Annotated in this window: 42 protein-coding genes (1 of these 42 only partly in view); 10 read left to right on the forward strand and 32 right to left on the reverse strand. The window is 67.9% G+C overall.

Going from position 1 to position 42,299, the window contains the following annotated elements:
* The 3 genes in view from miaA to A5645_RS16190 are tightly spaced (at most 26 nt apart) and all read right to left on the reverse strand, a layout consistent with a single transcriptional unit that may run on beyond the window.
* Positions 1 to 734: the 5' portion of a tRNA (adenosine(37)-N6)-dimethylallyltransferase MiaA gene (miaA, locus tag A5645_RS16180; protein WP_065130226.1), read on the reverse strand. It extends 193 nt beyond the left edge of the window; only the first 734 of its 927 coding nucleotides appear in the window; its start codon is at positions 732 to 734; the stop codon falls past the left edge of the window.
* Positions 731 to 1,414 carry a class III extradiol ring-cleavage dioxygenase family protein gene (locus A5645_RS16185; RefSeq protein ID WP_065130227.1) on the reverse strand — a complete coding sequence of 228 codons (684 nt, stop codon included), beginning with the start codon at positions 1,412 to 1,414 and terminating at the stop codon, positions 731 to 733. The genes miaA and A5645_RS16185 overlap by 4 nt, the downstream gene beginning before the upstream one ends.
* A 26-nt stretch (positions 1,415 to 1,440) precedes the next feature.
* Positions 1,441 to 2,406: a DMT family transporter gene (locus A5645_RS16190; RefSeq protein ID WP_172830546.1), complete on the reverse strand. Its 966-nt coding sequence runs from the start codon at positions 2,404 to 2,406 to the stop codon at positions 1,441 to 1,443.
* A gap of 474 nt (positions 2,407 to 2,880) precedes the next feature.
* Between A5645_RS16190 and A5645_RS16195 the strand changes: the two genes are divergently transcribed.
* Positions 2,881 to 4,236: a DUF349 domain-containing protein gene (locus tag A5645_RS16195; RefSeq protein WP_081288379.1), complete on the forward strand. Its 1,356-nt coding sequence runs from the start codon at positions 2,881 to 2,883 to the stop codon at positions 4,234 to 4,236.
* On the opposite strand, the gene A5645_RS16200 is transcribed toward A5645_RS16195, so the two are convergent.
* From A5645_RS16200 to recA, 5 genes are all read right to left on the reverse strand, one after another.
* Positions 4,233 to 4,853 (reverse strand): Rv2732c family membrane protein, encoded by a 621-nt coding sequence (locus A5645_RS16200; protein WP_065130229.1) that lies wholly within the window; start codon positions 4,851 to 4,853, stop codon positions 4,233 to 4,235. The genes A5645_RS16195 and A5645_RS16200 overlap by 4 nt on opposite strands.
* Positions 4,854 to 6,308 (reverse strand): tRNA (N6-isopentenyl adenosine(37)-C2)-methylthiotransferase MiaB, encoded by a 1,455-nt coding sequence (miaB, locus tag A5645_RS16205; RefSeq protein ID WP_253867020.1) that lies wholly within the window; start codon positions 6,306 to 6,308, stop codon positions 4,854 to 4,856.
* A 223-nt stretch (positions 6,309 to 6,531) separates the two neighbouring features.
* The gene (locus A5645_RS16210; RefSeq protein WP_065130274.1) at positions 6,532 to 7,488 is read right to left on the reverse strand and encodes a GGDEF domain-containing protein; all 957 of its coding nucleotides are present in this window, start codon (positions 7,486 to 7,488) and stop codon (positions 6,532 to 6,534) included.
* A gap of 15 nt (positions 7,489 to 7,503) precedes the next feature.
* Positions 7,504 to 8,028: a recombination regulator RecX gene (recX, locus tag A5645_RS16215; RefSeq protein WP_065130231.1), complete on the reverse strand. Its 525-nt coding sequence runs from the start codon at positions 8,026 to 8,028 to the stop codon at positions 7,504 to 7,506.
* The gene (gene recA / locus A5645_RS16220; RefSeq protein WP_065130232.1) at positions 7,994 to 10,126 is read right to left on the reverse strand and encodes an intein-containing recombinase RecA; all 2,133 of its coding nucleotides are present in this window, start codon (positions 10,124 to 10,126) and stop codon (positions 7,994 to 7,996) included. The genes recX and recA overlap by 35 nt, the downstream gene beginning before the upstream one ends.
* A gap of 143 nt (positions 10,127 to 10,269) precedes the next feature.
* Between recA and A5645_RS16225 the strand changes: the two genes are divergently transcribed.
* A complete protein-coding gene (locus tag A5645_RS16225) occupies positions 10,270 to 10,947 on the forward strand; it encodes a (2Fe-2S)-binding protein (protein ID WP_253867016.1) in 678 nt (225 codons plus the stop codon).
* A 79-nt stretch (positions 10,948 to 11,026) separates the two neighbouring features.
* On the opposite strand, the gene A5645_RS16230 is transcribed toward A5645_RS16225, so the two are convergent.
* Together A5645_RS16230 and A5645_RS16235 are read right to left on the reverse strand one after the other, a co-directional pair.
* A complete protein-coding gene (locus tag A5645_RS16230; RefSeq protein WP_414467440.1) occupies positions 11,027 to 11,221 on the reverse strand; it encodes a DUF3046 domain-containing protein in 195 nt (64 codons plus the stop codon).
* A gap of 31 nt (positions 11,222 to 11,252) precedes the next feature.
* Positions 11,253 to 12,410 carry a glycosyltransferase gene (locus A5645_RS16235; RefSeq protein ID WP_065130233.1) on the reverse strand — a complete coding sequence of 386 codons (1,158 nt, stop codon included), beginning with the start codon at positions 12,408 to 12,410 and terminating at the stop codon, positions 11,253 to 11,255.
* A gap of 43 nt (positions 12,411 to 12,453) precedes the next feature.
* Between A5645_RS16235 and A5645_RS16240 the strand changes: the two genes are divergently transcribed.
* Positions 12,454 to 12,888, forward strand: coding sequence for a limonene-1,2-epoxide hydrolase family protein (locus A5645_RS16240; RefSeq protein ID WP_065037559.1), 435 nt, complete (start codon positions 12,454 to 12,456; stop codon positions 12,886 to 12,888).
* Positions 12,889 to 12,890: 2 nt separating this feature from the next.
* On the opposite strand, the gene pspM is transcribed toward A5645_RS16240, so the two are convergent.
* From pspM to pgsA, 4 genes are all read right to left on the reverse strand, one after another.
* On the reverse strand, positions 12,891 to 13,715 hold the full coding sequence (gene pspM / locus A5645_RS16245; RefSeq protein ID WP_065130234.1) for a phage shock envelope stress response protein PspM: 825 nt from the start codon (positions 13,713 to 13,715) through the stop codon (positions 12,891 to 12,893).
* 12 nt (positions 13,716 to 13,727) lie between these two features.
* Entirely contained in the window at positions 13,728 to 14,549 is an 822-nt protein-coding gene (gene pspA / locus A5645_RS16250) for a phage shock protein PspA (protein ID WP_065037561.1), read from the reverse strand.
* Positions 14,550 to 14,669: 120 nt separating this feature from the next.
* The gene (gene clgR, locus A5645_RS16255) at positions 14,670 to 14,990 is read right to left on the reverse strand and encodes a transcriptional regulator ClgR (RefSeq protein ID WP_065037562.1); all 321 of its coding nucleotides are present in this window, start codon (positions 14,988 to 14,990) and stop codon (positions 14,670 to 14,672) included.
* Between the two features lie 86 nt (positions 14,991 to 15,076).
* Entirely contained in the window at positions 15,077 to 15,646 is a 570-nt protein-coding gene (pgsA, locus tag A5645_RS16260) for a CDP-diacylglycerol--glycerol-3-phosphate 3-phosphatidyltransferase (RefSeq protein WP_065037587.1), read from the reverse strand.
* Between the two features lie 85 nt (positions 15,647 to 15,731).
* Between pgsA and A5645_RS16265 the strand changes: the two genes are divergently transcribed.
* The gene (locus tag A5645_RS16265; RefSeq protein ID WP_036354904.1) at positions 15,732 to 16,256 is read left to right on the forward strand and encodes an amino-acid N-acetyltransferase; all 525 of its coding nucleotides are present in this window, start codon (positions 15,732 to 15,734) and stop codon (positions 16,254 to 16,256) included.
* A gap of 78 nt (positions 16,257 to 16,334) precedes the next feature.
* Here the strand turns inward: A5645_RS16265 and A5645_RS16270 are convergent, their stop codons facing one another.
* A complete protein-coding gene (locus A5645_RS16270) occupies positions 16,335 to 19,025 on the reverse strand; it encodes an FtsK/SpoIIIE family DNA translocase (RefSeq protein WP_081288380.1) in 2,691 nt (896 codons plus the stop codon).
* Between A5645_RS16270 and A5645_RS16275 the strand changes: the two genes are divergently transcribed.
* The 3 genes from A5645_RS16275 to A5645_RS16285 are packed head-to-tail and all read left to right on the forward strand — an operon-like array spanning position 19,024 to position 21,031.
* A complete protein-coding gene (locus A5645_RS16275) occupies positions 19,024 to 19,338 on the forward strand; it encodes a putative quinol monooxygenase (protein WP_065130235.1) in 315 nt (104 codons plus the stop codon). The two genes, A5645_RS16270 and A5645_RS16275, sit on opposite strands and share 2 nt — an antisense overlap.
* Positions 19,338 to 20,156 (forward strand): mycofactocin-coupled SDR family oxidoreductase, encoded by an 819-nt coding sequence (locus A5645_RS16280; RefSeq protein WP_081288381.1) that lies wholly within the window; start codon positions 19,338 to 19,340, stop codon positions 20,154 to 20,156. The genes A5645_RS16275 and A5645_RS16280 overlap by 1 nt, the downstream gene beginning before the upstream one ends.
* A gap of 2 nt (positions 20,157 to 20,158) precedes the next feature.
* Complete coding sequence (locus tag A5645_RS16285; RefSeq protein WP_065130237.1) at positions 20,159 to 21,031, forward strand: SAM-dependent methyltransferase; 873 nt, start codon at positions 20,159 to 20,161, stop codon at positions 21,029 to 21,031.
* Between the two features lie 75 nt (positions 21,032 to 21,106).
* Here A5645_RS16285 and A5645_RS16290 read toward each other — a convergent pair whose 3' ends face one another.
* The 9 genes from A5645_RS16290 to A5645_RS16330 form a co-directional block, all read right to left on the reverse strand.
* A complete protein-coding gene (locus tag A5645_RS16290) occupies positions 21,107 to 22,783 on the reverse strand; it encodes a ribonuclease J (protein ID WP_065037567.1) in 1,677 nt (558 codons plus the stop codon).
* 7 nt (positions 22,784 to 22,790) lie between these two features.
* Positions 22,791 to 23,693, reverse strand: a complete 903-nt coding sequence (gene dapA, locus A5645_RS16295; protein ID WP_065037568.1) for a 4-hydroxy-tetrahydrodipicolinate synthase — start codon at positions 23,691 to 23,693, stop codon at positions 22,791 to 22,793.
* A 130-nt stretch (positions 23,694 to 23,823) separates the two neighbouring features.
* The gene (gene thyX, locus A5645_RS16300; RefSeq protein ID WP_065037589.1) at positions 23,824 to 24,576 is read right to left on the reverse strand and encodes an FAD-dependent thymidylate synthase; all 753 of its coding nucleotides are present in this window, start codon (positions 24,574 to 24,576) and stop codon (positions 23,824 to 23,826) included.
* Positions 24,577 to 24,586: 10 nt separating this feature from the next.
* Complete coding sequence (locus tag A5645_RS16305) at positions 24,587 to 25,648, reverse strand: restriction endonuclease subunit S (protein ID WP_065130238.1); 1,062 nt, start codon at positions 25,646 to 25,648, stop codon at positions 24,587 to 24,589.
* Entirely contained in the window at positions 25,639 to 27,015 is a 1,377-nt protein-coding gene (locus A5645_RS16310) for a type I restriction-modification system subunit M (protein ID WP_253867018.1), read from the reverse strand. Before A5645_RS16310 ends, A5645_RS16305 begins: the two co-directional genes overlap by 10 nt.
* Entirely contained in the window at positions 27,012 to 28,223 is a 1,212-nt protein-coding gene (locus tag A5645_RS16315) for a winged helix-turn-helix domain-containing protein (protein WP_065130280.1), read from the reverse strand. The genes A5645_RS16310 and A5645_RS16315 overlap by 4 nt, the downstream gene beginning before the upstream one ends.
* Positions 28,224 to 28,295: 72 nt before the next feature.
* Positions 28,296 to 29,015, reverse strand: coding sequence for a coiled-coil domain-containing protein (locus A5645_RS16320; RefSeq protein ID WP_065130240.1), 720 nt, complete (start codon positions 29,013 to 29,015; stop codon positions 28,296 to 28,298).
* A 25-nt stretch (positions 29,016 to 29,040) separates the two neighbouring features.
* Entirely contained in the window at positions 29,041 to 29,556 is a 516-nt protein-coding gene (locus tag A5645_RS16325; RefSeq protein ID WP_065037571.1) for a dihydrofolate reductase, read from the reverse strand.
* Positions 29,553 to 30,353 (reverse strand): thymidylate synthase, encoded by an 801-nt coding sequence (locus tag A5645_RS16330; protein ID WP_065130241.1) that lies wholly within the window; start codon positions 30,351 to 30,353, stop codon positions 29,553 to 29,555. The genes A5645_RS16325 and A5645_RS16330 overlap by 4 nt, the downstream gene beginning before the upstream one ends.
* 42 nt (positions 30,354 to 30,395) lie before the next feature.
* Between A5645_RS16330 and A5645_RS16335 the strand changes: the two genes are divergently transcribed.
* A complete protein-coding gene (locus A5645_RS16335; RefSeq protein ID WP_065037573.1) occupies positions 30,396 to 31,136 on the forward strand; it encodes an alpha/beta fold hydrolase in 741 nt (246 codons plus the stop codon).
* An 81-nt stretch (positions 31,137 to 31,217) separates the two neighbouring features.
* Here A5645_RS16335 and A5645_RS16340 read toward each other — a convergent pair whose 3' ends face one another.
* The 3 genes from A5645_RS16340 to A5645_RS16350 are packed head-to-tail and all read right to left on the reverse strand — an operon-like array spanning position 31,218 to position 34,275.
* On the reverse strand, positions 31,218 to 32,312 hold the full coding sequence (locus A5645_RS16340) for an acyl-CoA dehydrogenase family protein (protein ID WP_065130242.1): 1,095 nt from the start codon (positions 32,310 to 32,312) through the stop codon (positions 31,218 to 31,220).
* Positions 32,309 to 33,502, reverse strand: a complete 1,194-nt coding sequence (locus tag A5645_RS16345) for an acyl-CoA dehydrogenase family protein (RefSeq protein WP_065130243.1) — start codon at positions 33,500 to 33,502, stop codon at positions 32,309 to 32,311. Before A5645_RS16345 ends, A5645_RS16340 begins: the two co-directional genes overlap by 4 nt.
* On the reverse strand, positions 33,499 to 34,275 hold the full coding sequence (locus tag A5645_RS16350) for an SDR family oxidoreductase (protein ID WP_065130244.1): 777 nt from the start codon (positions 34,273 to 34,275) through the stop codon (positions 33,499 to 33,501). The genes A5645_RS16345 and A5645_RS16350 overlap by 4 nt, the downstream gene beginning before the upstream one ends.
* A gap of 82 nt (positions 34,276 to 34,357) precedes the next feature.
* Between A5645_RS16350 and A5645_RS16355 the strand changes: the two genes are divergently transcribed.
* On the forward strand, positions 34,358 to 34,684 hold the full coding sequence (locus tag A5645_RS16355; protein WP_065037577.1) for a PE-PGRS family protein: 327 nt from the start codon (positions 34,358 to 34,360) through the stop codon (positions 34,682 to 34,684).
* A 26-nt stretch (positions 34,685 to 34,710) separates the two neighbouring features.
* On the opposite strand, the gene A5645_RS16360 is transcribed toward A5645_RS16355, so the two are convergent.
* Both A5645_RS16360 and A5645_RS16365 read right to left on the reverse strand, forming a co-directional pair.
* Positions 34,711 to 37,944 (reverse strand): acetyl-CoA carboxylase family protein, encoded by a 3,234-nt coding sequence (locus A5645_RS16360; protein ID WP_065130245.1) that lies wholly within the window; start codon positions 37,942 to 37,944, stop codon positions 34,711 to 34,713.
* A 156-nt stretch (positions 37,945 to 38,100) separates the two neighbouring features.
* Entirely contained in the window at positions 38,101 to 39,642 is a 1,542-nt protein-coding gene (locus tag A5645_RS16365; protein ID WP_065130246.1) for a class I adenylate-forming enzyme family protein, read from the reverse strand.
* 38 nt (positions 39,643 to 39,680) lie between these two features.
* On the opposite strand from A5645_RS16365, the gene A5645_RS16370 reads away from it, so the two are divergent.
* Positions 39,681 to 40,514 (forward strand): acyl-CoA thioesterase domain-containing protein, encoded by an 834-nt coding sequence (locus tag A5645_RS16370; RefSeq protein ID WP_081288382.1) that lies wholly within the window; start codon positions 39,681 to 39,683, stop codon positions 40,512 to 40,514.
* On the opposite strand, the gene A5645_RS16375 is transcribed toward A5645_RS16370, so the two are convergent.
* From A5645_RS16375 to dapB, 3 genes are read right to left on the reverse strand one after another with little or no spacing between them, the layout of a single operon-like run.
* A complete protein-coding gene (locus A5645_RS16375; protein ID WP_172830547.1) occupies positions 40,511 to 40,912 on the reverse strand; it encodes a flavodoxin family protein in 402 nt (133 codons plus the stop codon). The two genes, A5645_RS16370 and A5645_RS16375, sit on opposite strands and share 4 nt — an antisense overlap.
* Before the next feature lie 50 nt (positions 40,913 to 40,962).
* On the reverse strand, positions 40,963 to 41,418 hold the full coding sequence (locus A5645_RS16380; RefSeq protein WP_065038193.1) for a tetratricopeptide repeat protein: 456 nt from the start codon (positions 41,416 to 41,418) through the stop codon (positions 40,963 to 40,965).
* Positions 41,415 to 42,152, reverse strand: coding sequence for a 4-hydroxy-tetrahydrodipicolinate reductase (gene dapB, locus A5645_RS16385; protein WP_065130249.1), 738 nt, complete (start codon positions 42,150 to 42,152; stop codon positions 41,415 to 41,417). Before dapB ends, A5645_RS16380 begins: the two co-directional genes overlap by 4 nt.
* Positions 42,153 to 42,299: the final 147 nt, after the last annotated feature.

The following is a 42,299-nucleotide window of genomic DNA, read 5'->3' on the forward strand; positions in this document are numbered from 1 at the left end:
ACCTGGGCATACCCGAGCGCCCGGGATGCGGTGACGCCGTCCCGCAGCCCCTGCTCGAGCAGCGCCCGAACCTCTCCGACCAGCCCGTCGGCGAACATCGTGTCGGTGCGCCGGGCCAATCGCTCGTCGAGACGCGTTGTCTCGCAATCCAATCCGACGATGACGGTGTCCCAGCGGGCGGTGCCGATGCGCGGCGCGGACGCGGCGAACGGCTGCCCGGTGAGCTCGATGACCTCCAGCGCCCGCACGGTGCGCCTGCCGTCAGTGGGCAGAATGGTGGCCGCTGCTGCCGGGTCCCGCAGCGCCAGCTCCGCATGCAACCTGCCCACCCCGACGTCGGCGAGGCGGCGCTCCCAGCGGGCCCGCACGGTCGGGTCGGTGGCCGGGAACGACCAGTTGTCGAGCAGCGACTGGATGTAGAGCATCGACCCGCCGACGATCACCGGCGCCGCTCCCCGGGCCATGATGGCTTCGATGTCGGCCGCGGCCGCCTGCTGGTAGTGGGCGACGGTCGCGGTCTGCGTGACGTCGAGGACGTCGAGCTGGTGATGGGGGATGCCGCGGCGCTGGTCGGCGGGCAGTTTGGCGGTGCCAATGTCCATCCCGCGGTAGAGCTGCATGGCGTCGGCGTTGACGATTTCGACCGCGACCTCGCGGCGCACCGCCTCGGCGACGTCGAGGGCCAGTTGGGACTTGCCGGTACCCGTCGGACCGATGATCGCGAGCGGTCTCACGGCTGCCAAACGCCGGTGAAGTAGCCCACGCCGTAGGGTGCGCCGCGGTAGAGCTCCTTGGCCGAGCGCGGGCCGGGTTCGCTCAGGCCGGCCAGCACCCCGAACGCCACCCGGCCCAGCACCCGCGGGGGCAACCGGACCAGTGTGTCGGTATCGCCGGTGGCCAGCGCGTCGTCGAGCAGCCGCTGGGCGTCGGCGCCGCTCGGGTCGTAGCCGCCGGGGGCCGCCGGTGTCAGCGTGTTGACGCCGTCGGCGACCACTAGGACGCCGATCGGTTCGGGCCGCTCGTCGATCTCGCCACGCAACCGACGGCCCCGGTCCCGCGCGTCGGTCGGTTCGATTTCATCGGCGTAGACCCGGACCTGCACGCTGGCGTCGGGCCGGACCTGCCCGCGCACCCAGGCGGCGATCAGCGCGCACAGCGGCATTTCGACCTCAGCGCGGGACTGAGGTGCGAGCCGCACTGGCACGTCGACGCCGAATCCGGCGAAGCTGCCGGCGCTATCCGGCTTCAGTACGTTGTCCGCGCGGCCGACGCCGATCGCGATCCAGCGGTCCGGCAACACGGCGGCCGCCGCGCCGACCGCCGCGGTCAGGTCGGACAGTTCACCGGCCGCGGCGCCGGATAGTTCGGGCACGAGCACCGGCGCGGAGGGAACGATGGCGATGGCGCTCAGCACGCCACCAAACTAACGCCGCGGCCGCGTCAGGCGGAGGTGGAGCCCCAGGCCGGGCCTTCGGCGGCGGATACCGGGGCGGCGTCGGCGTCCTCCTCGGCCAGCTGGTCCGGACGGTCGCCACCGGATTCGGCCACGATGGTGGCAGCCTCGCCGCGGGCCAGTCCGACGGTCGCGATGATCACCACGGCGACGGCGGCGATCAGCAGGATCCACTCGGGTCCGTCGCACACCAGCGTCTCGCCCAGCACCGTGATGCCCAGGATCGTGGCCACCGTCGGCTTGGCCACCGTCATGGTCGGCAGTGACGCCGTCAGTGCGCCCGCACGGAACGCCGACTGTTGGAAGATCATCCCGCACAGCATCATGATCAGCCAGGGAATGAACTCCGGCGCCGTCACGGCGGCGCCCAGGCCCTGCAGGTGCAGCACGTCGACGACGCCCTTGGTGAGCACCGCGAACAACGCCAGCGAGGAGCCTGCGGTCAGCGCGAGCAGGACGGCGGCCGCGGGGCGCCCGTGCAGCACCTTGGCCGCGATCACGCACGACACCAGCAGCGGGCCCATCACCGCGGCCACGATGATCCAGGTGCTTAGCGGCGCCCGGTCGTGACCGGCCGTCGGGTCACCGACGATGATGACCACGGCCAGGGAGGCCGCCAGCGTGAGGGCCCACAGCCACTCCGAGCGGGTGGTCTTGTGATGGGTCAGACGCGAATAGATGGGCAACGCGAACAACAACGCCGTCACTTGCAGCGCGGTCACCAACATGACGGACGCCCAGACCAGCGCCACCGCCTGCAGGCTGTAGTTGAGGATCGCGCACAGGCCGCCCAGCCACCACCGGGTGTCCCGCAGGGACATACCGAACAGCTTGAGGTGGCCGACATGCTGGTCGGTGATCTCGTGTGCCGAGCGCTGCCGGATCACATCGCCGGTCGCCGACGCGAGCGCCGCAAACAGCGCGATTATTCCGGCGATACCAACCATCGACATGGGCGACCCTCAATTCCCGACTTCGCTACCAGCATTCCCCCGGCCGTTCGCTGGTAGTTCAACGAATACTCTATGGCTCTATATAGGCTCTGGACAGTGATTTAGCCTCTCGTCGCATCCCTACACTCGCCCATCGACCTAAGCGGCGCCCAGAGCCAGCTATGTGGCACCTGTGAAATCCGGTTCGATGTGGCGGCCCAGGCCACCGACGTCCTTTGGTAACGGTACCCGCGCTCGCGGGGTCGCTATCGTGCGCAACCCAACGGGAATGGTTTCGTTACCGCGTTTCGAAGGCATCGGCGAAAGGTGGCAGCGGAGGACTGCACGAACTGCTTCAATATCTGTGGAACCGGTCGGGGACCTGACTACGGGCTCAGGCAACACCAGAATTACCGACCGGACAGGTGCCGCTTCGCGCGGCAGCTGCGCGGGAAGTGGACCGCGCGACCGGCTAAAGGGTAGGTGACGAGCACGATGACGGGTGGCGACGACTTCGCAGGTCCGACGGCTGAACCAGTGTCGAGACCGGTTCCCGGGCCGCGACCGGGACCACGACCCGGTCCCCGGCCGACGCCGCGGCCCGGCGCTTCGGTGACTCACCCAGTGCCCGGTCCCCCGCGCAACGATCCGCACCGCTTCGGCCGGGTCGACGACGACGGCACCGTGTGGCTGATCAGCTCGTCCGGCGAGCGCGTCATCGGGTCTTGGCAGGCCGGTGACCCCGAAGCCGCATTCGCGCACTTCGGCCGGCGCTTCGAGGACCTGAGCACCGAGGTCGCCCTGATGGAGGAGCGGCTGGTGTCGGGGACCGGGGATCCCCGCAAGATCCGGGCGAACGCCGCCGCGCTGGCCGAGACGCTGCCCACGGCGGCGGTGCTGGGCGATGTCGACGCGATCGGCAACCGGCTCGCCGACATCCAGGCGCGCATCGACGTCTACGTCGTCGCGAACCGCTCCCGCCGCGAAGAGCACCGGGCCGCGCAGACCGCCCGGAAGGAAGCGCTGGCCGTCGAGGCCGAGGACCTGGCCGCGAACTCGACGCAATGGAAGATCGCCGGCGACCGGCTGCGGGCGATCCTCGACGAGTGGAAGACGATCACCGGGCTGGACCGCAAGGTCGACGACGCGTTGTGGAAGCGCTATTCGGCGGCGCGGGAGACCTTCAACCGGCGCCGCGGGTCGCATTTCGCCGAATTGGACCGGGAGCGGTCGGGAGTTCGCCAGGCCAAGGAACGGCTGTGTGAGCGGGCCGAGGCGCTGTCCGACTCGACGGACTGGGCCGCCACCAGCGCGGAATTCCGCCGGCTGCTCACCGAATGGAAGGCGGCCGGACGCGCCAGCAAGGACGTCGACGACGCGTTGTGGCGCCGCTTCAAGGCCGCGCAGGACTTGTTCTTCACAGCCCGCAACGCCGCCACCGCGGAGATGGACGCCGAGCTGCGCGCCAACGCGGCGGCCAAGGAGGCGTTGCTGTCCGAGGCGGAGAAGCTGGACACCAGCAATCACGACGCCGCCCGGGCGGCGCTGCGTGCGATCGCCGACCGGTGGGATGCCATCGGCAAGGTGCCGCGGGAGCGGTCCGCCGACCTGGAGCGGCGACTGCGTGCGGTCGAGAAGAGGGTGCACGACGCCGGCGAGTCGGACTGGGCGGATCCGCAGGCGCAGGCCCGCGCCGAGCAGTTCCGCGCCCGCGCCGAGCAGTTCGAACAGCAGGCCGCGAAGGCCGCCGCGGCCGGCAAGACCAAGGAAGCCGACGAAGCCAGGGCCAACGCCGAGCAGTGGCGTCAGTGGGCCGACGCCGCCGCTCAGGCTTTGACCCGCCGCTCCTAGCGGACGGGTGGCGTTTCGCCGCCGCCCGGCTCGTCGGGTGTGTCGTCGGGCAGGTTGTCCAGCAGGGTCCTGGCCTGGTCCCGGGCGACGACGCGACGGCGCTCCTCCTCAGCGGCGAGCTGCACGATGGTGCGCTGCCACACCACCCGCGCCCAGTGGAACGTCAGCAGGATGACGGTGATCCAGGTGACGATCAGGCCGACACCCGGCCCGGGATGCCCCGCCGGCGCCGTCTGACGCGACCACACCGCCAGCATCCCGGTGCCGCTGGCCAACATGCAGCCGGCCAACGCCACCCAGGCCACCGCCCAGCGCCGGGTCAGTAGCGCCAGGATCGAGAAGCCGACGCCGAACACCAGCGTCAGCCAGGCGAAGACCCGCGACGGCAGCGCCACCCCGGCCGCGTCGGCGCCCTGGCCGGCGAACAGCACGTCCCACCCCCGCACGCTGCCGGTGTGCGGCAGGATGAACGCACCGAGCAGCACGAATACCAGCACCGCGACCACCAGTGCCCGGGCGCCGGGCTCGATCTCACGCGCGACGCGGCGTTCGGCCGCCTCGATCTCTGACCGGTAGGCGTCGAAATCCCCCACGTCTACTTCTCCAATCCCACCCATCTATTGCGCTGCTCCGGTCGATGCGCCGCATCCGGCCGGCTCGGCCGGTGCAGCGGGCCGCCCGACGCCCGGCATGCCGAGGCCGACACCGCTCAGGCGCCGGCCCGCCGCGTGGGCGTCCCCGGCGCGGGTGCGGCGATGGCCGATGATGCCCGCGTCGGCGATCAGGTGGTGCGGCGCGGCCTCGGTGATCTGGGCGGTGACGATGTCGCCGGGACGTATTTCCTGGTCACCGGCGGTGAAGTGGACCAACCGGCCGTCGCGGGCCCGCCCGGTCATCCGCGCGGTGCGGGTGTCCTTGCGGCCTTCCCCGCTGGCGACGAGCAGTTCGACGGTCTGACCGAGGAGCGCGCGGTTGTGCTCGAGCGAGATCCGCTCCTGCAGCTCGATCAGTCGCTCGTAGCGTTCCTGGACGACGGCCTTGGGCAGCTGGTCAGGGAGGTCGGCGGCGGGGGTGCCGGGACGCTGGGAGTACTGGAAGGTGAACGCGGCCGCAAAGCGTGCCTGCTCAACCACGTCGAGGGTGGCCGCGAAGTCCTCCTCGGTCTCGCCAGGGAAGCCCACGATCAGGTCGGTGGTGATCGCGGCGTGTGGCATGGCCGCCCGGACCCGTTCGATGATGCCCAGGTAGCGCTCGGCACGGTAGGAGCGGCGCATCGCCCGCAGAATCCGGTCGGACCCGGACTGCAGCGGCATGTGCAGTGCGGGGCAGACGTTGGGTGTCTCGGCCATCGCCTCGATGACGTCGTCGGTGAATTCGGCCGGGTGCGGCGAGGTGAAACGGACTCGCTCCAGCCCTTCGATGCCGCCGCAGGCGCGCAGCAACTCGGCGAAGGCGCCGCGGTGGCGCGGTATCGCCGGGTCCGCGAAGGAGACGCCGTAGGCGTTGACGTTCTGGCCCAGCAGGGTTATCTCCAGCACGCCGGATTCCACCAGCGACCGCACCTCGGCCAGCACGTCGTCCGGGCTGCGGTCCACTTCCTTGCCCCGCAGCGACGGGACGATGCAGAACGTGCAACTGTTGTTACAGCCCACGGAGATGGAAACCCAAGCCGCATAAGCGGATTCGCGTGCGCTGGGCAGCGACGAGGGGAACTCCTGCAGCGCCTCGGCGATCTCGACCTGTGCCTCGTTGTTGTGCCGGGCGCGTTCGAGCAACGTGGGCAGCGACCCGATGTTGTGGGTGCCGAACACCACGTCGACCCAAGGCGCCTTGCGCAGCACGGTGTCGCGGTCCTTCTGCGCCAGGCAGCCGCCGACCGCGATCTGCATGTCGGGATTGCTGCGTTTGCGCGGCGCCAGGTGGCTGAGGTTGCCGTACAGCTTGTTGTCGGCGTTCTCCCGCACGGCACAGGTGTTGAAGACGACGATGTCAGCGTCGGCTCCGTCGCTGGCGCGCTGGTAGCCAGCAGCTTCGAGCAGCCCGGCCAGCCGTTCTGAGTCGTGCACGTTCATCTGGCAGCCGTAGGTGCGGACTTGATAGGTACGCGCCGAGATCGCGGTCGGGGAATCCCCCGGTACGTCTCGTGCCACCGTCGAAGTCACCCGGACATGGTACGGCGAGCCGGGCCTGGCCGATGAACCCGCAGGCCCTGGGGGATCGCGAGCGCGGCGAAGCCGGGCGACGGACCGCCCTGTCAAGCCGCCCGGCGATCGGGAGCGCGGCGAAGCCGGCGGGTTAAGCGGCTCCAGTGGCGCGCTTGACGTCGTACATTTTCCTGTCGGCGGCCCGAAGCGGGTCGGGCTCCCCCGCGGCGATCCCAGCGCTGAAGCCGACCTGCCCGCCTACCTCGGTCCAGCGCTGACGCAACCGGGTCACGACCTGCTCCGCGGCGCTGTGATCGGCGCCGACCAGCATCAGCAGGAACTCGTCACCTCCGATCCTGAAGACGACGTCGTCCTGTCGCACCGACCAGCGCAGCGCGTCGGCGAAGGTGACGAGGAGTTCGTCACCGGCAGCGTGCCCGTGTGTGTCGTTGTAGTGCTTGAAGTTGTCGAGGTCGATCAGCACGATCGCCGCCTCGCCCGTGTGCAACGACAGCTGGTGGCCGAGCGTGCTGCGGTCGAGCAGCTGGGTGAGGGCATCGGTCTGTGCCATCTGATGCGCCAGCTCCGTCTGCCGCGCCAGCTGGGCGATCAGCCAGGCCGGGACCTCGGCCACGATCACCCACATGAGTGCGGCGGTCAACACGGTCGGCGGCACCCCGCCGGGATGGGGGCCGGCGCCCACGATGAACGCGACGACACCGAGCGGCGCGACGGCCAGCGAGCGCCAGCGCGGACACGTCAGCCCGATGTAGACGAACGTGATCGTGATCGTGCCCGGCAGTTGCCGAGTGGCGCCCGATTCGACGGACCCGACCAGGATCGTGAGGACGAGCGAGGCGATCGGCCAGCCCAAGAGCAGGACACGCTTGCTCTGCCAGCCGATCGTCCGGCCGACCACCGCGACAGCGCCGGCCAAAAGCGTTGCCCCGCCGAGAATCCAGTACAACCGGGGGTCGACGCCGCCGCCGGCGACGGATGCGGCGTGCGCGCCGGCGGTGCCGTAGAGCACGACCAGGATGAGCAACCCGATCAGTCCGATCGCATGCCAACGACCTGTCGACGGCTGAGGATCGATGGGCCGGGCCACGAGCACAGGATAAAACTAGACCCGCCTGCGCTCCCGCTCTGCGGCCAACTCGGCGAAGACCACCTCGCATGCCACGTTCTGGCTGTAGCCGCGGCGGGCCAGCATCCCGATCAACCGCCGACTCACCTTGGTGTCGTCGTCGCCCAGCACCTCCCGCCGCAACTTGGCCCGCACCAGCTGCTCGGCCCGCGCCCGCTCGGCGCCGCCGTCGATGTCGGCGAGCACCGCGGTGATCACCTCGTCGTCCACACCCTTGGTGTGCAACTCGGCGGCCAGTGCGCGCCTGCTCTTTCCGTTGTTCGCCCGCCGGGACTGCACCCACTGCTCGGCGAAGTCGGTGTCGTCGACCAGCCCCACGGCGGCCAGCCGGTCGAGCACCCGGTTGCTGACGTCGTCGGGGTAGCCCCGCTTGGCCAGCTGCCCGGCCAACTCGGCCCTGGTGCGCGCTCGCGCGGTGAGCAGGCGCAGGCATAGCGCCCGCGCCTGCTCGTCGCGACGCTTGGACTCAGAAGTCGACGGGGGCGGGCAGGACGCTGTCATCGGTCACCACTGCACCAATGCCGAGCTTCTCCTTGATCTTCTTCTCGATCTCGTTCGCGATGTCGGCGTTCTCCATCAAGAAGTTGCGGGCATTTTCCTTGCCCTGACCAAGCTGCTCACCTTCGTAGGTGAACCAGGAGCCGGACTTGCGGATGAAGCCCTGGTCGACTCCCATGTCGATCAGCGAGCCTTCCCGACTGATGCCCTTGCCGTAGAGGATGTCGAACTCGGCCTGCTTGAACGGCGGCGACACCTTGTTCTTCACGACCTTGACCCGGGTGCGGTTGCCGACCGCATTGGTGCCGTCCTTGAGGGTCTCGATCCGGCGCACGTCCATGCGCACCGATGCGTAGAACTTCAGAGCCTTTCCGCCCGTAGTTGTTTCGGGTGAGTTGTGCACCATCACACCGTCGACGAAGTAGTTGTGGTTGCCCTCGACCTCGATGTCGAAGCGATTCATTGAGCGGGTATACGGCTTGACGTGCACGTCGAGAATCCGGGCCGGGACCAGCGCTTGAGTCGGTTCAACGAACTCCGGCACCACTTTGCTTTGGCCTCGGAACCGGGGCAGCAATTTGTACTCCATGGATGGCGCCACGTACGGCGCCACCAAATCCTGGAACTTGGACGAGGACGCCGTTGAAAACATCAATACCGCCTTGCCGGCCGAACCTGCGGCATGCAGACGCACATCCATGCCGTATGTGTCGCGCAGGTAGTCACACAACCGCACCCGCGTGCCTTCGGTCATAGCCTCGACACAGATCTCAATGCGCCCGGTGCCGCCATCAGTGCGCTGCTGCAATCCCTTGGAGCGCAAGCTAAATGAACCGTCATCCATGTACCAAATGGCCAGAGCCAATGGGGTCAGCGCCTTGAGGTACTCCTCCGAGAAGAACTTCTTCCCGCCCCCCAGGTACACCGCCCGCTGCAATTCAGCGAGCTCTGGCAGCGGGGTGAAGTCGACGAAGCTCGCACCTTTGGCGTTCTCCCGCAGCGTGTGCTGGATATTGCCCATCAATGCGGTCTTCCAGCGCAGGTACTCCAACTGCTTAGAACCATGCCCCAGTCGGAACCGAACGCCGTTGCGACCCCGCACGTTGGGCGACAGGTTCCCGTCGCCCAATAGCGAACCCAGCACCACCTGCAACTGCTGGTCACTCAGCAGATGGGGTTCGGCGGCCAACACCCTGTCGCCGGTGTCGAGGTCTCCAGCTTCCGTCCAGCCTCCGGCTGTGCGGATGAGGTGATTAGGCGTGGCGGCAAACTGCGACTTGCCGTTGCCACCGGACTTCTCCACGGTGAACTGCAGAAACTGTTCGGCTGGCCCGTTGTTGAACCAATTGACCACCTTGCGCGGGACGATCTTGTCTGCCGCCGGGTCGTAGGACAGCACCTCGACGTCCATTTTGTTGTTGACGATCTTGCCGATCTTTTCGGTGGTGCCGTCTGCCAGGGTCACGCGGGTGGAGTAATTCATGCACCCGAACATCACCCCGATCTTCTCCCGCAGCTGGTTGATGAAGATCGCCGTCGTACCCGAATTGTTCAGCGCGCCAGTCATTTTCCGCAGCGCCTGGCTCATCAGGCGGGCCTGCAGACCGACGTGGCTGTCGCCCATCTCACCTTCGAGTTCCGCGCGCGGCACCAGGGCCGCCACCGAGTCGATGACCACGATATCCAGCGCGCCCGAGCGGATCAGCATGTCGGCGATCTCGAGCGCCTGTTCACCGGTGTCCGGCTGGCTGACCAGCAGCGAATCGGTGTCGACACCGAGTTTTTTGGCGTATTCCGGATCCAGCGCGTGCTCAGCGTCGATGAACGCCGCGACACCGCCGGCGGCCTGGGCGTTGGCCACCGCGTGCAGCGCCACGGTGGTCTTACCCGAGGACTCCGGACCGTAGATCTCGATGACCCGGCCACGCGGCAGGCCGCCGATACCCAGGGCGACATCCAACGCGATGGACCCGGTCGGGATGACTGAAATCGGCTGGCGTATCTCGTCCCCGAGGCGCATCACCGAGCCTTTGCCGTAACTCTTCTCGATCTGGGCCATCGCCAGTTCGAGAGCCTTCTCGCGGTCGGGGGCTTGAGCCATGATGCCTCTCCTGTAGTCGGTGTTCGGTGACCGGTGTTGGTCGGTTGGCCGTGACACTAGGCGCGGGGTCTGACAAGGCGAGGTCGCCGAATGATCACCACATTAGCCGAACACTTGTTCGACTCAAGTTCGACACGCCGCGTATGGCAACATGTCCGGGCAATATGTCCGGGATTGACATCTCCACCGAGCTCGCCGAAGTGGCCTCCTACGGCGGCTTTTTCGCGCTGACCGTGGGCGGCGACCCGACCGGATGGCATCCGGTCGCCGCGTTCTACGCCGACGGGTTCGCCGACCTCGTCGATGCGACCGTCGCCCGCTACCACAGCACCGAACTGCGGGTCGGCGCCTCGCTGGTCCACCTCGGCCACGCCGCCCGGCTGTGGTCGCCGGTGCTTGCCTGCGTGCTGGCTCACGGCGTGCTCCCGGACCTCACCGGGCTGCAACGCGCCGACAACGACGCCCGGCTGCGGCTGCCCGAGCCCACCGGCGAACGCGTCGCACCCTCCCCCGAGCTGCTATATCGGGTCGTCGTGCGCGAGCACATGGAGCGGTTGGCCGCCGGCCTGCGGGTCGGACTGGCGCCCGGGCTGCTTTACGGCAACATCGCCTCCGCATTGGTGGGCACGTCGCGGATGCTGCTGGCGGCGCGGCCGGACCTGCGCGAATTGATCACCCGGCTCACTCGTGCGTTGCTCGACACCGGGCGGCTCGCCGGCGCCGGCATTGTCACCAGTCCCGATCTCGGCTTCCGGCGCAACAGCTGCTGCCTCTTCTACCGCATTCCCGGCGGTGGAAAGTGCGGCGACTGCCCGCTCTAGCCCGTGCTGACTCTGCGCTGGCGGCTTCGTCTTCCCGCAAGACCACGCCCTCGGCGCAGAGCCAACGCCACCACGGCGGTCACCACTGCTCGCGCGGCACGTCGAAGTCGACGCACAGCGCCCGCCACACGTCGCGAGGCTCGACGCCGTCGTCGATCGCCTGGGCGGCGGTCCGGCCGTCGAAGCCCGTCAACACGTGATCGACCAGCACCGATGCGCCGTAGGCGGCGCCGAACCGCAACGTCACCCGCTCGTGGAACTCCGTCAGCCGCACGCACAGCAACATACCCAGCGCGCCGCCCCGCTCAATCAATCGCTTCGCGGCACACCCGCACCGGGTCGGCCACTCCGGCGATGCTGGCAGCGGCCCGCTGCGCGGCCGCCCGATAGCCCGGCGAGGCCAACACCACGCCCACCGCGGCCACCAGCGCGTCGGCGGTCAGCGGGCGGATCAGCTGCCCGCTGCCCTGCCGGACCACCCGATTCGCCATCTCCCACTGATCGCCGCCCCCGGGCACCACTACCATGGGTACGCCCGCCAGCAGCGTCTTGGCGACCATGCCGTGGCCGCCGCCCGCGATCACCAGATCGGCATGCCTTAACAGCTCGTCCTGACGGCCCAGACCCACCACCGCCCACGGCGGCACCGCCAAATCCTCACCGCCGAGCCAGGACACCACCAGCCGCGAACCGGCCGGCAGCGTCTCCCCTGGCCGCAGGCATTCCAGGGCAAGCTGCGCCAGCCCGGTGGTGCCGGTGTAGGCCGTCGAGGGCGCGATCACCACCACCGGTCCCGAGCCGGCCGGGATCGGCAGCACTCGTTCGGTCGGCTCGAAGTGCAGCGGGCCGACCACCACCGCCTCGGCCGGCCAGTCCGGGCGGGGCACCTCCAGGGCGGGCAGCGTGGCGATCAGCCGCCGCGCCGGCCCTGGATCCCGCGCCGGCAGGCCGATGTCGACCCGCACGGCTGCGCGCTGGCGCTGGCCCGCCCGCACCGAGCGCGCCGTCAGCGCCCGCATCACCGAGTCCCGCAGCCGTCCCCGCAACCCCGTCCCCGGCGCCAGACCGCTGCCGATCGGCGGCAGCCCCTTCGACGGCAGGTAAAGCGGGTGCGGGCAGAGCTCGACCCACGGGATCCCGAGCAGCTCGGCGGCCATGCCTCCGCCTGAGGTGATCACGTCGGACACCACCAGATCGGGCCCCAGATCGCGCAAGGTCGGCGCGATCAGCACCGCCATCCGCGCGGCTCGCCGGTGGATCCTGGCCCCGGCGTCGAGGTCCTCGTCGGTGGCCTTGAGCCCGTCGAGCTCCACGGCGTCGATCCCGACCGCGCGGGCGGCGTCCAGCCACTCCACGCCGGTGAACAGGGTGGGTTGGTCACCCGCGGCGAGAAAGCGTTGGCAAAGCGCGATCGCGGGAAACGAGTGCCCGGGGTCCGGCCCGGCAACCACGGCGACGCGCATCGGCCCTACCCTGCCACAGCGGCGCTCGCCTACGCTGGCAACCATGACTGAGCTGACTCAGACGACAACCAGTGACAACATCCGCACGGTCGAGGGCTTCCTGTATGCCCTGCAGGACCAGGATTTCGAGACCGCCGATGCCGCGTTGCACGACGACCTGGTCTACGAGAACTACGGATACTCGCGGATCCGCGGCGGACGCAAGGTGGCCAAGCTCTTTCGCAAGATGGAGGGGCGGATCGGCTTCGAGGTGAAGTTCCACCGGGTGGCCGCCGACGGCAGCGCGGTGCTCACCGAGCGCACCGACGCGCTGATCTTTGGCCCGCTGCGCCTGCAGTTCTGGGTGTGCGGGATCTTCGAGGTGCAGGACGGGCGAATCATCCTGTGGCGGGATTACTTCGACTCGTACGACTTCCTCAAGGCGACTGTGCGCGGGCTGGTCGGGGTGGTCATCCCGTCACTGCGCGCGACGCTCTAGGCCTATTGGGCGCGGCGCAGGCCGCCGAGTTCGTCGAACGCCTGCGCCCAGCCCAGCAGCCGATCCGTCGCGCCGGTGAGCTCGTCGCGGTAGCGCTGCTGGGCGAGCATGGTCACTCCGCCCGCGTTCTCGCCGTTGACCGACGAGACCAAATGTGCCGCGGCGGTGACCATCTCGTTGTACTGACGGACTCCGGCCCCCAGCTGCGCGGTGTACGCATTGATGGTCGGGACCAGGTATTCGCGTGACGACTCCGAGTTCTGCGCGGCCCGTTCCATCGACACCACCTCGGCCGCGGTAGCCGCCATCGCCGCCGAAGTCCGCTTGGCCGCTTCGGTCAGCTCGCTGATCTCGTCGGGCGGCAGGATTGCGCTGCGCTCGATCACACCCAGCAACGAAAAGAATCCGCGCTCGGAGGCACCCAGCGCGTACATCGCCGGCCGCGCGGCCGAACCGGGCGGTGGCAACCGCCGGCTAACCGCGGGCCGCTGCGAGGGCAGCGGTTCGGACTTGAGCCAGTAATACCGGAAGAACAGCAGCGTCGCCGGGATCACCATCACCACCGCCACGGCGCCGGTGATCTGCAGCAGCAGGGTGAACCAGCCCCAGGCCGCCAGGATCGCGGTCACCAGTGCCCAGAAGATCACCCCGGCGGTGAAGATCCAGGCCCAGCGCAGCGCGCGTCGGCGCCGTCGGAGTTGCCGGGCCCGCGGATCGGTGGCGGCAGTGATCTTGTCGACGACGAATCCGGACAGGTCGACGACGGTGGCGAAGCCGCGCTGCCACAGAGCCCGCAGGGGCCCGCGCCGGTTGGATCGCACCGCCATCGTGTTGCTCTGCTACTGACCGAACGGTTTCTCGGGTACCGCTCCGCCGGGTTCGGTGGCCGGGGTTGCCGGGGTCGCGCCGGGCGCAGCGGCACCGCCGGCGGGCAGGGCGTCGCCGCGCATAGAGGCGCGGATCTGCTCCAGCCGGGAGTGCCCGGCCATCTGGACGCCTGCCTGCTCGACCTCGAGCATGCGACCCTGCACCGAACTCTGGGCGAGCTCGGCGGAGCCGATCGCGTTGGCGTAGCGGCGTTCGATCTTGTCGCGTACCTCGTCGAGGCTGGGGGTGTTGCCCGGGGCGGCGAGCTCGCTCATCGACCGCAGCGACGCGCTGACCTGCTCCTGCATCTTGGCCTGCTCGAGCTGGCTGAGTAGCTTGGTGCGCTCGGCGATCTTTTGCTGCAGCACCATCGCATTGCGCTCGACGGCCTTCTTGGCCTGCGAGGCCGCCTGCAGGGCCTGGTCGTGCAGGCTTTTGAGGTCTTCGACGCTTTGCTCGGCGGTGACCAGCTGAGCCGCGAACGCTTCGGCGGCGTTGTTGTATTCGGTCGCCTTGGCGGCGTCACCGCTGGCGACGGCCTGGTCGGCCAGCGTAAGCGCCTGGCGCACGTTGACCTGCAGCTTCTCGATGTCGGCGAGTTGCCGGTTCAGGCGCATCTCCAGCTGACGCTGGTTGCCGATCACCTGCGCCGCCTGCTGGGTGAGCGCCTGGTGGGTGCGCTGCGCTTCCTCGATGGCCTGCTGAATCTGCACCTTCGGGTCGGCGTGTTCGTCGATTTTGGAGTTGAACAGCGCCATGAGGTACTTCCACGCTTTGACGAACGGATTGGCCATCAGTTAGCTCCGCCTTCGCTTCTTGGGTGCAGGATGGGCGCGAACACTACCCTGCAGCTCAATTTAGTGGGTCAGCCCCGATCGCCCCACCCATGGTGCATATCTAGTGAACGCCGAAGCTTACGCAACCGCCAGGGACGCTACGGGAGGAATGACGACCTTCGTGCTGGCGTCGATGGTGGCGCCCACGGTGTAGCCGGCACGCTCCTCGCGGGCCATCCGCTCACCGGCATCGATGAGCACCTGCGACAGCGGCACCTGCAGGGCGTCACAGATCGCGTTGAGCAACTCGCTCGAGGGTTCCTTGCGGCCGCGCTCGACCTCCGACAAATACCCGAGACTCACCCGCGCCGAATCGGACACCTCACGCAGTGTCCGGCCCTGCGATGTCCGGGTCCCCCGCAGCACGTCGCCAACGACCTCGCGCACTAATGACGCCATCGTGCTCTCCTCTTATCCGGTCATCATTGGTAAAGCATCAGACGTTAGGTCAACGCCATCAGTGGCCGCGATGGTTCCCCGTGCGCTCAGGCCGCGCGTCTGGCACGGCGAATCTCCCGGGCCGTTGAAGCTACATAGTCGATTCCGGTGATAACCGTGAGCACGATCGCCAGCACCATCACCACTTGAGCCGCGGTGTGCAGCAGGCCGGACAGCGGCAGCACGAACAACCCGATCGCCACCGCCTGGGTCAGGGTTTTGAGCTTGCCGCCCCAGCTGGCCGGGATGACGCCGCGCCGGATCACGGCCAGCCGCAACACGGTAATCGCCAGCTCACGGGTCATGATCAGCACGGTGACCCACCACGGCAGATCGCCGAGCATCGACAGTCCGATCAGCGCCGCGCCGATCAGCGTCTTATCCGCGATCGGGTCGATGAATGCGCCGAATTCGGTGGCCATGCCGTAATTGCGGGCCAATTGCCCGTCGAACCGGTCGGTGATGCACGCGACCGCAAATATCGCCCACGCCACGATGCGGGCGGTGGTGTGATGACCGTCGCCATAGAACAGGGCGAACAGAAAAATCGGGACCAGCAAAAGGCGTAAGAGGGTGAGAATGTTGGCCAGATTCGCGATACGGACAGCACCCGCCATCTCACCGGTTTCAGGCTGCCCCGACACGGCAACAGAATAGCTGTTGACCAGCTCAAGCGAACCTCGACGTCGATACTGTGGCGACGTGACCGAAAGTCCTGGGGATTACCGGCCGGTGGTTCGGCGAGCACGTACATCTGACGTTCCCGCGATCAAGCATCTCGTCGACACCTACGCCGGACGAATCCTGCTGGAGAAGAATCTGGTGACGCTCTATGAGGCGGTGCAGGAATTTTGGGTGGCCGAACTCCCGCAGGTACCAGGCCAGGTGGTGGGCTGCGGTGCGCTGCACGTGTTGTGGTCCGACCTTGGTGAAATACGCACGGTGGCGGTCGATCCCGCATTCACCGGCCACGGGATCGGCCACGCGATCGTGAACAAGCTGCTCGAGGTGGCTCGCGAATTGCAGCTCGAGCGGCTGTTCGTGCTGACGTTCGAGACGGAGTTCTTCGGCAGACACGGGTTCACCGAGATCGAGGGCACGCCGGTGACCGCCGAGGTGTACGAAGAGATGTGCCGCTCCTACGACATCGGTGTCGCGGAGTTCTTGGATCTGAGCTACGTCAAGCCGAACATCCTGGGCAACTCCCGGATGCTGTTGGTCCTTTAGCTTGTGCGAGCAGACGCAAAAGCCCCCGACACGCCGGCGCGAAAGGGGCTTTTGCGTCTGCTCGCGCTGGCTAGGCGACTATTCGTCCTCGGCGTCTCCGCCGTCGGCATTCGCGCCGCCGCGGATCAATGCCAGCGTTCCGGCCAGCTCGTCGGGCTTGATCAGCACCTCGCGGGCCTTTGACCCCTCGCTCGGGCCCACGATGCCGCGGGTTTCCATCAAGTCCATCAACCTGCCGGCCTTGGCGAAGCCCACCCGCAGCTTGCGCTGCAGCATCGAGGTCGAACCGAACTGGCTGGACACCACCAACTCGACCGCCTGTAGGAAGACGTCCATGTCGTCACCGATGTCGGGGTCGACGTCGGCGCGCTCACCGGTGGGCTTGGCGGTGGTGACGCCCTCGGTGTATTCGGGTTCGGCCTGGTCTTTGCAGGCAGCGACGACGGCCTGAATCTCCTCGTCGGTGATGTAGGCGCCCTGCAACCGGATCGGCTTGCTCGCGCCCATCGGCAGGAACAACCCGTCGCCCATGCCGATCAGCTTCTCCGCGCCCGCCTGGTCCAGGATTACCCGACTGTCCGTGAGCGACGACGTCGCGAACGCCAACCGGGACGGCACGTTCGTCTTGATCAGGCCGGTGACCACGTCGACCGACGGCCGTTGGGTGGCCAGCACCAGGTGGATGCCGGCTGCGCGGGCCTTCTGGGTGATCCGCACGATCGCGTCCTCGACGTCGCGCGGCGCCGTCATCATCAGGTCGGCCAACTCGTCGACGATCGCGAGCACATACGGGTAGGGCCGGTACACCCGCTGGCTACCGAGCGGAGTGGTGATCTCACCCGAGCGGACCTTCGCGTTGAAGTCGTCGATGTGACGCACCCGGGACGCCTGCATGTCCTGGTAGCGCTGCTCCATCTCCTCGACCAGCCAGGCCAGCGCGGCAGCCGCCTTCTTCGGCTGGGTGATGATCGGGGTGATCAGGTGCGGAATGCCTTCGTACGGCGTCAGTTCCACCATCTTTGGGTCGATCAGGATCATCCTGACCTCCTCGGGGGTGGCCCGGGTCAGCAGCGAGATCAGCATCGAGTTGACGAAGCTGGACTTGCCGGAGCCGGTGGAGCCCGCGACCAGCAGGTGCGGCATCTTGGCCAGGTTGGCCGAGATGAAGTCGCCCTCGATGTCCTTGCCCAGCCCGATGACCAGTGGATGGTGGTCGCGACGGGTGGACGGCGCGGTGAGCACGTCGGCCAGCCGCACCATCTCCCGGTCGGTGTTGGGCACCTCGATGCCGACGGCGGACTTGCCCGGGATCGGGGCCAGCATCCGCACACTCTCGGTCGCCACCGCGTAGGCGATGTTCTTCTGCAGCGCGGTGATCTTCTCCACCTTGACGCCGGGCCCGAGTTCCACCTCGTAGCGGGTCACGGTCGGCCCACGAGTGCAACCGGTGACAGCCGCGTCGACCTTGAACTGGGTCAGGACCTCACTGATCGCCGACGCCATGTGGGTGTTGGCGGCGCTGCGCTTCTTGGGCGGATCCCCGGCGACCAGCAGATCCATCGACGGCAACGTGTAGGGACCTTCGACGACGCGGTCCAGCGGCGCCGTGTCCGTCTTCTTGGCGGCGCGCCGACGGCGTGGCTCCGGGACGGTGGGCGTGTCATCCGCGATGGGCTCTGCCGCTGCCACCGCTTGGGCCGAGGGCCACGCCTTCGGCACGTCGTCGATTGCCTCGTCGTAGTAGCCGTCGGAGAAGTCTTCGGCCGGTGTGACCTCGACGGTGTCCGCGTCGTCGCCGGCGAAGTCTTCGTATTCGTCCTCGTCGTCGTAGTCGCGGGCGAACAACCGGGTGCCGAACATGTTGCGCAGGGCGTCGGGCACCTCACGGATGGTGATGCCGGTCAGCAGCAACAACCCGAACAAGCCGCCGATGAACAGCAGGGGCGCCGCGATCCAGGCGGTCAAACCGTCCGACAGGGGACCGCCGATGGCGAATCCGATGAATCCCGCCGCCCGCTGCCGCAAGTCGGGGGCTTCCGGGGATCCCGACCACAGATGACGCAGCCCCAGGAACGACAGTGCGATCAGGCTGGCGCCTAGGATCAGCCGCGGACGCGCCTCGGGGTTCGGCTCCGTCCGCATCAGTATTACCGCGACCGCGGCGGCGACCAGCGGCAGCAACACCACGGCCGCGCCGACGAAGAACCGCAGCCCGGCGTCCACCCAGGCGCCGACCGGTCGGGCGGCGTCGAACCAGGAGCTGGCGGCCACGATCACCGCCACGCCCAGCAGCACCAGGGCGATGCCGTCACGGCGGTGGCCGGCCTCGATGTGGCGGGCTTGGCCGACCGACCGCGCGGCCCGGCCCGTGCCCCTGGCGGCGATCAGCCAGGTCGCGCGCGCGCTTCGGCCGGCCAGCGCCAGCAGCGATCGATTGCGGCGCTTGGCGGGCCTGCTGGTCCGCTTTACGGGCCTGGTCGCGGGCTTTCTGGGCTTGCGCGCCGCACCGCCCGAGCGCCCCGCCGCCTGCCCACCACGGGCCCCGGACCGGGGGGTGGCCTTCGGGTCCTGTCGAGAAACTTGCCGAGACCTGCTCGTTCGAGTTCCGGAGCGGGCTGCGGTCTTACTGGCCATGCCCGCAAGCGTAGTCGCAGAAACAACATCTGCACCACCCGCCACACTGGTAACGACACCTTCACCGCTCCGTGCCCGCGCCGTTATGAGTAGGGTGACAACCGAAATCCCACTGCCGTCAGGAGGCCCAGCCATGCCCGTCGTCGTCGTCGCCACACTGACCGTCAAGCCCGAATCGGTGGATACCGTCCGCGACATCCTGACCACCGCGGTCGAAGAGGTGCACGGCGAGCCGGGATGCCAGCTGTATTCGTTGCACCAGTCCGGCGAGACCTTCGTGTTCGTCGAGCAGTGGGCCGACGAGGAGGCGCTCAAGGCGCACAGCACCGCCCCTGCGGTGGCCAAGATGTTCACCGCAGCGGGTGAGCACCTGGCCGGGGCCCCCGACATCAAGATGCTGCAGCCGGTTCCGGCGGGCGACGCGGACAAGGGCCAGATCCGGCCCTGATGGCCCGTCCGCTGCAAGGCCAGGTCGCCTTCATCACCGGCGCCGCCCGCGGCCAGGGGCGCGCGCATGCGGTGCGACTCGCCCGCGACGGTGCGGACATCATCGCGGTCGATCTCTGCGATCAGATTGCCAGCGTGCCCTATCCGCTGGGCACCTCTGAGGAGCTCGCCGGAACGGTCAAGCTCGTCGAGGAAACCGGGGCTCGGATCGTGGCGCGCCAGGCCGACGTCCGGCACCGTGCCGCGCTGGGCGCAGCCCTGCAGGCCGGCATCGACGAGTTGGGCCGACTGGACATCGTCGTCGCCAATGCCGGTATTGCGCCCATGCAATCGGGTGACGACGGCTGGACCGACGTTATCGACGTCAATCTCACCGGCGCCTACCACACGGTCGAAGTGGCCCTGCCGACGTTGAAGGAGCAGGGCGCGGGCGGGTCGATCGTGTTGATCAGTTCGGCGGCGGGGTTGGCCGGCATGGCCAGCGCCGACGCCGGGGCGATCGGTTACGCCGCTTCCAAGCACGGGATGGTGGGATTGATGCGGGTCTACGCCAATCTGCTTGCTCCGCATAATATTAGGGTCAATTCCGTTCATCCCAGCGGCGTCGCTACACCGATGATCAACAACGAGTTCACCATGAAGTGGCTTGCCGACATGGCCGCCTCCGGCGCGGGTACCGGCGGCGGCAATGCACTGCCGGTACAAATCCTGCAGGCCGACGACATCGCCAACGCGGTGGCGTGGCTGGTGTCCGATCAGGCCCGCTACATCACCGGGGTCGCGTTGCCGGTCGATGCGGGCTGTGTGAACAAGCGGTAATCATGGCTCGAAACCCCGCAGCGAGCACCGCATTCGGTCCGATGTTGTTGGCGGCCGTCGAGCAGAACGAGCCGCCCGATCGTCGGTTGGTGGACGACGACCTGGCCGAACTTTTCCTTCCGGCGCCGCTGCGCTGGCTGGTGGCCGGCACGCGGGTGCCCGCGATCAGGCGGGCGTTCATCGGTGCGTCGGAATTCACCGGCCGCGGATTGTGGGCGAATCTGGCCTGCCGCAAGCGTTTCATCGGTGACAAGCTCGCCGAGGCGGTGGGCGACATCGACGCGGTGGTCATCCTCGGCGCCGGATTGGACACCCGCGCATATCAACTCAACCGACGGGTCCGCAAGCCGGTCTTCGAGGTGGATCTGCCCGTCAACATCGCTCGGAAGGCCAAGACCGTCCGCCGGGTGCTTGGCGAGCTGCCGCTCTCGGTTCGGTTGGTGGCGTTGAACTTCGAGCAGGATGACCTGCTGACCGCGCTGGCAGAGCACGGTTACCGCACCGACTACCGCGTCTTCCTAATCTGGGAGGGCGTTACGCAATACCTCACCGAAGAAGCCGTCCGGACCACCCTTGACGGGCTGCGGCCGACGGCACCGGGCAGTCGCATGGTGTTCAGCTATGTCCGCCGCGACTTCATCGACGGCAGCAACCGGTACGGCACCCGCACGCTGTACCGGTCGGTGCGTAAGCGACGGCAATTGTGGCACTTCGGTATTCAGCCCGAAGAGGTCGCGGGGTTCCTGGGCGATTACGGGTGGCGCCTGATCGAACAGGTCGGACCGGACGACCTCATTGCGCGCTATGTCGAGCCTACGGGCCGCAGACTCAATGCGTCCCAGATCGAGTGGTCGGCGTACGCCGAGAAGATCTAGCGCGCGTTGCCGAGCGTGGGGGAAATGTAGCTATCTCGTTGACTTTTCGTCCCTGAGGCCCACGTTCGACGAAGGCTAGACCTCGAGCACCGTCGGTACGATCATCGGCTGGCGCCGGTAGGTCTCGCCAACCCATTTGCCGACGGTACGACGCACGCCCTGCGCGATCCGGATCGGGTCGGTGACGTTGTTGGCGGCCAGCTGTTCCAGCTCGGCTTCCACCTTGGGCACAACGGCTTCCAGCGCCTTGGGGTCCTCGGAGAACCCACGCGATTGCAGGTGCGGCGGCGCCACAGCCTTGCCGGTCCCGCGCTTGACCACCACCGTGACGGCAACGAAGCCCGACGAGAGGATGAGCCGCTCCCCCAGGGTGATGTCACCGACATCGCCGGTGATCAGGCCGTCGACGAACATCTTGCCGACCGGTACCGCGCCGGAGATGGTGGCCTTGCCGGCCACCAGGTCGACACTGACGCCGTTCTCTGCCACCAGGATCGATTCCTCGGGCACTCCGGTGCTGGCGGCCAGTTTCGCATTGGCCCGCAGGTGCCGCCAGGTGCCGTGCACCGGCATGACGTGCCGCGGCCGTACCCCGTTGTACAAGAACAGCAACTCACCGGCGTAGGCGTGACCCGAAACATGCACCCGCGCTTGAGCATTGGTGACGACGCGGGTCCCGATCTTGGCCAGCGCGTCGATGACGCCGTATACGGCTTCCTCGTTGCCGGGGATCAGCGATGACGACAAGACAATGAGATCGCCTGCGGTCAGCGTGATGCTGCGATGCTCCCCGCGCGACATGCGGGACAGCGCGGCCATCGGCTCACCCTGCGTGCCCGTGGTCACCAGCACCACCTGATCCGGCGGCAACATCTCGGCCGCGGCGATGTCGATCAGGTCGGAGTCGGCCACCCGCAAGAAGCCGAGATCGCGGGCAATGCTCATGTTGCGCACCATGGATCGCCCGACGAACGCCACCCGCCGGCCCAAAGCGACCGCGGCGTGGATGATCTGCTGCACGCGGTCGACGTTGGACGCGAAGCACGCCACGATGACCCGCCCATCGGCACCGCGAATCAGCCGGTGCAACGTCGGGCCGATTTCGCTTTCCGACGGACCGACGCCGGGATGCTCGGCATTGGTCGAGTCGCACAGGAACAGGTCCACCCCGGCATCGCCTAGTCGCGACATGCCCGGCAGATCGGTGGGGCGGCCGTCGAGCGGCAGCTGGTCGAGTTTGATGTCGCCGGTGTGCAGCACGGTGCCCGCCCCGGTGTAGACGGCGATGGCCAGCGCGTCGGGGATGGAGTGGTTGACCGCGAAGTACTCGCATTCGAACACCCCGTGCCTGCTGCTCTGCCCCTCCTTGACCTCGACGAATACCGGCTTGATGCGGTGCTCGCGGCATTTGGCGGCGACCAGCGCCAGGGTGAACTTGGAGCCAACCACCGGGATGTCGGGACGCAGCTTGAGCAGGAACGGAATTGCCCCGATGTGGTCTTCGTGGGCGTGGGTGAGCACCAGCGCCTCGATGTCGTCGAGTCGGTCCTCGATGTGGCGTAGGTCGGGCAGGATCAGGTCGACGCCGGGCTCGTCGTGGGTGGGGAACATCACCCCGCAGTCGATGATGAGCAGCCGGCCCAGGTGTTCGAAAACCGTCATGTTGCGGCCGATTTCGCTGATGCCCCCCAGCGCGGTGACACGCAAGCCGCCCGCGGTCAGGGGACCTGGTGGGGCGAGCTCCTCGTTCACCGGTGACTCACCTGAGCACAGAGGCCGCACGCATGTCGGCGGCCAGCGCGTCGAGTTGCTCCGGTGTGGCCGCGACCTGTGGCAGGCGTGGGTCGCCGGCGTCGATGCCCTGCAGGCGCAGGCCCGCCTTGGACAGCGTGACGCCGCCCAGTCGGCTCATCGCATTGCACAACGGGCTCACCGAGACGTTGAGCTTGCGGGCCGTGGCGATATCGCCGGAATTGAAAGCGGACAACAACTCTCGCAGCTGCCCCGCGGCTAGGTGGGAGATCACGCTGATGAACCCGATGGCCCCCATCGCCAGCCAGGGCAGGTTGAGCGCGTCGTCGCCGGAGTAGTAGGCCAGTCCGGTTTCGGCGATGATCTGCCCTGCGCTGTGCAGGTCGGCTTTCGCGTCCTTGACGCCGACGATGTTGGGATGCGTGGCCAGCGCGCGCAACGTGTCCGGTTCGATCGGCACGATCGATCGCGGTGGGATGTCGTAGAGCACGACGGGGAGGTCGGTGGCGTCGGCGACGGCGGTGAAGTGTGCCTGCAGCCCGCTTTGCGGCGGCCGCGAGTAGTACGGGGTGACCACCAGCAGTCCGTGGGCCCCCTCGGCGGCGCACGCTTTGGCCAGCTTGATGCTGTGGGCGGTGTCATAGGTGCCGGCGCCGGCGATGATCCGCGCCCGATCGCCCACCGCCTCGAGCACGACCCGCAGTAGCTCACGCTTCTCGTCGTCGGTCGTGGTTGGCGACTCGCCGGTGGTTCCAGACACGACCAGGCCGTCGCAGCCCTGGTCCACCAAATGGTTGGCCACCCGGGCCGCGGCTGCGGTATCCAGGGCGCCGTCGGCGTCGAACGGTGTCACCATCGCGGTCAGAAGAGTTCCCAGCCGGGCTGGGGCATCGAATCCGACGGTGCTCACGGTTGTCCAGATTACCTGCCTGCGGCAAGGTCATTTGCAGTGCTGCGATGGGTTGCCGCACGAGCCGAACCGTACGGCGATTTTTCGGGCTCAGAATCGCAGCCAGGTTGAGCTCGCGGACGTTGATGCCTCAGGCTTCGGTCGCTAAAGGGCTGGTGGCGACCTCGCTCCCGTCCGCCAACGTCGACACCTCGAAGTCGGCAAACACCGCGGGCGCGACGTCGGCGAGCTGACGCAGGCACGCGATGGCCAGCCGCCGTATTTCCATGTCGGCATGCTCACTGGCGCGCATCGCGATGAAGTGCCGCCAGGCCCGATAGTTGCCGGTCACCACGATGCGGGTCTCGGTGGCGTTCGGCAGCACGGCCCGCGCGGCCTGACGGGCCTGCTTGCGGCGTAGCACGGCGTTCGGTTGGTCGGCGAACTTGGCTTCCAGCTTGGCCAGCAGCTCGGTGTAGGTGGCGCGGCTCGCATCCGCGGCGGCGGCCAGAATGTCCCGCAGCTCGTCGTCGTCCTCGATGCCCGGTGGCAACACCACCTGCGAATCGGTCTCCGGCACGTAGCGCTGCGAGAGCTGGGAGTAGGAGAAATGCCGGTGCCGGATCAGCTCGTGGGTGCAGGACCGGGAGATCCCGGTGATGTAGAACGACACACTGGCGTGCTCGAGCACCGAAAAATGCCCGACGTCGATTATGTGCTTGATGTAGCCGGTGTTGGTGGCGGTCCGTGGATTCGGCTTGGACCAGCTCTGGTAGCAGGCGCGCCCGGCGAATTCGACCAGCGCGGACCCACCGTCGGCGTCGGTTGACCAGGGAACGTCCGGCGGCGCCAGGAACTCGGTCCTGGCGATCAGTTGCACCCGTAGCGGCGCGGTCTCGGCCACGGCGCTCACCTTAACCGGCGTCGGCCACTCTCACCTCACCCGATATCAGCAGCGGCAACACCGCGTCGCGGTAGGCGGACAGCCGCGCGGATTCCATGCGCCGCGCCTGGCACAGCGCGCCCAGGTCCGCAATGGCCCGGGCCTGCCCGGAGGTCAGCCGCCGGACGTCGCGGACCCGGAGGTCCAGCACGTCGCGCGGCCGGACGCGTTGGTGACTCCCCGAGGTGCCGACCACTCGCTGTTGCAGGGTGTCCGACACATCGGGTTGCCGAAGCGCCGCCCACAGCACCGAAGTGTCCACGCCGGCAGGTCGCAGGACGATGAACTCACTGCTGGCCAGCGCCATCTCCGGCGGCAGGCTCGGGACATTCCAGATGCGAGGAAACCGGGGGTTGAGTTTGGCGACGAGAACGCACGGCTGCGTCACCAGATACTTGCCGCTCCTGACCGATGAGCCCGCGACGGGCCTCGGCATCGCACCGTCGTCGAACGCCGGCAGACTGAAATGGGCGACGACGTCGGCGAAATCGGGGGGCTCGAGGAATACGGTGGACCGACCGGCCAGGCGCGATAGCGGTGTGCGCTCTTCGACCGGTTCGACCGTGGCGGCCATCAGGGCCTCGGCGGCCCGTATCACCCGTTCATTGGCCGCGATCTTGTCGTCGAGCGCGCCGAGCACCGCTCCCACCCCCGGACGATCCGGCGCGGGGATCGATGGGACCGAAAGGTCGCGCAGGATCCGCTGATTGAGCAGGGGCTGGCCGGATCCGTTGCGGTGCTGGTTGAGCCGGCAGGTTTGCAGCGCGTAGTACCAGAAGCGGGTTTCCTGCGGGTCTTTCGCGCGGCACACCAGGGCGTTGTCCGTCACCCACGCGTCGGAGGGGCAGTAACGCACGGTGCCGCAGTATGTTCCGACTCGCCCGATCACGATCACCGGGCCGTCGGTGTTGTGTTCGGTTGTGTAGCCGATCACACCATTGGATCCGTATATGGCGAACGGCCCGTGCGTCTTTCGCTCCGCCGCGCTTCGTCCGCTGCGGAATTCGAGCTGATCCCCCAGGCTCACTTCCACCGCAGCCGCTCCAGGTGTCCGCGCACCACCGCATCCAGCTGCGCCGATTCATCAAGCGCGGCAACCAATTCCGTGGCAAGGCGGTTGATTCTTCGGTCGTGCGGTTCACCGCAGTCGTCGGCTTGCTCGGGATCGACGTAACGTCCGGGAGTGAGCACGTGGCCCGCGGCCCTGATATCGGCCAGCGGCACCGATTTGCAGAACCCCGGAATATCCTGATAGGCATCGGCTTTCGCGAGCCAGGCATGGTAGGTGCGGGCGATCGAGACGGCTTCGGCGTCGCTCAACGTCCGCTCGGCGCGGTCCACCAGGTGGCCGAGGCTGCGCGCATCGACGAACAACACCTCACCCGGACGTTTCTTGTCCCTGTCGAAAAACCACAGACACACCGGGATCCCGGTACTGCGGAACAGCTGGCCGGGTAGGGCGACCATGCACGACACCAAGTCCTTGTCGATGATGCGGGCGCGGATATCGCCTTCTCCGGCGGCATTTGACGACATCGAGCCGTTGGTCATCACCACGGCGGCTTTTCCGCGGGGTGCGAGCTTGGCCAGGATGTGCTGGATCCAGGCGTAGTTGGCGTTTCCGACGGGTGGGATGCCGAAGCGCCAGCGCGGATCCCGCTCGTCGCGAGCCCAATCCTTGATGTTGAACGGCGGATTGGCCATCACGTAGTCCATTGGCATGCCGACATGCCGGTCGCAGACGAACGTGTCGCCTAGGGCCAACCCGTCGGCGTCGATACCGTGTACGGCGAGGTTCATCCTGGCCATCCGCCACGTTTCCTCGACGCTCTCCTGCCCATAGATCGATATCTGAGTCGAATCGCCGTGCTCAGTGGCGATGAATTGTTCTGTCTGGACGAACATTCCGCCGGATCCGCAGCACGGGTCGTACACCCGGCCGCGCGTGGGCCGCAGCACCTCGACGATCACACGGACGATGCTGGACGGGGTGAAGAATTCGCCGCCGCGGCGTCCCTCGGCACGCGCGAAGTTGCCGAGGAAGTATTCGTAGACCTCGCCCATCACGTCGCGCGGGCCGGTGAATTCCAGGCTGTCCAGCAGGGTGATCAACCCGCCGAGGCGCCGCGGCTCGACGTTGCGGTAGAGCTGCGGCAGCGTCCCGGCCAGAGCGGGGTTGGCGGCCATCGCGGCCTGCATGGCCTGATCGACCTGCTGACCGATATCAGCGGATTCCGCGTTGGCCGCCAACGGTTTCCATTGGTCCGCGCAGGAATGCCGCAGGAAGACCAGGCTCAGCACCACATCCTTGTACTGGCCGGCCGGTACCGAGCCGCGCAGCTTGGCGGCGGCCTTCCACAGGGTGTCCTTGAGGTCCCGGCCGGCCGGCGGGCGACTCATCGGCATTGTTTTCGTAGGTCGGCGGCCAGGTCGCCGCGGTCGGATACCGTGACGTCGCCCAGTTCCAGCCAACGGGCCATCGATTGGAGCTCGCCCGCCAGGGCGGCGGCGACCGTCGCGCGCGGCACATCGGGTTCACCGAAGGCGCCCACCACGCGCAGCGTGTCCGCGGCGCGGTCGGCTTTGAGGTCCACCCTGGCCACCAGTTGCCCGTCCAGCAGCAACGGCCACACGTAGTAGCCGTACCGGCGCTGCGAGGCCGGGGTGTAGATCTCGATGCGGTAATGGAAATCAAAGATTCGCTCGACTCGCGGCCGGAAGAAGATGAGCGGATCGAACGGACAGAGCAGCGCGGTGCCGCGATCCAGGCGCGGGACGGTGCGGCCGGCCCGCAGGTAGGCCGGCGCCGCCCATCCGTCGACGTCCACCGGTTCGATCTCGCCCGCCGCCACCAGGTCAGCGATCGCCGGTTTGATCTGCTTGGCCGACAGCCGGAAGTAATCACGGATATCGGCCTCGGTCGCGACACCCAGCGCGGTCGCGGCGCGCAGCGCCAGTTCCCGGACGGCTTCGTGGTCGTCGACCTGGCGGGACAGCACCTCGGCGGGCAGCACCCGTTCCGCCAGGTCGTAGTGGCGGGCGAAGCCGACCCGGGTGGCGGTGGTGAGCACGCCGGACGCGAACAGCGCCTCGGCCACCCACTTGGTGTCGCTGCGGTTCCACCACGGGCCCTTGCCGCGGCGCGGTTCGGCCGCCAGATGCGCTTCGATCTGCCCGGCGGTACTGGGCCCGAGCTCGGTGACGGCCGCGACGACGTCCTCGAGCAGTTGCGGATTGGCCTGGACGATGTGCTTGCCCCAGCGTCCGTGCCGGTACTCCCGCATGCGCCAGCGCAGCAGCGGCCAGTCGTCAACGGCCATCAGCGCCGCTTCGTGTGCCCAGTATTCGACCAGCAGCCGACCCTTCGTCGGACCCCAAGCCGCGCGGTCGAGGACATCGCGGTCATAGGGTCCTAACCGACTGAACACCGGAGCGTAGTGCGCCCGCACGGCCACCGAGACCGAATCCAGCTGCAGCACCTGGATCCGCGAGATCAGCCGGCGGAGGTGGGCGCGGGTGATGGGGCCCGCCGGGCGCGGCTCGCTAAACCCTTGCGCCGCAACGGCTATTCGCCGGGCTTGGGCGGCGGTGAGCCTGCCGTTCCGGATCGACACGGCGCCGAGAATAGCGGCCCCCTTTCGCTGCCTGAGCGGGAGGCTACTAGACCGGCGCGGCCGGGCTCAGCCCGTGCTGACTTTTTCGTCCGTCGGCGCCGCCGTGGTCGCGTGCGCGTCTGCGTACGCCTTTTCGAGCGCGGCCGGAACGGCGTCGAGGTCGCGATATACGGCCATCAGCTGCTCGAGGATCCTGATCCGTTGCGCACGCGCCTCGTCCACCGCACGCCGAGCCTGCTCGCGTTCGAACTCGGCCTGCTGCCTGGCGTCGGCGAGGAGCTGGTCACGTTCCTGCTGCGCGTTCCGCCAAGCTTCGTCGACCGCCGCACGGGTCTCGGCCCGCAGGTCGGCCATCTCCGCGTCGAGCTTCTTGCGGGCTTCCTCGTTCTCGGCTTGCATCGCCTTCTGCTGGGCGACCATCTCCGCCACCTGCTCTTCGTGCCGGCGCCGCTCGGCGTCGGCCTCCGCCTCGGCCGCTGCGATCAGCTCCTCGGCGGCGGCCCGCGCCTCGGCCTGCATCTGAGATACCTCGTCTACGGCACGCCGCAGCATCTTTGCCATCCGCTGTTGCACCGCGTGCGGCGAGGAGGAGGTCTCGGTCAGCTGGGCGACCTCCTTGCGCAGGACGGCCACCTCGTCACCGGACTCCCGCAACCGGGCGCGGAGGTTCTCGACGTCGTCGCGCAGCAACTGCTGCTTGGTGCTCAAAGTCTCGATGTGGGCGTCTACCGCGCCGGGCTCGTAGCCCCAGAATTTGCGGGTAAACGTCCTGGTGGGTTCAGTCACTCTCAATCCCCCTTCATACACTCGGTCAATCCGGCGCGGCCGCCCCCACGGGCCGAGAGTAGCTGTGAAACCGGTAACGCAAGCCCTGGCGGCTGACCAGCCACTCCCCCGTTTCGCCCACCCACGCCTCGTCGAGCAGGGGGGCCAGCGCGTCTTCGTCGTCGCGCGGCAGATCGACATCCACTTCGGTGACTTCACACCGGCTGGCCAACGGCAGCGCGAGCGCGTAGATCTGCCCTCCGCCGATTATCCACGTGAAGTCCGCACCAATCAGTGCTTGCTCCAGCGAGCCGACCACCTCGGCACCGGCGGCCGCGAAGTCCTGCTGCCGCGACAACACAATGTTTCGCCTCCCCGGCAGCGGCCGAAATCTCGCGGGCAACGAGTCCCAGGTAAGGCGGCCCATCACCACCGTGTGTCCCAATGTCAACTGTTTAAACCGGGCCATGTCTTCGGGCAGGTGCCACGGGATACCGCCGGCGCGACCGACCACCCCAGATGTCGACTGAGCCCAGATCAGGCCCAGTTCGGTGCGGGTCATACAGCGACGGGGGCTTTGATCGCGGGATGCGGGTCGTAGTTCTGCACGACGACGTCCTCGTAGGCGTAGTCGAAGATCGAATCCCGCTGGGCCAAAACAAGCTTGGGGTAAGGCCGGGGCTCCCGGGTGAGCTGCAACTCGACCTGTTCCACGTGGTTGTCGTAGATGTGGCAGTCGCCGCCGGTCCAGACGAATTCTCCGACGGCCAGGCCGGCCTGGTCGGCCATCATGTGCGTTAGCAGCGCGTAACTGGCGATGTTGAACGGCACCCCTAGGAACAGGTCGGCGCTGCGCTGGTAGAGCTGGCAGCTCAGCCGACCGTCGGCGACATAGAACTGGAAGAACGCGTGACACGGCGGCAGTGCCATCTGCGGTATCTCGCCGACGTTCCAGGCCGACACGATGATGCGCCGCGAGTCCGGGTCGGTACGCAGCAACTCCAGTGCGGCGCTGATCTGGTCGATGTGTTCACCACTCGGGGTCGGCCAGGACCGCCACTGCACTCCGTAAATCGGACCGAGATCGCCTGTGTCGCTTGCCCATTCGTCCCAGATGGTGACGCCGTGTTCGTGCAGCCAGCCAACGTTGGAGTCGCCGCGCAGGAACCACAGCAACTCGTACACCACCGACTTGAGGTGCACTTTCTTGGTGGTGAGCAGCGGGAAACCCTCGGCCAGGTCGTACCTGAGCTGCTTGCCGAACAGGCTGCGGGTGCCGGTGCCGGTTCGGTCGGATTTCGCAGTGCCCTTCGCGAGCACCTCGCGCAGCAGGTCCTCGTAGGGCGTCGCGATCGGCACGCGGTCAGGATACGTCCAGGTGTCAGGAGTAGAACGGGTGCCATGCCGAAATTCGCCGACACCGTCACCACTCCCGACGGGAGCTGTCCCGTCCACCTGTTCACTCCCGACGGGGCCGACGGCCCGTGGCCGGGCGTGATCATGTTCCCCGACGCCGGCGGCGTGCGGGAGACCTTCCATCAGATGGCAGCCAAGCTGGCCGGCTTCGGCTACGCGGTGCTGCTGCCCGACGTCTATTACCGCGAGGGCGACTGGTCGCCGTTCGACATGGGCAGCGCGTTCAGCAACCCCGATGAGCGCGCGCGCATCATGTTCATGATCGGCACGGTTACCCCCGACCGGATCACCCGGGACGCCGGTGCGCTGTTCGACTACCTGGCCGGCCGCGAGGAGGTCAGGGGCGAGCGCTTCGGCGTATGCGGCTACTGCATGGGCGGCCGCATTTCGGTGCTGCTGGCCGGACGCCTCCCCGAACGGGTGGCCGCCGCGGCGTCGTTCCACGGCGGTGGACTGGTGACCGACAACGAGCACAGTCCACACCTGCTGGCCGACAAGATGGACGCCCTGGTGTACGTCGGTGGCGCCCAGAACGATCAGTCGTTCACCGCCGATCAGGCCGAACAGCTGGAAAAGGCGCTGACGGCGGCCGGCGTGCAGCACCGCATCGAGTGGTACCAGGCCGGGCACGGGTTTGCGGTGCCGGACAACCCGCCCTACGACGCCGTCGCCGACGAGCGGCATTGGGCCGCCATGACCGAGATTTTCGGCGAGGCACTCACCTAACCCCCCGCGTAACCCCGCGAACAGACGCTAAAGCCCCCGACACGCTGCGCGTGCGGGGGCTTTCGCGTCTGTTCGGCACACTCAGGTGACCGGCAGATCCACCAGGGCGGCCAGCCGGGAGCGGTGCATGTAGGCCGTACCGAACGCGAGCTGGTCGCTCTTGGCCCGCTTGAGGAACAGATGCGCCGGATACTCCCACGTCATCCCGATACCGCCGTGCAGCTGCACGCATTCCTCGGCGGCATGTACGGCCGCCCCGCTGCAAAAGGCCTGCGCGAGGGATGCCGCGGTGGCCGCGTCGGCGTCGCCGCGTGCGCTGGTGTCGGCGGCGTAGCGGGCCGCCGTCGTCATCGAGCCGACTTCGAACCACAGATCGGCCAACCGATGCTTGATCGCCTGGTACGAGCCGATCGCGCGGCCGAACTGCTTGCGCTCCTTGGCGTAGGCCAGCGTCGTCTCGAAGCACCACTGGGCCAGCCCGAGTTGCTCGGAAGCCAGTAGCGCCGCGCCCGTCTGCAGCGCCGCGGCCAGCACCTCCGGGCCGGCCCCGACGCGAGTGGACGACGCGCCCGCGAAGCGCACGTCGGCCAGCGGGCGGGTCATGTCCAGAGCCAGCACCGGGGACACCTCGACGCCGCCGTCGGCAACCGAAACGGTGTGCAGCTCGACCCCTTCGTCCCCGACCACCGGCACCACCAGCACGTCGGCCGCTGCGGCACCGGCGACGCTGGTGACCTGCCCGGTCAAGCCGTCGGACCCGGACGTCACCCCCGCCGGCACTTCCCACGGCGCGGTGGACAGTGGCACTGCCAGCGCCGCGGTGACCTCACATGCGGCCAGCGCCGGCAGGGTCTCGGTGTCACCGGCAACCGTCAGCGCCACGGTGGCCAGCACGGCGCTGGGCAGGAACGGAACCGGTGCCACGGCCCGCCCGATCTCTTCCATCACCACGGCGGCCTCACGGACGGTCGCGCCGGCGCCGCCGAGCGATTCGGGCACCAGCAGCCCGGCCAGCCCGAGTTCGGTGCTGAGAGTTCGCCAGAGCCCGGAAAAGTCCGGTGGCGGCGAATCATAGGATTTGGCAACCTCTTCCAGCGGACACCGGTCGGCAAACAGTTGCCGCACACTGTCCCGCAGCGCGTCTTCGGTGTCGGAGTAGAGCAGGTCGACGCTCATCGGGGCAGGTCCTTCCACGCGACGGACTTGTCGACCCGGTGCTCACCGGGGAGGCCCAGCACCCGCTCGGAGATGGTGTTGCGCAAGATCTCGGAGGTGCCGCCCTCGATCGAGTTGCCCTTGGCCCGCAGGTACCGGTAGCCGGCCTCACGACCGGTCAGGTCGACGATCTCCGGTCGGCGCAACGTCCAATCGTCGTAGCGCAGCCCGTCTTCGCGATGCATTTCGATCTCAAACCCCGAAATCGCCTGCGCCAAGCGGGCAAACGCGATCTTCATGCCAGCGCCCTCGGGCCCGGGCTGGCCGGCGACGGCCTGCTGGCGCAACCGTTCGCCACTGAGCCGCAGTATCTCCGCTTCCACCCACAAGCGCATCAGTTCGTCGTGCATCGCCGGGTCGCGCAGGCCCGGTTCTTTCCGCCATGCCTCGGTGACCTTGCCGATGTGGCCGCCTTCCCGCGGCGCTCCGGCGCGCGCGCCGATGGCGATGCGCTCGTTGTTCAGGGTGGTGGTGGCTACCCGCCAGCCGCCGCCTTCGGGACCGAGCCGGTTGGCGTCGGGCACCCGCACGTCGGTGAGAAAGACCTCGTTGAACTCGGCCTCGCCGGTGATCTGGCGTAGGGGCCGAACCTCGACACCCGGTTGCGTCATGTCGCACAGGAAGTACGTCAGCCCGGCGTGTTTGGGCACGGTCGGGTCGGTGCGCGCGACCAGGATCGCCATCTGCGCGTGTTGGGCCTGCGACGTCCACACCTTCTGGCCGTTGACGATCCAGTCGTCACCGTCGCGTACGGCGCGGGTTGCCACCGCCGCAAGGTCGGAACCGGCGCCGGGCTCGCTGAACAACTGGCAGTAGATCTGCTCGCCGGTAAACAAGGGCCGCAGGAACTTTCGCTTCTGTTCATCGGTCCCGAAGGCCGCGATCGTCGGCGCGGCCATCCCCATACCGATGTAGTTCTTCGGGGTGCCGCCGATGGGTGCGCCGGCGTCGGCGAGTCTTGCGTCGACGCGTTCCTGAGCGGTCCGCGGCAGCCCCAACCCGCCGAATCCGACCGGCAGATGCACCCAGGCCAGGCCTGCGTCGAACTGGGCGCCGAGGAACTCCCGTGGATCATTGGTGGCCGGGTCGTGTGCGTCCAGCAGTTCCTGCACTCGCGCGTCTACGTCGACGTCGACTCCCGGCGCGCTCACTGTCCACCGCCGGACTGGTAACCCTGCGCCGGGCCGAGCAGCAGTCCGCCGTCGATCACCAACGTCTCGCCGGTGATCCAGCTGGCCGCGTCCGAAACCAGGAAAGCGACCGCCCCGGCCACGTCGTCGGGCTCGCCGATTCTGCCCAGCGCGATGGTTTGCCCCAGCGGGTCCTCGTGGTCCTTCCACAGCGCCTCGGCCAGCCTGGTGCGCACCACACCCGGGGCGATGGCGTTGACCCGCACCCGGGGTGAAAGTTCCAGCGCCAGTTGCTTGGTCACGTGGATCAGCGCCGCCTTCGTGGCGTTGTACATGCCCATGGCCGGCGATTGGTGCAAGCCGCCGATGGAGGCCGTGTTGACGATCGCCCCGCCGTGCTCACCCATGCCGGATTTGACGACCATCGATGTCCACAGCAGCGGCGCCCACAGGTTGACGTCGAAGATCTTGGTGAAGCGGGCGTGGTCCTGATCGATCAGCGGACCGTAGGCGGGATTGGTTCCCGCGTTGTTCACCAGGATGTCCACCCGCCCGAAGCGCTCCAGGGTCAGGTCGACGCAGCGCCGGGCGGCATCCTCGTCAACCGCGTGCGCTCCGACACCCAGGGCGCGGTCACCGACCTGAGCCGCGGCCGCGTCGGCGGCGTCCTGCTTGCGGGCGGTCAGCACGACGTTGGCGCCGGCCTCGGCCAGCTTCTGTGAGATTGCCAGACCGATGCCTCGTGAGGCGCCGGTGACGATCGCGGTGCGGCCGGTCAAATCCAAAGAAGTCATATCGATACGCCCGATCTATTTTTCAGGTTTTCAACCCTGCCGCACGTGGTATGCGCCAGGTATGTTAGCGAAACTAAACCTCATGAAACCACTGGTGGTGGCCGGGGCCGTCGCTGCAGCAATCGCCGCGGCGCCGATGGCGTCAGCCGACGTAGTCACGGCGGGCCCAGGCACTCCCAGTACCGGCATAACTCACTTCGTTCCGCTGGACCCGGGCGGTGGGGGCTGCGACCCCAATGGCAACTGCGGGTCGGGCGGCCTCGACGGCGGGCCCGGCGGCGGTCCCGGTGGCCAGGGCTGCATCCCGGGTGTCGGCTGCGGCAACGGCGGCCAGTTCTGGGGTCCGGGTGGCATCCCGGGCGGCGAAGGCTGTCTGCCCGGCGTCGGCTGCGGCTCCGGTCACGCCTGATACACGAGTCCTGATATCTGAACCGTTCAGAGTTCCCGAAGCCCGGTGATCCAGCTCCGGGACTCTGCCGGGTCGATCACGTCGTCGAGTTCGAACGTGGTGGCGGCGCGCAGCGCCTTGCCGTGCTGGTAGGCCGCGGCGACGAGCTTGTCGAACAGCGCCTGACGTTTCACTTCGTCGGCGGCAGCGGCCAATTCCTTGCTGAACCCAAGGCGCACAGCGCCTTCCAGGCCCATGCCGCCGATCTCCCCGGTGGGCCAGGCGACGGTGAACTGCGGCGCGCGGAACGAGCCGCCGGCCATGGCCATCGCGCCCAGACCGTAGCCCTTGCGCAGGATGATCATGCCGAACGGCACGGTCAGCCGGGCCCCATGGATGAACATCCGGCCGAAACGTCGCACCGCCGCGTCCTTCTCCGCTTCCGGCCCGACCATGAACCCGGGGGTATCGCACAGGGATATGACCGGCAGCCGGAAGGACTCGCACAGGGTGAGGAAGTCGCCGGCCTTGTCGGCCGCTTCGGCGTCGATCGCGCCGCCAAGATGGTGGCTGCTGTTGGCGACCAAGCCGTAGGGCGCGCCCTCGACCCGGACCAGTGCGGTGACGATGCCGACGCCATAGTCGGCCCGCAGTTCCAGCACCGAGTTGACGTCCACGATCGACTCGATCGCACGGTGCACGTCGTAGGCGCGTAACCGGTTCTGCGGCACCACATGTCGGGCCAGCCGCGGATCGGGGGCTTGCCATTCCTGGTCGGCGCCCTGAAAGTAGGCCAGATACTGCTTTGCCAGCGCCACCGCATGCGCTTCGTCGCGGGCAACCAGATGCACCACGCCGTTGCGACGCTGTACGTCGATCGGCCCGATCGCTTCCGGTGGATACACGCCGAGCCCGCCGCCTTCGATCATCGCCGGCCCGCCCATCCCGATATTGGCATCCGGCGTCGCGATGATCACGTCGCAGACCCCGGCCAGCGCCGCGTTTCCGGCGAAGCAACGGCCGGAAACGATCGACACCAACGGCACCGTGCCCGACAGCGCCGCCAGCATCCGAAAGGTGGGCACGTCCAGTCCGGCCATGCCCCCCACGTCGGTGTCGCCGGGCCGTCCGCCGCCGCCTTCGGCAAAGACCACCACCGGCAATCGTTTTCGGGTGGCGAGCTCGAAGACGCGGTCGGTCTTGGCGTGGTTACGCATGCCCTGCGTGCCGGCCAGGACGGTGTAGTCGTAGGACACCACGACGGCCTGCGCGGCGTCGCGCCCGAACCGGTCGGCCCCGATCGTGGCGATGCCGGCCACCAGCCCGTCGGCCGGGGTGTTGGCGATCAGGTCCTCTTCGGAGCGTCGGCTGCGTTGTGCGGCGATCACCAGGGCGCCGTACTCGACGAAGCTGCCGGGGTCGACCAGGTCGGCGATGTTCTCCCGGGCGGTCCGGCGACCTTGCTTGTGCCGCTTGGCCACGGCGGCTTCCCGCCCCTCGTCCAGGGTGACCAGGTGCCGTTGGCGCACTTCGTCGAGATCGGCGCGGGATTGGTCGAGATCGGTTTGGGCTGACTGCGATTGACCGCCTTCGCCGGCACCTGTGCGAGTGAACACCAGCAGCGGGTCTCCGGTGCCCACCACGTCGCCCGGGCGGACCAAGACGCGGACCGTCCGCAACGCCTCGGGCGCGGACAGGACGTGTTGCATCTTCATGGCCTCCAACACGACCGCTTGTCCGCCGGCACCGATGTCGACTCCTTCGGCGGCAACTTCGACGACCGTGCCCGCCAGCTGAGCGCGCAGCACCTCCTCGCCGGGGTAGAGCTCGACCCCGACGGGGGTGTGGTGTTGCTGCGCGCGGGTTGTCGCCCGGGCAAGTTCGGGAAGTTTGTCGTCGAGGAAGCTGGTGGAGACCCCACCTCGCTGAACCTGGTCGTCCGCCAGCAACTCTCGCAGCAGGTCGATGTTGGTGGCGATACCTGCGACGGTGAACTCACCCAGAGCCGTGCGCGCCTTTCGAACGGCTGCGGCCATCGAGTTGCCTCGCACGTGGGTGACGACCTTGGCGAGCAGCGAGTCGTACCGCGGGCTGGGAACGAGACCGGTCCGGCCGTAGGTGTCCACCCGCACCCCGGGACCGCTCGGCGGCGTGAACAGGGTCAGGGTGCCGGTCGCGGGCAGGACGGATCCGTCCGGTCCGAAAGTCTCCATATTGACTCGGGTCTGGATGGCGATGCCGGTTCGCGCGGCGGGCTCACCGATGACTTCCGTTCCATCGGAGGCGATTCCGGATGGCAGGCCGAGCTGATAGTAGGACGCGCCGCGGGCGATGGCCAGCTGTATCGCCACCAGGTCGACGCCGGTGACTTCTTCGGTCACGGTGTGTTCCACCTGGATCCGCGGGTTGATCTCCAGGAAGACGAATTCATCGCCACTGACCAGGAATTCGACGGTCGCCAGACCGCGGATGTTCACGCGTGCGCAAACGCGAGCCGCGGCCTGGTGCAGGGCACGCCGCAAATCGTCGGAAAGTGCGGGCGCGGGGGCGATTTCCACCAGCTTCTGGTAGCGGCGCTGGATGCTGCAGTCGCGGTCGCCCAGCGCCAGCGCGCGGGTTTGGTGGCCGACCGGTGCGGCCACGATCTGCACCTCGATGTGTCGCGCACCGGCTAGCAAGGCCTCGGCGAAGACCGACGGGTTGCCGAAGCCGAGTTGTGCCTCCGCGGAGCATTGGCGGTAGGCGTTGTCGATCTGGTCGGCCCGTTCGACCCTGCGCATCCCCCGCCCGCCGCCGCCGGCGAGGGCCTTGATCATGATCGGTCCACCCGTGCCGGCGAAGAAAGCGCGGACATCCTCGAGGCTGCTGGGCCCTTCGGTGGCGGCCAGCACGGGCACGCCGGCGGCGGTCGCGGCCGTGCGGGCCGACGACTTGTTTCCGACCAGCTCGAGTACATCGGCGTCAGGACCGACGAACGTGTAACCGGCCGAGGCGCAGGACCGGGCGAATTCGGCGTTCTCGCTGAGGAATCCGTAACCGGGATGGATCAGCTGCGCGCCGCAGTCTTTGGCGGCCGCCAGGATCGCCGCCTGGTCCAGATAGGCCGGCACGCCGAGCGCTTCGTCGGCCGCGTGGACGTGCGGGCTCTCGGCATCGTCGTCAGCGTAGATCGCGACGGTGTGGATACCCAATTCAGTTGCGGTGCGGATGATTCGAAGGGCAATCTCGCCGCGGTTCGCAATCAGCAGGGTGGTGTCGCCGTCGCGCGGTTGGGGCCGCATACGGCATACGTTACGGCCTGCCTCAGAAGGTCCCATCCCCGCCGTCCATTTGTGCATCACGATCGAAATTGCCGCGGCGTAGCTACGACTACGCACGCCGGACTGACGTGATGACAATCGTCGTCCCGAGGACAACTCAGGGGCGATGTGCCGCGTTCAGCGCAGGGCTTGACTCCACTGCACCTGCTCGCGGAGCTTGCCCTTGAGCAGCTTTCCGCCGGCGTTGCGCGGCAGGGGCGCCGCCGTCACGGTGATGTACTGCGGGATCTTGTAATCGGCCAGTTGTTCGCGGCAGTGTTCGAGCACCGCCGGCACGTCGACCTCTTCGCCGACGAGCACCGCACCGACCTTCTCGCCCATCACCTCGTCGGGTACCGCGAGGACGCAGGCGTCGGCGACCCCGGGGGCTGCCAGCAGCGCGGCCTCGACCTCGACGCTGGAGATGTTCTCACCGCCGCGGTTGATGATGTCCTTGAGCCGGTCGACGATGTGCACCCGTCCCGCGTCGTCGACGCGAACCACGTCGCCGGTGTGCAGCCAACCGTCCACGAATGTGGCCGCGGTCGCATCGGGCCGATTCCAGTAGCCGGCGGTGACGTTGGCGCCTCGGGCAACCAATTCGCCGATCAGGTCACCGGAACCGTCGTCGAGTGGAATTACCCCGAGATCCACCGAGGGCGCGGGGTAGCCCACCGAGTCGGCGTGCTCGACCGCCTCTGCGTCCGGCAACACCGTCATCACGGATGCGGTCTCGGTCATCCCGTACCCGTTGAACACGGTGGCTTGCGGGAAGGCGTTCTTGACCGAGCGCACCAGGGAGGGTGCAATGGGCGCACCGCCGTAACCGACCCAGCGCACCCCGGAAACGTCGGCGGCCGCGAAGTCCCTGTGCCGCAACAGGAGGGCGTAGATCGCCGGTACCGTCACCATGACCGAAATTCGCTCCGCGGCCAGCGTTGCGACAAGCTGGTCAAGATTGAGCGCGGGCATGATGACCGCCGCTCCGCCGACTGCGGTGGCCGCCAATAGTTGTGAGTTGCACCCGGTTACGTGGAACAGCGGCACCGAGATGAGGGTGCGCATGTCTTCACCGATGTCCCTGGGTTGGTTGAGGCACCGGACACCGTTCTCGGTGTTGGTGACGAAGGCTTCATGGGTGGTCGGCACCCCTTTCGGGTGCCCGGTGGTGCCGGAGGTGTAGAACAGCGCGGCAACGTCGGTGCGGTCGAGTTGTTCGGTCACATAAGGGCGTCCGTCGGGCATCGGACTGTCCGGGGCGAGGTCGATGCGCGCGCCGGCGTCGGAGAGGACGAACTCGACCTCCGGCTGCGCCGACCTGGTGTTGACAGCGACGGCGATGCCGCCGGCCATCACCGTGCCCCAGAAAGCAAGCACCCAATTGATGCCCGCGGGGTGGCGCACCGCGACGCGTTCGCCCCGCTGCAACCCGGCCGCGCGCAGTCCGCCGGCAACTCGCGATGCGCGGTCCCACAACTGCCGGTAGGTCAGCCGATCCGACCCGAGCTCGACCACGGCTTCACTGTCCGGGCGGTCTTTGACCTGTTGAGCGAGCAGGTCGAGCAGGGTGGGCGGGATCCCGTCGTAGTGCGGGACGTGGGCGTCGTCGACGGTGATCCCGGATCGCTGGAATGGGTTGTGGCTACGGGAAATTTCAATGACGGGGGCATTGGGAGCCATGCCCGCACCTCGCTCTCGGGTGTCCTATCGTGATACCGGTGACCATCGACGATGCCGCCATCATGCCCGAGGCGTTCTTCACTGTCGACGGTGGTTCCTATCTGCCGGGTCCGATGACGCGCGGGCCGTGGGGTGCGGCGATGGGCGGTCAGATCGTCGGTGGCCTATTGGGTTGGGGTATCGAGCAAACCGGCTTGGACCCGGAGTTCGTGCCGGCCCGGATCACCGTCGACCTGCTGCGCCCGGCACTGCTCGAGCCGGTGCAGATCCAGACTTCGGTGCAGCGCGAAGGCCGACGCATCAAGCTCATCGACGGTGCGTTGCTGCAAAACGGCAGGACCGTCGCCCGAGCCGGCGCGCTGTTCCTCCGGCAGGGCGAGCATCCCGACGGAGAGGTGTGGACGGCCCCGGTGCAAATGCCACCGCTGCCGAACAGCTCCGCGGGCTTCGGAACCGACATGCCGTTCCTGATCTGGGGCTACGGTGCGACCCAGGCGGGTAATCCCGGTATCGCGGCGGGCGAATGGGAACAGGCGCACTCGCAGAAATTCGCCTGGACGCGGCTCTTCCGCCCCATGGTGCACGGGTTTGCACTGACCCCGCTGACGCGCCTGGCTTTCGTCGGCGACGTGACAAGTTCGCTAACCCACTGGGGCACGGTCGGATTGCGTTACATCAACGCCGACTACACGGTGACCGCCAGCCGGCTCCCGGACGGCGAGTACATCGGCTTGGCGGCGCAGAGTCACTTCGGCGCTGCCGGCGTCGCCACCGGCAGCGCGATACTGTTCGACCGGCACGGTCCCTTCGGCACCAGTTCGGCGTTGGCGCTGGGCCAGCCCGCCGACGCGTTCCGGCCGACTTACACCTAGTCCATCAGTTGCGCGGCGACGGTCGCACCGAGTTCCCAGCACGATTGCAAGTCATCTTTGCTCGGCTTACCCGAAATCCGCACATACTCGGCGGCTTTCACCCAGCCCAGTCCGGCGGTGATCCCGTCCACCGCGCGCTCGGCACCCTCGGTGCCCTCGTTGCCGTGCAGATACAGGCCAAACGGCCGCCCCCGGGTGGAATCGAGCAGCTGGTAGTAGCTCTGATCGAAGGCGTGCTTCAGCGCGCCGCTGATGTACCCGAGATTCGCCGGGCTTCCGAGCAGGTAGCCGTCGGCTTCCAGCATCTCGACCGGGGAGACCGTCAGCGCTGGTCGTCTGATCACCTCGACACCTTCGATGTCGGGATCGGTCGCCCCGGCCAGCGCCGCCTCGAGCATCTCCTGGCAATGCGGGGACGGCGTGTGGTGGATGATCAGCAGCTTCTTGGTCACCCTTGCGCCTCCAGCTGAACCGCTGTCCGCATTGCCTCCCGCGCCCGCCGGCGATCCCCCGCGTAGTCGTAGGCCCGTGCCAGCCGGTACCAGCGACGCCAGTTGTCCGGGTCGTCCTCCAGCTCGCTGCGCACGGTGTCGAACAGGGCGTCGGCCGCGCCTCGCTGGATGCGTCCGGACGGCCGGCGCGGCAACGCGCTGACGTCGAGCTCCATCCCGTCGTCAGCGATCATCCGGGCCAGCTTCTGGTGCGCGAACCCGGCCCGCAGCGTCGCGACCATCGCCCAGAGCCCGAGCAACGGCATAGCGAGGATCGCCACGCCCAAGCCGACGGCGGCGCCGCGCCCCGAGCCGATCATGCCGACGGCGATGCGGCCGAGCAGGACGAAGTACACCAGCATCGCCAGGCACAGGAAGGCGATGAGCAGCTGGATGCGCAGCGTGCGCGTCATTGCAGGTCAAGCAAGGGTTCTATGCCTACGGTCAGCCCGGGGTGTTCGGCGATGTGGCGCACCGCGAGCAGCACACCGGGAACGAAGGACGTGCGGTCGAGGCTGTCGTGCCGGATGGTCAGCGTCTCCCCTTCGGTGCCGAACAACACCTCTTGGTGGGCGACGAGCCCGGACAGCCGCACCGCGTGCACCGGGATGCCGTCGACGTCGGCGCCGCGCGCTCCGGGCAGGCTGGTGCTGGTGGCATCGGGATTGGGCGACAGACCTTTTCGCGCCTCCGCGATCAATTTGGCGGTGCGGGTGGCGGTGCCCGAGGGCGCGTCGGCTTTGTGCGGGTGATGCAGCTCGATGACCTCGACCGACTCGAAGAAGCGGGCGGCTTGTTTGGCGAAATGCATGGACAACACCGCACCGATGGCAAAGTTCGGGGCGATGAGCACCGCCGTGCCGGGTTTGGCGGCGAGCCATTCCTCGACCTGCGCGATGCGCTCGGGCGTGAAACCCGTGGTGCCCACCACAGCGTGAATCCCGTTGTCGATCAAGAACTTCAGATTGCCCATCACCACATCCGGGTGGGTGAAGTCAATCACGACCTCGGTCTGGCCATCGGTCAGCAGTCTCAGCGCGTCGCCGGCATCCACCTCCGCGGACAGGGTGAGGTCCTCGGCGTTCTCGACCGCCCGGACCATGGTCGCGCCAACTTTTCCTTTAGCTCCCAATACGCCAACCCGCATGGCTCGAAGCCTACTTTGACGGACCTGCGAACGCGTGTTCGATAGGTCCCCGGGGTGAGCAGACGCGAAAACACCCCCCCCCGCGGCGTGGGGGGGTGGTTTGCCGCAAGGGGCGCCCCGCCTAAAGGGGGGAGCTATGGCTTAATT

Source organism: Mycobacterium asiaticum, assembly GCF_001673635.1.
In the GTDB taxonomy this organism is placed as follows: Bacteria; Actinomycetota; Actinomycetes; order Mycobacteriales; family Mycobacteriaceae; genus Mycobacterium; species Mycobacterium asiaticum_C.

What these genes read in the sequence shown, in the direction of transcription:
- A5645_RS16190 (WP_172830546.1), bottom strand. Translation starts at nt 2,406, where the DNA reads ATGTCGATGGTTGGTATCGCCGGAATAATCGCGCTGTTTGCGGCGCTC.
- A5645_RS16195 (WP_081288379.1), top strand. Translation starts at nt 2,881, where the DNA reads ATGACGGGTGGCGACGACTTCGCAGGTCCGACGGCTGAACCAGTGTCG.
- A5645_RS16200 (WP_065130229.1), bottom strand. Translation starts at nt 4,853, where the DNA reads ATGGGTGGGATTGGAGAAGTAGACGTGGGGGATTTCGACGCCTACCGG.
- miaB (WP_253867020.1), bottom strand. Translation starts at nt 6,308, where the DNA reads ATGAACGTGCACGACTCAGAACGGCTGGCCGGGCTGCTCGAAGCTGCT.
- recX (WP_065130231.1), bottom strand. Translation starts at nt 8,028, where the DNA reads ATGACAGCGTCCTGCCCGCCCCCGTCGACTTCTGAGTCCAAGCGTCGC.
- recA (WP_065130232.1), bottom strand. Translation starts at nt 10,126, where the DNA reads ATGGCTCAAGCCCCCGACCGCGAGAAGGCTCTCGAACTGGCGATGGCC.
- A5645_RS16225 (WP_253867016.1), top strand. Translation starts at nt 10,270, where the DNA reads ATGGCAACATGTCCGGGCAATATGTCCGGGATTGACATCTCCACCGAG.
- A5645_RS16235 (WP_065130233.1), bottom strand. Translation starts at nt 12,410, where the DNA reads ATGCGCGTCGCCGTGGTTGCCGGGCCGGACCCCGGGCACTCGTTTCCC.
- A5645_RS16240 (WP_065037559.1), top strand. Translation starts at nt 12,454, where the DNA reads ATGACTGAGCTGACTCAGACGACAACCAGTGACAACATCCGCACGGTC.
- pspM (WP_065130234.1), bottom strand. Translation starts at nt 13,715, where the DNA reads ATGGCGGTGCGATCCAACCGGCGCGGGCCCCTGCGGGCTCTGTGGCAG.
- pspA (WP_065037561.1), bottom strand. Translation starts at nt 14,549, where the DNA reads ATGGCCAATCCGTTCGTCAAAGCGTGGAAGTACCTCATGGCGCTGTTC.
- clgR (WP_065037562.1), bottom strand. Translation starts at nt 14,990, where the DNA reads ATGGCGTCATTAGTGCGCGAGGTCGTTGGCGACGTGCTGCGGGGGACC.
- pgsA (WP_065037587.1), bottom strand. Translation starts at nt 15,646, where the DNA reads ATGGCGGGTGCTGTCCGTATCGCGAATCTGGCCAACATTCTCACCCTC.
- A5645_RS16275 (WP_065130235.1), top strand. Translation starts at nt 19,024, where the DNA reads ATGCCCGTCGTCGTCGTCGCCACACTGACCGTCAAGCCCGAATCGGTG.
- A5645_RS16270 (WP_081288380.1), bottom strand. Translation starts at nt 19,025, where the DNA reads ATGGCTGGGCCTCCTGACGGCAGTGGGATTTCGGTTGTCACCCTACTC.
- A5645_RS16280 (WP_081288381.1), top strand. Translation starts at nt 19,338, where the DNA reads ATGGCCCGTCCGCTGCAAGGCCAGGTCGCCTTCATCACCGGCGCCGCC.
- A5645_RS16285 (WP_065130237.1), top strand. Translation starts at nt 20,159, where the DNA reads ATGGCTCGAAACCCCGCAGCGAGCACCGCATTCGGTCCGATGTTGTTG.
- A5645_RS16310 (WP_253867018.1), bottom strand. Translation starts at nt 27,015, where the DNA reads ATGAGTCGCCCGCCGGCCGGCCGGGACCTCAAGGACACCCTGTGGAAG.
- A5645_RS16325 (WP_065037571.1), bottom strand. Translation starts at nt 29,556, where the DNA reads ATGACCCGCACCGAACTGGGCCTGATCTGGGCTCAGTCGACATCTGGG.
- A5645_RS16335 (WP_065037573.1), top strand. Translation starts at nt 30,396, where the DNA reads ATGCCGAAATTCGCCGACACCGTCACCACTCCCGACGGGAGCTGTCCC.
- A5645_RS16340 (WP_065130242.1), bottom strand. Translation starts at nt 32,312, where the DNA reads ATGAGCGTCGACCTGCTCTACTCCGACACCGAAGACGCGCTGCGGGAC.
- A5645_RS16350 (WP_065130244.1), bottom strand. Translation starts at nt 34,275, where the DNA reads ATGACTTCTTTGGATTTGACCGGCCGCACCGCGATCGTCACCGGCGCC.
- A5645_RS16355 (WP_065037577.1), top strand. Translation starts at nt 34,358, where the DNA reads ATGAAACCACTGGTGGTGGCCGGGGCCGTCGCTGCAGCAATCGCCGCG.
- A5645_RS16360 (WP_065130245.1), bottom strand. Translation starts at nt 37,944, where the DNA reads ATGCGGCCCCAACCGCGCGACGGCGACACCACCCTGCTGATTGCGAAC.
- A5645_RS16365 (WP_065130246.1), bottom strand. Translation starts at nt 39,642, where the DNA reads ATGGCTCCCAATGCCCCCGTCATTGAAATTTCCCGTAGCCACAACCCA.
- A5645_RS16375 (WP_172830547.1), bottom strand. Translation starts at nt 40,912, where the DNA reads ATGCTCGAGGCGGCGCTGGCCGGGGCGACCGATCCCGACATCGAAGGT.
- A5645_RS16380 (WP_065038193.1), bottom strand. Translation starts at nt 41,418, where the DNA reads ATGACGCGCACGCTGCGCATCCAGCTGCTCATCGCCTTCCTGTGCCTG.
- dapB (WP_065130249.1), bottom strand. Translation starts at nt 42,152, where the DNA reads ATGCGGGTTGGCGTATTGGGAGCTAAAGGAAAAGTTGGCGCGACCATG.